Below are 57,671 nucleotides of genomic sequence, written 5' to 3'. Positions count from 1 at the left end.
ACAACATTATTGATCGCAATTGCAATTGGCGCCATCACAATTGGTACAGCTGCTGTAGTGATTGATAAAAAACGTCAAACAAACTAAGAGGAGTTCAGAAGGAAAGAATGAGGTGACTTAAGGAATGAACAAATTTAAATTGAATACACTTGTCGCCGTTCTGTTTCCGGTTGTACTCGCTTTGCTGATTATCTGGGCTATTCCATCTGCCTCTACGTTAAGGGCAGATGATAGTGGTTCTTCTTCGGTTAATGAGGATTCAAATGCGGAGGTGATCGTTGTTCCAACCACTGTGACGGATAAGAGTTTGCAAGAGTTGACAAATAAGGAATACACACCCAAAGATTCCTTAAACAAACCTGTCTACTTTAGTGAAGCAACGTCAGAGGAAATCGGAACTACTGCTAGTTCTCCTATTCAAATGGGAGAAGGCAAAATTGGTTTGAAAACAGGAACAGCAACATTTGATACAAATGATAATCCTGGGTATGACTCGAATGAGACGAATACCATTGTTCGTTCTCATGATCAAATAATATATCTCGTTTCATTTACGATTCAAAATAGTACGAAAGATCAAGATTACACCAATATTCGTTATCGATTGAAAGCGACCCTCCCTAATGCAATTACCAAAGATAGTAATGGCGTTCCTCAAGTCAATGGAGAAATTGCAAACGGGACTTATGTTGATACGGGAGCAGGTGATGGTACCCAGTATTCGGAAGGTATCATGGAATCGACGATTAGTGATACAGGGCAAATCTTTGTGCCAATCGTAGTGAATGTGTTCGATGCAAAGCATGGGACGGTGATGCAACCGACTTTTGAGTTAACCATAGTAGATGCTGAAAATTTGGAAAGTGGTGTAACCGAACCCATTAACAGTGTGTATGATTCTGAATTTGCGGTTCCACAGACAACGGTTTCTGCTAAACCATCGGTAGAGATTCAATTGGTTTCAGGGGATCGAAAAAAAGGAACAGATGTATTTGGTGGAAGCAATGCCAATCTAGATGCATATGATATCGGGGCAGTTACTGTATTGCGTCCATTGGAAGGAAGAGCTACAGGTGATTATCGAGGCGCCTCCTTCCCTACTGGACCAATCACTTACACGATCAAGCAAAAAGGAACCTATCAAGTCAATGGAAGCTCCACTACGAATAATTTAGCGACTTCACAATACGCGAATTATTCGATAGGCGCTTATGCACCAGCAACTTATCAGCGGACGCAACCATTTATGAAAAACGTGGGCACGGTAAATACCAATGTATTTACCGCACCATTAGCGATTCCCAATGCCAATACTGGTGAGATTTATTCTACACAGCCTAAAGGATTGCTGGAAGAGATCGGTGTCTATGAATCAGGTAACTTTAACGTTACCACTAATGGCGATGTCACCAACTCCGATTATGCAGGAGTGGTCAATCCATATACGTACCTCATGACTGGGAATAGAACTACTAGTGGTTCATCTAAAGCATTTTCAAGTTTAGAGCTCATTATGTCTTGGGACCGTACTCAAACAGAAGCGATTGCTCGAACAAGCAACTGGAGTCGATACGATATGAGCTTTTATGTGGATTCTGTTTCCTATGATGGGGTGACAACTTCCAATAATTCAAGTATTTCATATCCTAATATTGTCACAGCATCTGGGGCGTATGTTTGTGGACCAGTACTAGCAAAAGCAAGCAGCTCAGATATGCATAGTTGGTTGACTAATTTAGCACTAAATCAACCTAGTGTTTCAACTAATACAGGAAATGCGCGGTTATCTTCCGGTGACTCGATTGTTGCTTTTGATTTCATCGGAACAACCAATGATGAAGTCTTTGAAGAAGATACCATACTAATGTGGGATCCCAGTGCATTCGCATATGATACTTCGAGACCGTCTGTAATTGAGCCTGTATCCGATAAACCAAAATTTATGTATGGTGTTGCGAAGAATTTTGCAAATACTGCTCCAGTAACAATGCAAGTTCAATCGTTCGGTGTGACAGAACAGCTATATAACTGGTATGCCACACCAGAAGAGGCAATAGCAAGCGGTGGACAAATATCTGCCGTTGCTGCTTATGTAAAAACATCTGTTCCAACGGGATGGAAAGGTATGCCGAGAATCCCGTTGAAGGTTATTCAAAAACAACCCGGCAACGTGACTCCTGCAGGAAATCCTTTAGTATTACTGAGCACACATCAATTTAAAGATAACAATGGAAATATTCTCTATGATCCTTTGGCAGGCACGACTGGAACATACTTACCAACTCAGTATAATGCTAGCGGAGAAGCAACCTCTATTCCAATGACCTATTATTGTATTTTTGGTGAATCAGCCTATGTGAATCCCTTCAGTATTGTAACGAAGACAGAAATCGAAAAAGAACTCTACGATACTTCTGAAACAATTTCTATAAAAGTAAGTGGAACGTTGACAGGAACGAGCACCGTTGATTATGACGGGGCATTGACGACAACATTGCCAAAAGGAATCCACTATCAAGCCAATTCCAGCAAGGATGCTATAGGAGAGTCATTACCCGAACCAACTATTACAACGAATGCTAACGGAACAAACACTCTTCGTTGGGCCTTCTCAGATATGCCATTGACAACTGGTGTAGAAGTGAATTTCAAAGCAACATCTGATTTTCCAGAATTGAGTTTTGATTCTAGTGGATTTACTGACAATTTAACAGTCTCTACTGTAGGGGAAATGTGGCGAGCAGATGATACATCAGTAAAAGACGAAACGGATGCAGCAATTCGATCTTCATCAGACACGTTCAAAGAAAAACTGATCCAACAAGTAATCGTCAGCAAAACAGGAGATAAGAAACTCATTGAAGTGGGAGATGATACACCGGTTGGGGTGACCGATGCTATCAAGTACACAATGATTACAAAGAATGAGTCAGCACAACCTATCCAAGACGTGAGAATCAGCGATGTGCTTCCTTACGATGGGGATTCCAGAGGGACAATCTTACACGGTAGTTACAATGTAACAGATGTCAGTGTGGATGATCCTGATGCAGAAATCTATTTTACCACGGAGAAAGCCAATGAAGAGACAGATCCGAATGATATTGATGATTGGACACTCTATAATGCAGGAACGTCTGACATCTCTAAAGCCAAAGGATTTCTAGTGAAAACAGACTCATTGCCTGTTGGCGAGACACTTACTTTGACAATTACGATTGATCCAAGTGGTCAGAAACCAGAAGATGTCTTGGTCAATAATATTCGCTTCAACTCTCATTTAGACATGGTGGTTCGCTCACAAAACTTTGAAACTACTGTCTATGGTCGTGACCTTTCCGGGCTTGCATGGTATGACGATAACCTTGATGGGTTGATTGGTAATTTGGCAAACGGAAATGCAGAACAACCTGCCAAAGACATTCCAGTGAAACTTTACCGCACAAGTTATGTAGATGACACCTATCAAAATGAATTAGTCAAAGAAAGCTTGACTGGGGAAAAATTTGTTGATGATGCGGGCAATTCTTTGATCAAAACAAATGCAGAAGGGAAATATCTCTTTGCAAACGTTCCAGAAGGAGAATACATCGCGGAATTTGTGGTTGGTGATCAAGTGGTGCAGAAGAAATTTTCTGTAACAAAACCACTCGTTGGGGATGATCCAACACGAAACTCCAAAGCGGATCCAGACACATTCAAGACTGCAGCGTATACAATGCCAGAATTAACGGATTTGGCAGCCGATGAAAATCTGAAGGATAATCTTCACCATATAACAGATGTCAACATTGGTTTGATTCGTGCTTCTACTATCCGGTTATTTAAATACGAAACAGGAACTGCAGTCGATGCCAATGGTGACGGACAGCTGAGCGATGTAGAAAAAACATCTGGTAAACCTTTAGCAGGTGCGACGTTTGATTTATACAAAGGAAATGATCAGACCGAAAAAGTCGCAACAGCAACCACAGATACGAACGGTTATCTGAACATTACAGGTGTAGCACCTGGAGCATACAATCTTGTAGAGACAAAAGCACCTGTCGGTTACGAATTGATCAAAGAACCGCTTAAAGTCACGATTACTGAAGGGAATCAAACAATTCTCGTTTATCAAGAAGATGATCCTGCGACAGAATTACCGCAAGCGGGGGCCAATGGGCCAATGGTTTGGCTTTTAGGTATCGCAAGTGCGTTTGGTTTGGCAGGAATCTGGGCGCTGTTTTATTACTACCGTCAGCTTGGAAAGAAAGGAGCGTAATCAAATGAAAAAAAATATCGTTTTCTTTCTCTCATTCCTATTTCTGATAGGACTAGGGTTAGCTCCGCTTCATGTACAGGCTGATGAAGCTAGTAATGAGTCTTATGCGATTTCGATACAGAAATATAAGCTGAGTGATTCAGCCCTTCTGTCCACAGATCTACCTATGGATGGGACAAAACTAGATAAAGTGACAGATGGAAATGGAAATGCACTCGCACCTTTAGCCGGAATTTCCTATGAAATTACCCGGGTGACTCCGGTACAAGGTCAATCAACGTTTGAGCCTATCGTTGGAGTGGATGCATTTTCGATCACTGTCACTACCGATCAAAACGGATTAGCCCGTGTTGCTGGTTTAGCCAGCGGAACCTATCAAGTGGTGGAAAAAGACAATAATTTGTTGCAGTCAGTGATGGAGCCGGTCATCGTGGAATTGCCTTTGCCGCAGCGGGAGGGAGCAGCGCTAAATGAAGTCTTCTTATATCCAAAGTCTAGTGTGGTCGACTCTCCAGGAACGACACCACCTAGTCCCGACGGCGGAGACAATCAGCGCTTGCCTCAAACTAGCGGCAGTATCGGCAATGCACAGCCTCTGTATTTTATCCTAGTTTTCATCCTTGTGATGGGTGGGATCGGCATCAAAGTTCTGAAAACCAAGCATCATAAGTTTTAGTGGATTGTTGTGTGGGGTAGTCCTAAAAAAACTGCCCCCATTTTATAGAAAAGGACGAACAGGCAAATGGCTGTCACATTTGTTTTAAAATCATAGCAATTATTTTATTCCCGTACATACGTTTTGACCGAAGAGAGAAGAATCGGTCGCAAAAAAATAAAGGAGGATCACATGAGGAAACGTCAATCACGAAGAAAATACTCTTTCTTAATGCTTTTTGCCATAACGATGATCACAGCTGGTTTCCTTGTGCTCCTTTATCCAATCGTAGGCAATTATTTATCGAATCGCGAACGTAGCCAAGCAGAGTTGGCTTACGATCAGACAATGGAAGAAACAAGTGAAAAAGAAAAAAAAGAGCAATACCAATTGGCTCAGAAATACAACCAATACATTTATGAAAAGCAGCAAGGGAAGAATCCAGAACCAATCGTTTACAAAAGTGTTTTAAAGAATCGCTCCGGTGTGATGGGAACGATTGACATTCCAGCAATCGATATCAAGAAGATGCCATTCTACCATGGAACTTCCTATCAAACATTGGATAAAGGACTAGGGCATTTCGAACCAACTTCGATTCCTATCGGTGGCGAGAATACACGTTCAGTTATTACAGGACATAGTGGAGTCAAGAATCAGGTTCTTTTTACAGATATTCGGAATCTTGTGGAAGGTGATTTGTTCTTTATCAATATTTTAGGAGAACGTTTGGCGTATCAAATCACTTCTTTTGAAGAGATTTTGCCTAGTGAAGTAGATAAAGTAAAGATCAATGCCGGAAAAGATGAAGTAACCCTGCTGACCTGTACACCTCCAGGAATCAATACCTATCGCCTGCTGGTGACGGGAAAAAGAGTTCCCTATTCTTATGCAGTAGAGAAAGCAGTAACGAAACGGAACTTGTGGAGTTATCAAAACATCGTTTTAGGAACGATAGGCATCAATTTGATCTTATTCTTGATTTTGATGTTGAATTACCGCTATTGGTTAAGATATTTTCGTTCGGAAGATCCGCAACGTTCGCAACGAGGACGAAAGAATTTGAAACGTTTGTTGTTTGTGACTAAAGCGTACTTTGCCCTTATTTTCGTCACGATGCTGACGATTTTAGGAATTGCGTTTTATGGCTACATGCAGATGCAGCAAGATACACAAGTCTCAGCAACAGACATTGGTAGTGAACAAACGTTAAGTGATTATAATTTGAACAAAATCCAGCGGGCAAATTATGAAGAACGTCAAATTGCTAGTGTAAATGTTGCTGATTATGCTTTAGCAAAAAGTTCCCTCCAACTTTCTACCAATAATTGGGGGATCGGCAAATTGGTAATACCTGATCAATCGATCGATTTACCGATTCTAGCAGGATTGGAGAATCAAAATTTATTGACCGGAGCAGCGACCTTTCGGCAAGAACAGAAACTAGGGAAAGACAACTATGTGTTGCTTGCTCACAATATTTACGAGCAAGATGTCTTGCTCCATCGAATCAAGTTTTTGAAGAATGGCGATAAAATCTATACTACTGATTTTAAAGATGTGTACGTCTACACAGTTTCTTTAAATAAAGTAGTGGAGGAAACCGAAGTCTCGTATATTGCCAAAAATAAACCGGGTGCTGCTCCAAAGATTACTTTGTTACGATGCGAGGGCAATATCGGTACCCAATACCGCCGAGTCGTACAAGGGGAACTGCAAGCGGTCGAACCGATTCAAGGAATGGATCAACAAGAGATGGTCTCATTAGGATTAAGACAGACGACCGCAAAATCAGATGGAACGATCGTAGAGAAGAATCCAGTCTCTCAAGTTCAAAGCTTTGCGATGGTTGTTGCGGCACGCTTCGTTAGAGAACCATTACAGACAATTTTACCCATGTTTTTATTCTTTATGCTGCCAATCTTATTCTTTAGTTTGCTTCGCTGATTCTTGCTTCCAATGAGCAAACGCGAAACTTTGGCAACTGATTGAATGTCAGAAAATCGATACAGTGAATAGAAAGAAGAAGGTGTGATCATGAAAAAAAGTATGCTAGGTGTTTGCGTAGTTGTGCTGGGACTACTGCTTACTCAGAATGCCTTAGGCCAACCATTACATGCGGAAGATCAATCAGCGATCGAATCAACAGTACCAAGCACTGTTCCGACCAGTGATGAGACAGTGCCCTCTGCGACAGAAAATATAGAAGAGCCCGTTACAGCACCAAGTACAGTTCCTAGTGAAGAGATAGAGAATACAATGGAAAATACTGTAGAATCAACAAATACAACTGCTTCTAGTTCGGAGATGACACAACCAGATACTTCTGATTCTGAAACGATTTCTGATAGTCAATCAACAGAATCAAGTAGTGTCAGTAGTGAAAGCACGGCGGATACAGCAATGGATACTTCAGAGTCAAGTTCTTCAAAGCCAAGTACTTCAAAACCAGTGGGGACAGAATCAACAACTCAATCAACGACCTCAACTTCTAATTCTAGTCAGGAGAAACAGTCAACAAGTACAAGCAAAGAAGAGCCAACGGATTCTAAGCCGCAGCCGGTTACTAATACGAATGAAACAAAAAATTCGACCAAACCAGTCCCATCAACCGACTCAACGAAGATTGCTTCCTCTGTGAATCAACCAGTAATAACCAATAATCGATTGCTGGAATCACAGGTTTCTGAGATTTTATCAAGTGTCAACGGGGCATCTTTGGATCAATCTTTTAAGGTAAGTGAAGTGGCAGAATCTGATTTGAAAGGGTTCGAGTTGCCCTTATTGAACAGCTTTGAAGATAAAACCAAAGGAATTTTGGTCTATGAAGGGATCAAATCGATTGGACAATACAAACTTGATGTCGAAAGAAAAGAAGAGTCACAAACAGCCTTACAAACAACAGAGGACTTGATCAATACATTAGTGGACAATCTATTTGGTAAACCATTGAAGAAAATTCAAAAACAGCTGGTGCAAATTGATGAAAAGCAAGCAGGGGACCTGCTTTACAAGAACGATCAATTACTTGGGCTGTATCTAGGCGCAGATTACTACTTAAAAGTAGCTGAGCCGACAGCCAAGCAAATCGAAGAAAAGCCTGAACTAGCTAAACATAAGGTTAGCACCATCGAACGTTTCCAAGAAGATGACACATTCGCAAAAACAGTGAAAGTCCAACGATTAAAGGACTGTAAGTTGACAGAGTATGGACAAAAAGTTGAAGCCTCTTATCCTGCTTCAATGGACTTTTCTCAAAATACGCAAACACAAACCTTTATCCAATCGATCGCTCAATCTGCTCAAAAGCTAGGGTTAGAGTATGACGTTTTTGCCTCGGTCATGATCGCTCAAGCAATTTTAGAAAGCGGCTCGGGTACAAGTCTGCTGTCTACCGCACCAAATTATAATTTGTTTGGTGTGAAGGGGAGTTATCAAGGGGCATCCGTCAGCTTTGCCACGCAAGAGGACCGTGGAAATGGTGAGCTTTACACGATTCAAGCGGCTTTTCGCAAATACCCGAGTTATACAGAATCCCTTGGCGACTACATCTCGCTAATCAGAGGCGGGATTCAAGGCAATAAGACCTATTATCAATCTGTGTGGCGCTCACAAGCCAAAAACTATTTGCGAGCTGCTGATTCCTTGACTGGCACCTATGCCACAGACACGACCTATAATCGGAAGATCAGCTCATTGATTGCTGCTTATCATTTAACGCAATATGATGTTCCAGAATCAAAAGAAAGACCTGGTTCAACGAGTGCAGTGTTACAAGGAAAAGAAGATATCCCTAAACAGTATCAAAAAGCAATGACTTTCCCAGATTATGATGGCAAAAACTATAATTCATCCGGTTCTTATCCAATTGGGCAATGTACGTGGTATGCCTACAACCGTGTTGCACAACTAGGGAAACACGTGGATGATTTCATGGGAAATGGCGGAGAATGGGGAGATACCGCCAGACGATTAGGCTATCGAACAAGCCAAGAACCTCAGGCGGGGTGGTTGATTTCTTTTAGTCCTGGAACAGCAGGTTCCAGTCCAGTGTATGGTCATGTGGCATTTGTAGAAGCAGTGACCAGCGATGGAATATTGATTTCTGAAGGAAACGTACTTGGCGGAACAATCATCTCCTATCGAGTCATCACGAATAGCTTGGCTCGTTCGGAGCTAGTGACTTATGTGGAGCCAAAATAATCATCCTTCAGTCGATCAAGCGTCTAGACGAAAAAGAACGATAGGTTTCATACTTGCATTCGGAGTTGTTTTTAGCCTCTTTTTCGTCTTACATACCCGCTATACGATCCATCCGGTCTCTGGCAGCTCGATGGAGCCGACGATTCAAGATGGGCAATACGTATTGATCGAAAGAAATCAGAAATTCCAACGGTATGCCACCATTGCTTTCTCAGCCACCGAGGAAGAGGGCATGTTTATCAAGCGCATCATAGGTGTCCCGGGTGATAAAATGACCATCCGGGGAAACATATTGATTCTTAGTTTGGAGACGAAGTCCAAATTTGATTCAACCGTGCAGGTGAAATTAAGTGATCAAGTGGCAGAGCAATTAAAAGAGAAAAATGAAATTCCAGCAGGCTATTATTTTACATTAGGGGATCATATGGACGTGTCGAATGATAGCAGAAATTTTGGATTGATAAAAAAAACGCAAGTAGAAGGAGTTCTAAAAGGGATCCTTCCACAAAGTATAAAAGGAGGTCGTCCTATGTTTGTGCTGAATGTTCTGGCAGTTGCGCTAGTTGTCATCAGTTTTGTCATTTTGATGATTCGATTGATTGCGCATTATCGTCTTGAACAAGTGAAGAATCTTGAACAATATCCCGCTGATTTTCGTCGGAAACTAAGCATCTTGAAACAGGAAGAGACGCGAAAAAATACCTTCTTTCTTTTGATTATTAGCGGATTGCTGGGACTTGCGTTGTGCTTGATGATGGTTTCCGTATTTCAAACGGGCAATCAGTTAGACCTTGCTCAGCACCAAGCAGCTCAAGTCGAAAAAGAAGTACAAAAACTCAAGAGTCAGCAAAATGAATTACTCTCAAAAGTAACGGTTCGTTCTTATCCTGATGAGGGGATCGGACTGAAAGAAACAGACTGGACAAAGTTAGTGGACAAAGAAAAACAAAAAGAAGCACAACCGAAGATTGAAACAGAGTTGACACAAAAATTAGCTCCGTACTTCGGCTTAGTACAAGCAATGATTTCTGTGGATGTTCCCTCACAAACGTTGACACTTTCATTATTAGGCGATACAGAAAATGAAGAAAACAAAGAAAAAATCAAAGAAAACGTAGAAGTATTTATAGCAGAGGCGAAGGATATTCCTAAACTGACACAAATAACCATTGAAATCGTTATGACAGTCAATCAGAAGCAGGAGACGATTTATGAAGGGACCTTTTTGAGAGAAAAAGACCAAGAGGATTTTTCTCTCTTAGAAACGAGTAAAGAGAAAGGATAAGGAGAATTATGGCTAAAAATAAAGATGGATGGTTTTTCAAAAAGAAGCTAATTGATGAAATCAATAGTGTACCAGATGAGATGATCTATGGAGATGAATCGGTCAAAGCTAAGGAAAAAGATTCTTTTGTTTTAGAAGCTAACAAGAATCCTGAGAAACCCAACGAATCGCAAAGTGCGGAACCTGTAAAAGAAATGATGGAAGAAGTTGACAAACAGACGCTAGAAGGAGAAAAAAGAACGGAGGAAATGAAAGAAGTAAAAGAGGAGGGCTTGAAAGAAAGCGTGGAAGCTACAGATATAAGTACAAAGGATAATTTGGGCCAAGTTGATTCATTGCTTAGCACGAACCAAAAACTAGAAAGGCAAGTCACCGAGTTGATGCTAGCGGTCCAACGATCAGAGAAAGAGAAACAAACACTACGAGAAGAAAAAGAAGCAATTATCCTTAAACTGCAAGAAGTAGAGAATGCCTACGAACAGCAAGTGAAAAAGAATGATACATTGTTGAAACAACCACTAGAAAAGATTACAGAGCTCACGGAGCAAAATGAGCAATTGAAAAAAGATGTGCAGTACGCACAACAAGAAATCGGGGAAGTGTTGCTGACGGCCAAAAAACAAGCAAGCCGCATTCTAGAAGAAGCACAAATGGAAGCTGATCATTTGATCAGGACAGCTAATCTTGAATTAGAAAGTATCAGCAATAAAGCACACAAGATCTCAATTGAAGTAGAGGAATCGAAGGATACTGTTACCTCATTGTACATGGAGCTGCAAAACAAAGTAAGACAGCTACAGCAAGAAATCGGACGTTAGAAGGGCTTTGAGGCTAAATCTTATCAGGATCGATCAGAAGATCCACTATAGGAAAAACAGAAGAAAAACAGAGGAAAGTCGAAGCAAAGACGGTCTTTTGTATAAAGTTTTAGGAAACAAGACACGATCAATCACCGGAAACGATAACATACAGCAAGAGCAACAAAATATAACAGGGGACGAGGAATAGAGTCAGCCATGACTTTGTTTCGGGAACAGGCGAATGGGGAACGTCTCCCCTCAAATTAATGGAGGAAATGAAATGCTGAGTCAAACATTTAAGATTAATACGATGGAGGATTACCTTGCGTATTTCGTCAATAAAGTCAATGAGCCAATATTTTCCACTAGTTTGCCGATCGTCAAAGAACGTATCTTGGAAATCTGCAGAGAACTAGAAGAAGAAATTGACGGTATCAACAAAGAAAATTTTTTTCAGCGCTGGGCGACCATCAATAGCCTGGAATCTCAAATATGGATTTTGCTAGAATTGAGCGAAGTGACAGCCAAGAAAGGAAAGACTGTCTTTACGGAAGAAGAAGTCGTCATTACAGCTAAAGAGGATTGTCGAAGCTATTTCAAAGAAAAATGTGGGATGACACTTTTAGATGAGACGCCTCATTCATTGCATTTCTCTATTGATTGATAAGAAGTGCAAAGGAAGTCAGCTGCTTGAGAAGCATCGCTTGAACACGTGAAGTGACCGTAACGATTATTCGGCCGATTAAGAAAAGATCACAATATAGTAAGCTCTGTTTGGATGGAAGCATCGAAACAGGTAGGAAGTCGTCATTCAACTTAACAACAGGTCAAAAAATTCGTTTGTCTTGTGAGAAATCAGCAGACTTAGAATTTTTTTCAGCCTTTATATTATGGTGTATGAGCGGTTTTAGTGAACTTCAAAAAAGCAGTACAAAACTTTTGTCCCCCAACAAGAAAAGTTTTTGCTGTTTTTTTATTTTAAAAAGCAAAGCATATAAATTGTATTGCATAAAACAAGATGATATATTGTTTAACTTATCAATAATAAGGAGGCTTTATTGTGCTAGATTCTTTTTTTAGAGGACAGGATCGGTTAGTGCAAAATTTTTTCGTATTCTATTATCGTTCGTATCAGGACACTTACACATATAAAGAGTTGGTTGATGAATTGAATATTTCTTACCCTGTCTTGAATAATGTTTTGGAACAGGTGGAAGATATTCAAAGGGAATATCCGGAATTTATGATCAAGCGGGACAACAAAGAAATCCAAGTAGTTTTTTCGGAAAGGTTTCTGCTAAATAAAATTCGGGTCAACTTAACCAAAGCTACGTTACTTTATACTATTTGGGATGCGATTTTTTATCAAAAATTCAAGTCACTAGAAGCCTTTAGTCAGAGTCAGTATGTCAGTGGTCGTACCGTGCAACGTCAGATTGGTACTTTTGCCCCGATTCTAGATCAGTATAAGTTGGAACTTAATCTAAAAAAGAGTGAATATCTTGTGGGTGAAGAATATCGAATTCGCTATTTCTTCCATAGTTTTTACTGGCATGTGTATGATGAGATCGAAAGCAACCGCCCCCCGATTGTTGAAAAAAGCGTCACTGAAGTCTATCAAAAGTTAACCAACTATTTCCCATTTCTGAGACATGCAGCGAAAGAACGTTTTATTAATCTTTTAGCTGTTTGTGTGACTAGAATCAAGCAAGGCTATGAGATACAAGAAATACCGGAAAGTGTCAGAAAATTTTATAATCCCTTTATGGACAAGGGGACCTTTGACAATGAGATTTTACTTCCTTTTTTTGAAATGAATTTGATCTTTCCAAAAGACTTGCCAGATGAAGAACTGATCTACCTCTATTACATGTTCACAGTTGGCCAAAGCTATTCGCAAGAATCATTGCAGCGGCTACGCCTACAATCACCGATGTATATGAATGATTATCGGAAATTGATTGAAGATTGGATTTCATTGATCGAACAACAAATCCACTTTTCCTTTGGCCAGAATGAACGTAAGCTGCTTTTTATCAATGCTACTTATATTTTTTCTTTCTTATTAACGTTTGGTTTGGGAAATAAAATCGATTCGTTTGGAGATTACATTACGTTGTCAGAAATCGAAAGACAGTATCATTATTGGTTTACGGTATTGGAAAAAATTTCTTGCGACTTAGAGTCAGAAAATAAAGTCTGGTACGAAACGTTAAATTCTAATTCCTTCAAATACTATGCTTCTCAGATTCTGTATTACATTCTCTCCGATTACGATGCACCTGTCAGAGTGGCTGTTGAGTCAAAAAGCCGTGGGATAGAAGAAGAAATCCAAAAACAAAAGTTGGTACGGATGAGTCCACGACCAATCAATATCGTAGGCATCAGAGAAAATCCGGATGTGATCATTTCTGATTACGCTATTGATCTGTCCAAGTATTTTGTAAAAGAGATCCCGTATCTTTTTCAGTGGGGAGAAAAACAGTACTTGCCGGATTGGATTCGCGTGATCACATTTATCGATAAGATCAGAGATGAAAAGTATTATCGTTTATTAGAAGAGAACTAGCTTATTGCTGCACTACAAAAATTCGTAGAATAGCGTTAGCTAGCAGAAAACAAGGTGATCAAATTATAGTACAAGGAAAGATTCATTTTTGAGAAACTGCAGCAAAGATAGAACGATCAAGTCATCCGAGCCGGAATCGTGGACAGAGTCTAAAATATCGGTTACAGGCTTACTGAGTGGCTCGCGCTATCAACAAAAGTGGATCTTTCTTTTTTATTTTTAACCTTAGACTAGATAAGCATCATTTCCATTGTTTCGCGCGGGAATGTGCTATACTAGATGCTTGTAATCGCACCAAGAACCGGTGCTTGAAAGAAGGAGCATAAGAAATGAAAAATTTAAAAGTTCAAGACCTGATTGCTGTCGGGATATATACAGCTATTTATTTTTTATTGATGAGTTTTTGTCTGCTGATTTTACGGTTTGTTATTCCAGGGTTTCATAATTTATTCATTCCAGCCGTTACAGCACTTTTTTCTGGGGTCATTTATCTATTGATGTTGAATAAAGTACCAAAGTTTGGCGCGATCACCATCATGGGCAGTGTGGTAGGTCTCTTTTTTTTGATTTCAGGTCACTTTCCGCTAGCCTTTATGCCGAATATTTTATGTGCAGTACTGGCAGATACGATTCAGTATAAAAGCAAGTGGAAAGGAAGTCTCAAGACAACTATTAGTTATACCGTATTTAGCTTTGGTTTAATGGGTCCCATCTTGCCATTGTGGTTCATGAAAAATGCGTATATTGATTCGCTAGTTGCTCGTGGAAAAGACCAAAGCTATATTGCAGGGGTCTTTGCTCATACTTCCACAGCGATGCTGGTGATTTGCGGGCTCGCTGTACTGGTTGCTTCGATTGTCGGGATAGGCCTCGGTGCTCGACTATATCAAAAACATTTCCAACCAACGTTGCATCAAACAAACGGGTGATCGATGTGACTAGGCTCTCACTTGACCCCAGATGCAAATTATTTGTGACATTCTTTGCAAGTGTCACATTGATGATTTCATTGACGTGGACAAAAGAGTTGATTGTGATCAGCTTTTTGTTTATCTTGTTTCTACTTAGCGGTTTCTGGCGAAAGGGATTGTTGTTTTTCGGGCTGTTTCTATTATTGTCTTTGGTAGAAGTTTTTTTTGCAGGGCAAAACAATTCAATAGTAACCACACTGCTGGATTTCTTTTCCGTAGGGTATCGCCGATTGTTACCGACGATCATGGCAGCCGTATTTGCGATGAGTGGGACGAAAATCAGTGAATGGTTAGCTGCTTTGCAAAAAATCCGCATTCCCTCGTTTTTGCTGGTACCGCTGGCCGTACTGTTTCGATTTTTTCCAACATTGTTGCAAGATGTCAAAAGTATTCGCCAAGCGATGCGCTTTCGGGGAATTGCTTTGAACGGCTGGTCCTATGTAAGACATCCTCTACAGACGGTGGAGTATTTTTTGATTCCTTTATTGATGTCTGCAGAAAATACTGCCACAGAATTGTCAGCGACCGCGTTAGTAAGAGGCCTGTCGGCTAAAAATCCTCATACATCGGTTTATACACTGCGGTTGAAACTTGCTGATTATGTAGTGTTTGGTACTGTGTTACTACTTATTTTTTCGTTTGTAAGGATGTGAAGGAATGATCACCATCGAAAAACTATCTCTTAAACGGGGCACCCAGCAGGTATTGAAAGACATCTCTTGTCAGATTTTTGCTGGTGAAGTCGTCGTGTTATGCGGCCAAAGCGGTAGCGGTAAGTCAACCTTGTTGAATGTTCTCAATGGTTTGATTCCTGAACTATATCCAGCAGAAATGACGGGGGTTGTTCAAGTGGCAGGGGATTCTTTGCCGACGGAAGACTTTCCCGCCTACGCCAGAAAAATCGGTGTCGTTTTTCAAAATCCCAAAACACAATTTTTTACAACAGATGTTTATTCTGAACTGGCGTTTACAATGGAAAATGCAGGGGTAGAGCCAGTAGAAATACGAAAACGGATCAAAGAAGTGGCAGAACAATTTTCTTTGTCAGAATTGTTGGATGCAAGTGTTTTCGAACTGTCTGGTGGCGAAAAGCAGCGAGTAGCAATCGCTTGTGCAACGATGCTTTCTCATGATCTCTTTTTGTTCGATGAACCTTCCAGTAATCTTGATGAAGAAGCACTACAAAAAATTGCCGCAGCGATCCGCCTTTTGAAAGAGCAAGGGAAGACGATCGTCATTGCAGAGCACCGATTGTCCTACTTGACGGGGATTGCGGATCGTTACTTATTACTAGCAGAAGGGCGCTTGGTCACAGAGTATACCAGTGAAGCATTGCTTTCTCATACCCCGCAACAGATTCACAATCTCGGATTAAGGCGGATCAACGAACCGCAGTTCGAGTTGGCAATCAACGAAACAGAGGGAGCGAGTTTCTCAGCTGATCTGATTGCGACGAATCTCCAAGTCACTTATCGACGTCAACAGCAACCAGCTCTTGATATTGCGAAACTTGTTGTGCCTACGCGACAAGTCGTGGGTTTGATTGGCCCGAACGGTGCTGGCAAATCGACATTGTTTCAAGTGTTCGCTGGCTTAAAAAAATGTTCAGCAGCTCAATTTTGGCTGCATGGTCAACCAATCAATCAAAAACAGTTATTGCGAGAAAGTTTTCTGGTTATGCAAGATGTGAACCTGCAGCTTTTTTTTGAATCTGTCGAAAAAGAATTGTTGGCAAAAGCTGCCAGACCGGAACGTTTTGAACAAGTCGTGACTTTGTTGGAACTAGAGCATTTACTGCGAAGACATCCACAATCTTTGTCCGGTGGCGAAAAGCAGCGAGTCGCGATCGGCAGTGCATTGCTTTCAGGTAAACGCTTGTTGTTTTTCGATGAACCGACTAGCGGATTAGACCTGAAACAAATGGAAGAGGTCGGAAATCTGCTGCAGGAAGTTGCCAAAGAAGTCGATCTGTTAGCCGTGATCAGTCATGATAAAGAGTTTTTGGATGAAACCTGCCCTTACGTGATCCAACTCGAACAGGGAAAGTTAGTTGATACCTATCAGTTAGCGACAAATGGGGGATAAAAGAAAAGCGGAGTGAGCATTGGTTCACTCCGTTTTTGTCTGAACATGAAAAAATCTTCATGATTTTTTTCTTTCAATCCGTTAGGAAGTTTTTACAAAATCCGTTATGATAGAAGCAAAAATAGGAGGAGAGCAGATGGCCTTGAGAATCTTGATAGTGGAAGACGAAGAAAGTTTAGCCAGTTTTATCCAGACTGAGTTGACTTTTGAGGGGTACGACACGGTATGGGCCAAAGATGGCCAAGAGGCATTGACCTTGTTCAATCAGCAAACTGATCTGTTTGATCTGATTTTGTTGGATTGGATGCTGCCAATCTATGATGGCATCACGGTGGCGCGGCGAATTCGCAAAGAAAGCGATATTCCGATTTTGATGATGACAGCCAGAAATCAAACTGCCGATGTCGTGACTGGTCTTGACGTTGGCCTAGATGATTATTTAACGAAGCCCTTTGAAATCGAAGAACTGTTTGCCCGGATTCGCGTGATTGAGCGACGGTTGCAGCGGGAAGCCCAACAGCAAAAGAACCAACAAAATCAGTTGGTGGCAGGCGAGCTGATGATGGACATCGCCAAACACTTGGTCCAGGTTGCCGGAGAGACCATTGAATTGACTCCTAAAGAGTTTGGAATCTTATATGAGTTGATGAAAGAACCAGAAGTAGTCAAAACCAGAGATGAGCTATTGAATGAGATTTGGGGGTATGAATACGATGGTCAAACAAATGTGGTAGATGTTTATATTCGCACCCTTCGCAACAAGCTGGATGTCTGCGGTAAAGGGAAAATGATCGCAACTGTTCGGGGATTAGGCTATGTGTTGAGGACCGCCCATGAAGAATAAGTTCGCCAACCCACGCAGAAAAACTGCCCAGTTTCAATTAACGAGCCGCTTTTCTTTGATTCTATTTGGTCTGTTGATTCTCTTCAATGTATTGTTTATCTTGTTATCCGTAGGGTATTTGTTTGAACATATCGAAAATCGTGCGAGCAATATTCTTGAGGCTATCGAAAACGGGGAGGCTTCAGGGGATGACTGGAATGATCTAGTCAATGCCTATGTTTCGGCAGATGAAGAAGATGCCTTGCAAGTGATCTTAGCTGATGGCAGTGTCATTTTATCAGAAGATGCAGCAGAGATTTTTGCCGAGATCAATCAAGGACGGATCATCCCATTTTTGGAGGGCATCGTCTTTACAGATGATGGTATCTATTATACGAAAACCCAAGAAATCGATAGGGATCAGGTGAAGATCGCCATCAATGGTGAGGACAGTGTGGAATTAGCCTATGGTCTCTTTATGATCAGCAGTTTCTTGAACCTGATCGCTGTAGTCGTTGGCAGTATATTGATTTATTGGAGCGTTGGGAAATGGAGCCGGAAATTAACAGGGATGGCGCAAGAAATTGCTGAAATCGAACAAAGCCAAAAAGGCGAATTGACGATTGTTGAAGAACCAATCGAGATTCGTTCTGTGGCGTTGGCTTTCAATAAACTACTGAAAGAACAGCGTGAGACGATCGCGCGAGAAAAACGGTTTGTTGCCGATGCTTCTCATGAGCTGCGGACACCTTTAGCCGCGATTCGCGGACATGTCCAATTGATCCAGCGGCGTGGAACCAAACACCCAGAAGTCATTCCTTCTTCACTGGCCTTTATCGATAAAGAATCGAAGCGTTTGGAAACATTGAGTAATCAACTGCTGGATTTGGAAAAAAACCAAACCCAAGAAATAAGCCTCGTTGATGTCTCGCAGATCGTGCGAGAAGAATGTGAAAAACAAGCAACGATCGTTCCGCAATCGATTGAATATTTTGTGGGAAACCAGTGTAGGAAGCAAGGGCACAAGCGTGACTTCCAACAGATCATCCAAAATCTTTTAGAAAATGCAGCGAAGTATTCACCAGCAGATCAGCCCATTCATGTGAGACTGACACAAGATCAAACGCACTTGTCTCTAACCGTTGCCGACTTTGGTATTGGGATCCCCAATGATAAGAAAGCGTTGATTTTTGAGCGTTTCTATCGAGTGGAAGATTCTCGTTCAAGTCGAATTTCCGGTTCAGGAATCGGATTATCACTGGTAAAGCAGCTGGCCAACAAGTATCATGCTGAAATTACCGTCACGGATAATCAGCCGCAAGGCAGTGTCTTTAAAATTGATTTCCCAAGTGAAAGTGAAAGATGAAGATTTTTTTAGATTTTCTTCAAGCATTTTTGATTCTTTTTTCTGAAGGACTTGTTATTCTAAATATATAGAAAAAAGGAATAGACAATTAATTGGAGGAATGAAACATGAAAAAAACAACAATTTTGTTCGGAATCGCTGCCCTAGGATTATTGGCAGGATGTACACAAAATAACACTGGAAATTCTGAACCTGCACAAAACAGCAGTTCAAGCTCAGCAGTCGCATCATCAAGTGAAACAACTTCTTCGCAAGCTGTGGACAGATCTTCAAGCAGTGCAGCCATCGCAAATGGCGGTTTGCCTACAGTGACAGTAGAAGAAGCCATCCAAGTGTTCCAAAACAAATATCCAGATGCAGCAATCACATCGCTTGACTTGGATACTTCTTTTGGTAAGTACTTCTATCAAGTTGAAGGCGTAGACGACACGAATGAATTTGAACTAAAGATCGATGCAGAAACAAAAGAAACTTCTGAAGAAAGAACCGAAAAACTAGATGCGGACGAACAAAACGGCGTCAAAAAAGAAGCCGATCAATTGGATCTGACCAACTTGCTTTCATTGGAAGAGATTTCCGATAGTGCTGTGAAAGAAGCTGGCGGTGGACAAGCAACAGATTGGGATCTTGATAAAGAAATGAATGTGACTTATTGGGAAGTCAAAGTTGAAGACGGCAACAAAAAAACAAATGTTAAAATCAATGCGCAAACAGGAGAAATTTTAGAAACTGAACAAGATGACTAGCAAAAGCGATAAGCAATAAAAAAAGCAAGGCAGCGAATAATGAAACTTACGCCAGTAAGCGTTCTTTCGCTGTCTTGCTTTTTATTGATTTGGCTTTACTTCTGTGAGAGGTTTGACTCGTCCGCCTATTTTTGCTGCAAAGGCTTCCGACTGCTTCCGATCTTCAAAAATCCACAACTTGTCCGGTATTTTTTCACGAGTGCGACGACCATCTTTGCCAATGTAACCATGCAAGACTTTAACAACATACATTGTCATCATCCTCCCATAAAAATTACCTTTGATTATACAAAAAAGTGCTCTAAATGCAATTAATCTGTCTCGAGATTAATTTTTCGAGGCAGCCGATAATGTCGCATAATCTGAAAATACTTGATGGATCTCAGGAAAGCTGCGCTTCAAATGGACTAGGCGATAGGTCTCTTTACTCAAAAAACAATGTTTGGAAGCGCCAGTTGTGACTAACTGATTGTTGTCAGTTCTATAAATCTCATAACGAAAATCAAGTCGAGTACCGGTGTAATGATCGACGAGCACATCGATGCGTACTTGATCCTCATAACGGATCATTTCCTTGTATTGTGCATTGACTTCAAGAACGGGAACAATCAAACCCGCTTCTTCGATTTTATGGTATGGCAATTGTAAAAAGGCGAGCATATCTACTCGTGCTTCTTCGAACCAACGGATGTAATTTGCATGGTGAATGATTGCCATCTGATCAGTTTCATAGTAATGAGGTTGGCGGATATAGCCGGAATATAAGGACATCAGGGTTGCTCCTTTTCATAACTGTTTTCATCAGCATAATACAAAACAAGAGAAATGCAAAGTGCCTTCTCTTGTTTCGGGACTATTTAAATTCAGCAAACAGGTGATCAATCGCTTGATAATCGGTTGCGGATAAATGGATATCCAATGCCTGCGCGTTGTCAGCAACTTGACTGGCTTGTTTTGCACCTGGAATAACTGCTGCAACTGCAGGATTTTTCATGTACCAAGCCAACACAAGTTGAGGAATCGTTGCATCATAAGAGGCAGCGATTGGTCGCAATTGGTCGACAGCCGACACGATTTTTTTAAAGCGATCACCTTGAAAGTCCGGCTTTTTACTACGGATATCGTCGTTTGAAAAGGTCGTTTCTTGTGTGTACTTTCCAGTCAACAACCCGGATGCTAGTGGAAAGTACGGAACAAAACTGATTGAATGTTCAGCTAAATAAGGGAAAAGTTCTGATTCAGCTTGGCGATGGATCAAACTGTACTCATCTTCCACAACATCGACGTATCCTTCGGCATTGGCTTCTTTTAATTGTTCAAGTGTGAAGTTGGAGACACCGATCGCACGGATTTTGCCAGCTTCTTTCAGTTGATGCAATGCGCGTATCGCTTCTTCTTTAGGGGTGGTTTCATCTGGAAAATGAATATAAAATATGTCCAGATAGTTGGTTTTTAAGCGTGTTAAAGCTTCTTCAACGGCTTGGGTCAGGAATTCCGGCGAATTATCTTTTTTGTTTGGTTCTTCTGGTCGATGAGCTGCTTTAGTGGCAATGATGACTTGATTGCGATCGAACGCTTCTTCTTGCAAGACATCACCGATCAGTTCTTCTGATCGACCTTCACCGTAAATATAGGCAGTATCAATCAAATTGATCCCATTGCGCAGCGCCGTCCGCACAATTTCCTTGCCTTCTTCTTCATCTAAATTTGGAAATAAATTGTGGCCACCGATGGCATTTGCACCTAAGCCAAGGGAGCGTACATAGACTTGTGATTTGCCGATTTGAACATCTGTCATAAAGCAATTCCTCCTTCTAATCTCTTCTTTTAGTGTAAAGGAAAAACTTGAAAAACGATATTCATAAGTATTGAAAAAGCCTATGAAACAGCTTGACATTTCCAAAGGATTCTTGTAGTTTATAGATAATATCAAAAATCTGTGAAAGATCGAGTACGTCATTTTGGACCTTCAAAGAGAAAACTGCCATGGCTGCAAGCAGTTTAGGACAAATGCCGGAAAGACAATCTGGAGATGAACAGAAGAAAAGCTGTTCCGTGAACGAGCGTTAATCGAAAGGAGAATGAAAGTTCTCGAATTTTAGGTGGTACCGCGTGTAATAACTCGCCCTTGTGTAGAAAACAAGGGCGAGTTTTTTGCTGTGAATCACTGCGACTGACCTGCGAAGCAGGGCAGAGCAGATGATGAACAGTAGTAGGCGACCGGAGGGAGAGTAGTCACCGCTTTTCGAATCACTGCGACTGACCTGCGAAGCAGGGCAGAGCAGATGATGAACAGTAGTAGGCGACCGAAGGGAGAGTAGTCACCGCTTTTCGAATCACTGCGACTGACCTGCGAAGCAGGGCAGAGCAGATGATGAACAGCAGTAGGCGACCGAAGGGAGAGTAGTCACCACTTTTCGAATCATTGCGATTGATCTGCGAAGCAGGGCAGAGCAGATGATGAACAGTAGTAGGCGACCGAAGGGAGAGTAGTCACCACTTTTCGAATCATTGCGATTGATCTGCGAAGCAGGGCAGAGCAGATGATGAACAGTAGTAGGCGACCGGAGGGAGAGTAGTCACCGCTTTTCGAATCACTGCGACTGGTCGAAGACTATGCAAGTCCTTCTTAGCGTAAGCTTAGAAGCGACTGTAGGCGTAACGCAGAGTAGACGAGCAGATGATGAACAGAAAATCGTTTCCCACAATGGATTAAATCAGTATAGTTGTAATGAATACATACGATCGTTTTTGATCGATCGAAGATACCCACAATAGGAGGATGAAAACAGATGAGTTATCAACGTCCAAAAGGCACCAATGATATTTTACCAGGAGAATCCGAAAAATGGCAGTTTGTTGAAGAAACAGCCCGTTTGGTTTTTCGTGATTACCAGTACAATGAAATCCGCACACCGATTTTTGAACATTTTGAAGTGATTGCTAGAAGCGTTGGCGATACAACCGACATCGTTTCAAAAGAAATGTACGATTTCTATGACAAAGGAGAGCGCCATGTGACATTGCGTCCGGAAGGCACAGCGCCGATTGCTCGTTCTTATGTTGAAAATAAACTTTTCGGACCTGAATACAACAAGCCTTACAAAGTCTTTTATATTGGACCGATGTTCCGCTATGAACGGCCGCAAAAAGGTCGCTTACGTCAATTCCATCAAATCGGTGTAGAAGCATTTGGTTCCGCAAATCCTGCGACAGATGTTGAAACGATGGCGATGGCGATGGATTTCTTTAAACAATTAGGGCTAAGTCAACTTCGATTAGTGATTAACTCTTTAGGGGATAAAGAAACGCGTAAGAACTATCGTCAAGCACTGATTGATTATTTATCGCCTCATGAAGCAGAATTAAGTGAAGATTCAAAACGTCGTCTGCATGAGAATCCACTGCGGGTTTTAGATAGTAAAGACAAACGAGATCAACAGTTCGTTGCGGATGCTCCTTCGATCTTGGACTATTTAAGTCCGGAAGCTAAAGCCCATTTTGAAACAGTCATCACGATGTTGGATGCTTTGGACATTCCTTATGAGATTGATTCAAATATGGTCCGGGGACTGGATTATTATACCCATACTATTTTTGAGATTATGAGTGAAGCGCCAAAAATGGGGGCGCAAGCTACGATCTGTGCGGGTGGACGCTATGACCATCTGGTCGAAGAATTAGGCGGCCCACAAACGCCAGGTTTCGGTTTTGCGATGGGCTTAGAACGTCTATTGATCACAATGGAAGCAGAAGAAGTCGTTATTCCAGCATTGAACGAATTAGATGCTTATGTTGTTGGTCTAGGAGAAGCAACCAATTTGGAAGCATTGAAAGTCGTTCAGGCGATCCGTAATTTTGGCTTTTCGGCAGATCGTGATTTTATGAATCGGAAAGCAAAAGCGCAGTTCAAATCGGCAGATAAGCAAGGGGCGCGTTTGGTGCTGACCCTAGGTGAAAATGAATTAGCTGAACAAGTGATCAACATCAAATCGATGGCAAGCCGGATCGAGAAACAATTTAAGTTAGCCGATCTGTATGATCATTTTGATGAAATCTATGATGAAATGACTACAATCTTAATCAAGCAAGGAGAAGAAGAATGAGCAAACGTACAGTATATTGTGGGCGCGTCTCAGAAGCCCATTTAGATCAAACCGTTACTTTAAAAGGCTGGGTCCAAAAACGTCGTGACTTAGGCGGAGTGATTTTCATTGATTTGCGGGACAGAGAAGGAATCGTGCAAGTTGTCTTTAATCCGGAAGTATCCAAAGAAGCATGGGCGATTGCAGATACTTGCCGCAGCGAGTATGTGCTAGAAGTGACAGGTCAAGTCATCAATCGGGCACCGGAAGCAATCAATCCTAAGATGAAAACCGGGCACTATGAAGTGATGGTCAGCGAGATCACTATTTTGAATACAGCCAAAACACCTGCATTTTCGATCGAAGATGATCAAATCGTAGGAGACGAAACGCGGTTGAAATATCGTTATTTGGATTTACGCCGTCCCAAAATGACTAAGAATATCATGATGCGGGCAAAAACGACACAAGTGATTCGTCATTTCTTGGATACCAATGACTTTCTAGATATCGAAACCCCTTATTTAGCGAAATCAACACCAGAAGGCGCCAGAGATTATCTCGTTCCTTCCCGGGTTTACCCTGGTCATTTTTATGCATTGCCACAATCGCCACAAATTTTCAAACAATTATTGATGGGTGCTGGATTCGATCGTTACTATCAAATCGTCCGTTGCTTCCGGGATGAAGACTTGCGGGGAGACCGTCAGCCTGAATTTACCCAAGTCGATATTGAAACAACCTTTTTGACGGCGGAAGAGATTCAAGCTTACACGGAGGAACTGTTAGTCAATGTCATGCGTGAAGTCAAAGGGCTAGAAGTAACTACGCCGTTTCCGCGAATGACTTACGATGATGCCATGGCACGTTATGGCAGCGACAAGCCAGATACTCGGTTTGACATGGAATTGATTGATTTGTCCGAAACCGTTAAAGATGTTGATTTCAAAGTTTTCCAAATGGCGCTTGAAAATGGCGGTGTGGTGAAAGCATTGAATGCGAAAGGTGCTGCGGATAAATATTCCCGAAAAGATATGGATAATTTGGGACATTACGCAGGACAGTTTGGTGCGAAAGGGTTAGCATGGGTCAAAGTCGAAGAAGATGGCTTAAAAGGACCAATCGCAAAATTCTTGACTGACGCTGCAGCATCGATCATTGCTGCTACGAATGCAGAAGTGGGCGATATCCTAATGTTTGGTGCGGATAAGTTTGAGATCGTTTCGGCGGCTTTAGGAGCAATCCGCAGCAAGTTAGGAAAAGAATTAGGCTTGATCGATGAAAGCAAGTTCAATTTCTTATGGGTAACAGATTGGCCACAATTTGAATACGATGCAGAAGCTGGCCGCTATGTCTCTGCTCACCATCCATTTACGATGCCTAAAGAAAAAGATGTACCATTGTTGGCAACTGATCCTGCAAAAGTGTATGCGGAAGCTTATGATATCGTCTTGAACGGTTACGAGCTTGGCGGTGGGTCTCTCCGGATCCATCAGCGGGATGTTCAAGAACAAATGTTTGAAACCCTTGGTTTTTCTCGCCGTGAAATGGAAGAACAATTTGGTTTCTTGCTGACGGCATTAGACTATGGGTTCCCACCACATGGCGGAATCGCACTAGGCTTGGATCGTTTAGTGATGTTGCTGGCTGGTGAAGAAAACATCCGTGAAGTGATCGCATTCCCTAAAAACGGGAAAGCCGCCGATCCAATGTCACAAGCGCCAAGTAAAGTGGCGCCGCTGCAATTGTTCGAATTGAATATTGATGTCACGACAGTTGAAGAAGACTAAGTAAAAAGAAATGAACAAGTAAAGAACAAACGAGCGAATGATGAATGAAAATAGACGATTAAGAAAATTCCATGAGAATTTGTCTATTTCTTTCATTGTTCGTTTCTTTTTTTACTATCTGAAGTATAATAAGAGCAAATCAACAAAGCGAGGCTCTTGAATGAAATGAATACCCTCTTTAAATGGCTGCCACACCCTGATTATGCCAACAAATTATCGTTTTCGATCGTCTACGCCATTTTATCGGCGATCGCAGTCAATTTTTTTTATCAACCCGGCAAAATCTATTCTAGCGGGATCACAGGGATAGCTCAAATTTTGACCACCGTTTCCACGGATTGGCTTGGATTCTATATCCCCGTCTCAGTCGCCCTATTGTTGCTGAATATTCCGCTTTTCTTTCTCGGCTGGTTCAAGATTGGTCATAAATTTACGATTTTCACAGGAATTACTGTAGTCCTAACATCTTTGTTCGTACAGATTCTTCCAGAAGAAACACTGACGACAGATCCGATGATCTGCGGGATTTTTGGGGGAGCCATCAACGGAGCCGGTATTGGTTATGCGCTAAAAAGCGGACTTTCCTCTGGCGGCCTCGATTTTGTAAGTATCGCGATCCGGAAACGTACGGGGAAAACCATCGGGTCCATCTCGATTTTTTTCAATATTGCCATCATGTTTGCTGCGGGTATCCTGTTCGGCTGGCAGTATGCGCTATATAGTGCCATTGCGATTTTTGTCAGTGGTAAAGTGACCGATGCTGTTTTTACCAAGCAAAAGAAAATGCAGGTAACGATTATTACGAGAAGTCCTGAAGAAGTCATCCATACGATCCAGAAAAGTCTGCGCCGAGGAATTACGATCATCAATGAAGCAGAAGGAGCCTACAAGCATGATAAACAGACAGTATTATTGACTGTCGTTACACGCTTCGAGTTGCCGATGTTACGTTCTGCCATGAAAGAAGCAGATCCCAAGGCATTTGTCAGTATTGCTGAAAATGTACAAATATTGGGTCGTTTTTATGAAGAAGAATTATAGGAGAGCTTGGATCAAAGCGTTTCGTGATGAGATGCTTTTTTCTTTTTGTAAAAATTAATTTTTTTAGAAAATAGAGTATTCTTGCTAGCTTTCTTGTTGCTTTATCTGGTAAATTATGAAGAAATGGGTCATTATTTTTTAATGGTTCCACATTGACTGTTTCTTACGAAAACAGTTGATCAAAAAAAAGAAAAGTGGTTGGAGAATGAACAAACGGTTAAAAACAAGCCGCTATATCACTGGTTTCGACGGTATCCGTACATTAGCCGTGATCGGCGTTATCTTATATCATTTATTACCTACTCAAATGCGAGGCGGGTATTTAGGAGTTCCTGTTTTTTTTGTAGTTTCTGGTTATTTGATCACCGATTTGCTTCGACAAGAGTGGGACCAGAACGGTCGTATTGCTGTCAAAGATTTTTATGTCCGCCGGATGAAACGACTGTATCCTGGCATGGTGGTGATGCTGCTTCTGTCTGCTGCCTACATTACATTGTTCCAGCGGAATTTACTGAATAATCTGCGGGGAGTCGTCGTCAGCAGTCTCTTGTATGTCAACAACTGGTGGCAGATCAATCACGGTCTTTCTTATTTTGACCGATTCGGCAATGAATCTCCCTTTACGCATCTATGGTCTTTGGCTGTTGAAGGGCAGAATTATTTGATTTGGCCGTTACTCTTTATTTTATTGATGAAGTTAGTCAAAAATCGTGGGACGATTTTTAAAATCGTGATCGGCTGCTCGTTACTTTCGGCTCTTTTATTAGCGATCTGGTATTCACCAGGGGCAGACCCTACTCGAGTTTATTATGGTACCGACACGCGTTTGTTTTCGATTTGGATGGGAAGTGCGCTGGCTTTCATTTGGCCCAGCACCCATTTAAAAAAAGAAATTCCGAAGAAAGCGAAGCGGGTATTGAACCTAGCTGGTGGTCTTTCTTTTATTGGTTTAGTGATAACATTTTTTGTGCTAGATGATCATCTTTCCTTTGTTTATTACGGAGGAATGCTGCTAGTCAGCTTGCTTTGTACGATCTTGGTGGCGGTCACTGCCCATCCTGGAGCTAGTCTGAACCGTTGGCTGACAAATCCGTTATTCAGTTACATCGGCAAGCGGAGTTATGGGATTTATTTGTATCAGTTCCCTGTGATGATTTTTTATGAAGCAAAGATTGGGAATGTCGGCGAGAATGTTCTCCTGCATACATTGATTGAGATTGTATTGATTCTCTTGATCAGTGAATTGTCCTATCGGTTTATCGAAAATCCGTTGCGGAAATTCCACTACAAAGATACTTTCCGCACGGTGCGCAATTGGTTCAGTAAGCCGGTGATCAGTCGACAAAAGCCTTGGCTGCTTCCAGGACTGCTTGTTTCCTTAGTTGCTCTTTATGGAATAGCTACCGCTCCGGTGAATTATGTAGATGCGCAACAGCAGCAGTTAAAAGAAAATATTGCTGCCAATAAAAAAGCGGCAGAACAGACACAAAAAAATGCGAATGGCTCGGATACAGAAAGTACAGGAGACAATTCTTCAAAGGCAACGGAAGCCGAACAATCAGTAATGGAAAAATATGGGTTGACAGAAGCCCAGGTGAAGAAGGCCGAAGAGCTGGAAATTACCGCTTTTGGTGATTCTGTTATGCTGGATGCCACTGCCGACTTGCAAGAAATTTTTCCCAAAGCTGTCGTTGATGGGGATGTGGGACGACAATTGTATGAGAGTCCCGAACTGATCAAAGCGTTGAAAGAAAAAGATTTGTTACGAGATACGGTATTGATCGGTCTAGGAACGAATGGGTCCTTTACAGAAACCCAATTCGATAATTTGATGAAAGAAATTGGCGATCGCAAAGTCTATTGGATCAATGTGCGGGTACCTACGCAAAGATGGCAAAATGAGGTCAACAGCATGCTGGAGAAAATGGCTGCTAAATACGACAATATGACATTGATCGATTGGTATGATTTAAGTAATGAACATGAAGAGTGGTTCTATGAAGATCGAGTTCATCCAAATCCTGATGGCATGTTGCAATATTGTACACTAGTTTCTCAAGCTATTTTACAATAATGGCGTTGACTATTTCTTAGAAAAATAAACTAACCGAGAGGTCTCAAGCACAGATTCTTGTTTATCTTCAAGAATCGCAAGAGATCTCTCGGTTTTTTGTATCGCCTTTCCTAAGTGGAATGAGGATCTTTATCCAATCGTTGCAACAAGCGTTTCAAACAACAATGCACTGGAAGCGGCACCTGGGTCGATATGTCCGATTGCCCGCTCGCCTAAATAAGAAGCACGGCCTTTTTTGGCGACTAGGTCTTTTGTATGTTCTTTGGCTTCCTCGATTTGTTCTTTAGTCAGACTGCCGTTTTTTAACGCTGCGGCAACAGGTTGCCAGACATCGACCATCGTTTTGTCTTCGAATTCTGCTTTGCCTCGAGCTTTGATCCCATTAAGCCCTTCTTCGATGATGCTTCCTAATTGTTCATACGAATCAATTGTTTCTAGTTCTTTTGTAGCTTTGGTCATGTTCATGAATGCTGAGCCATAAAGTGGACCTGAAGCACCACCAACTTTAGAGATCAATGCCATCGAGAGTACTTTGAATGTGTCTGTGATTGTTTTAGGCTGTTGTTTTGCGAATGCTTCTTGATAGGCTACGACGCCGCGAGCCATATTGTTGCCGTGATCGCCGTCACCAATAGGGGTATCTAGATCACTTAAATAGCCTTTATTTTCCTCAATGGCTTTTGTAAATGCATTTAACCATTGTTGGGTCATCTCTGTTGTCATTTGCATTGAAAATTCCTCCTTTACCAAGCAATCGTTTCAACAGGTTCGTTGAGCGCATCCGTCGCATCGTTGTTACTGAAATCGATCATGGTCAATGATAGACCTTGCATATCGATAGAGGTCATATAGTTGCCGACTTTATGGAATGTGACAGAAATGTCTTTGTCTGCGAGCAATTTCTGTACATCGTTGGCAAAGACGAATTGTTCCATCAGCGGTGTACCGCCCATGCCGTTGATCAAGACACCAACTTTTTTCGGTGTTTGTTCATAATCAGCTAAAATTTTGTCCACCAATTCCTTGGCTAGCTCTTTCGATGGTTTCAATTTTTCCCGGCGATAACCAGGTTCTCCATGGATTCCCACGCCATACTCGATTTCATCATCTGCTAATTCAAAACCAGGTTTACCCACTTCTGGAACGGTTGCTGCTTTTAAGGCAACACCAATGGTTTTGATGGTCGGAACTAATGCTTCACCTAATTCTTTTAATTCAGTTAATGAACGTCCTTGACGAGCAGCAGCACCCAAAATCTTATGAACGAGAATGGTTCCAGCCACGCCTCGTTTTCCAGCAGTATAGGTACTGTTCTCGACGGCAATATCATCATCTACGACGACGATTTCAGCAGTGATGTCTTCCATCTCAGCCATATCTTTGGCCATTTCAAAGTTTAGGATATCTCCCGTATAGTTTTTAACGATCAAAAGCACGCCTTGCCCTTGATCGGCTTCTTTGATCCCAGTCAGGATCTGATCTGGTGTTGGAGAAGTGAAGACGTCTCCCAAGACGGCGGCACTCAACATACCATCACCAACAAACCCAGCGTGTGCCGGTTCGTGTCCGCTGCCTCCGCCTGAGACTAAGCCAACTTGTTCGTGGGTGGCGTTTTTTGCTACGACTCGGGAGTCTTCGACTTGATGAACCAGTTGCGGATAGCTGGCAACCAGACCAGCTAGCATTTCTTCGACGATCGCTGAAGGATCATTGATTATTTTTTTCATTATTGATTCCATCCTTTCTCAGCTGCTTTTTGGGCTTCTGCTGTGATCTGGGATAGGTCATCACTGAATCCAGCGGTGATTGCTGCGGCAAAAGCACCTTCTACAAGCGGTGCATCAATCAAGTGATAGCGGGTTTGCTGTTCCGGTTCCAACATATCATAGGCTAGCTCTGCGTTTAGTACGGCACTACCCAAATCAGCAAAAACGAGAATCTGTTCGGCATCCGAAGACTGATTGACCGCTTCAACGATTTTTGTCGGATCAGACCCTAATTCGCCTTCAGCTGTTCCACCCAATGAAAAAAGAGTGACTGTTTCGCTGTCCGACATGTCTTCGATCATGGCTTTCAGTCCGTCTGTCAGTTGTTGACTGTGAGAAACAAGTAAAATACTTTTCTTCATTTCGATTCACCAACGCTTTCTTAAATAGATTCAGCGGCAGTAGACGAAACCGCCTTCACTAAAAGTATAACAAATTTCGCAAAACTTGCATGGATGACGATTGCTCCACTATATAAATAGAAAATAATTGAAGAACAGATAAAAAAACCGAGCAACTACAAATAAATATCCTTAATTAGGAGAATTTATCATAGTTGTCCGGAATCATTTTTTTCCATTGATCAAGCCGTAGCGTTTTGCTCTAGCCGGCGGGTGATCTGTGTTGCAAGGGCAGATAGCCCCCACTGCAATAAGCAGTTGATCGCCATCAATCCAACAAAGATTGGCAAGGTGATGCTAGTCAAAAAGCCTACTTCTAAAATGTGATGGAAGAGCATTGCGGCGATGTATGTTCCGCTAATCGTGGTTACGATCAAAAATAAGCGCAATGGATTTAGCGGCAAACAGCTGCGGATCATAGCTAAACAACTGATGCCGATCAGCAGATAATAGAACAATGTAGTTGCGGTCATTGGTTCCCAGCCATAGTCAGTTTGCAGGAACTGTACAGCGAAATAATTCAGAAGCACCAAGAGTGCGCTCGGCAACGCTCGCAGCAATGCGGTAGGCAAGTAACGGCCGGTGATTCGCTTTTTGTCTTCTTCAAAGGAAAGGAAGAAGGAAGGATATCCTTCAATCGCCAGGTCCAATAATGTGATTTGGATCGGAATAAAAGGAAATGCCGTAGAAGTGGCAACACATAGTAAGGACAATAGGAAACTGTAGATCGTTTTGATAAAAAAGATCCCAGATACTTTCGTCACATTATTAACGACACGGCGACCTTCAAAGAGTGCTGCTGGCAGTGTCGTGAAATCGGAATCTAATAAAACCAGATTCGCGATTTGACGAGCCGCACTGTCCCCAGCAGCCATAGCGATACTGACATCGGCTTCACGCAGTGCCAACACGTCATTGACGCCGTCTCCAGTCATGGCGACCGTATTGCCTAGTGCCTTCAACTCAGAAACTAGCAGTTTCTTTTGCTGAGGCGTCACTCGCCCAAAAACGGTATAGGTTTGGGCAGCTTGACGAACGTCTGCTTCTTCAGTTAGTTGAGAAAGATCGATATAGTTCTCGGAATTAGGCAATCCGGCGCGTTTGGCGATGGCTGCAACAGTGATCGGATTGTCACCCGAGATCACTTTCAAGTCCACTCCTTCTGCAGACAGGTAGGCCAATGTGCTTTCTGCATTTTCCCGAATCACATCAGCAAGAACAAGAACTGCCAGCGGGGCAGCCTTAGCTGGATCAAAGGGCTGATTGGCGTCGTTATAATGAGGATCAAGAGTCAAGACGAGGACTCTTAAACCAGCCGATTGCGCTTCTTGAATTTGCGGCAGCTGTTGGTTGGCGATCGTCTTTTCAGGTGCTCCTAGGTAGACTGCCCCTAATTCGTGAAATGCGATAGCACCCCATTTTCGATCAGAAGAAAACGGCATTGCTGCAAAGGACTGGTAATGCTCAGATCCGGTGATGGTTTGGCGCAACGCTTGCATCGTCACATTGTTGTCGGTACTGGCAGCCAAATAACTGCCTAAGATTGCCGTTATATCTTGGGTGTCATCGATTGACTGGATCGATTCGACGGATAATCGACCTTCCGTTAATGTGCCGGTTTTGTCTAAACAGAGGGTATCGACATGGGCCAGTGTCTCGATCGCGTACATATCTTGGACTAAGATCCTTTTTTTGGCTAGTTTGATGACACCCGTGGTCAAAGCAATGCTGATCAATAGGACGAGTCCTTTAGGCAGCATTCCCAATAAAGCAGCAGACGAAACGATCACTGCTTCTTTTAAGTCACTGCCACGAAATAAATAAGCTTGTAGAAATAGGATCACCCCTAATGGAACAATCACTAGACTGGTGAATTTTGTGACTTTGCGAATCGAAGAAACTAGCTCTGAACGCAGCGGTTTATGTGTTTTGGCTTCATTGCTTAATTTTGCCGCATAATTCTCTGCTCCTACGCGGATCACTTTTGCAGTGACCTCTCCACTGGCGACAAAACTGCCAGATAAGAGAGTCGCGTCGTTTTCTTTGACGACGAGATCGGCTTCGCCTGTCAGCATCGACTCATTGACATCGGCTTGTCCAGATAAAACCACCATGTCGGCTGGAATCTGTTCTCCTGCACCAATGACAACAAGATCATCAAGGACCAGGGATTTGGCATCCACCGACTGTGTAACGCCATCTCGTATCACACGTATTTCTTGTTGGGCGATGATCGAGAGTTTTTTGACTAGATTTCGAGCATGGATCTCTTGACTGATCCCTACAGTGATATTGATCAAAATGATTACCAGATAAAATAAATTGGAATAGGCGCCAACTGCTAGAAGACAGACACCAATCAACAAGTTCAGCAAATTGAACAATGTGAGGATATTGTCCTTAAAAATTGCTGTCGTAGACTTCGATGTTTTTGTTTCATAATCGTTGTGTTGGCCTTGTTCGGTTCGTTGTGTGACTTCTTCTGAGGTAAGTCCCGTATCTATTTGCTTCATATAATTCTCCATTTCTTTCAGATTCCTTGTTTAGTCTAGCATGCCAAGAAGTCATTGCAAGAAATGATGAAAAAATAATTGAAATCTTAAAAAACAGTAGCGGTTTGTTCGAAAGAAGGGGCTTTTCATTGACTTGTTCCCAGAAACTTGATATAGTCATAATGCTCAAATAGTAATGATTTCGATTTGTTGTTTTTGAATCGAAAATGGAGGACTCTGCTAGCTGATTTCTTTTCTTTTTAGAATGATGGATAGAAAAAACAAAGGAGAAAATAATGGCCAAAAAATCAAAACAAGCAAAAGCAAAAAAACAAGCCGCAATGATCGAGCAATACGCAGAGATCCGTTACCAATTGAAACAAGCAAAAGATTACCAAGCTTTAGCAAAATTGCCTAAAGATTCTAATCCGAATCGCTTGAAGAATCGGGATATGACTGATGGTCGTCCACGGGGCTATATGCGTAAATTTGGTCTTTCACGGATCACTTTTCGACAATTGGCACATGAAGGCAAATTGCCAGGTGTAAAAAAAGCTAGTTGGTAAACGTTTAATAGGTGTAACAAAAATAATACAATCAAACGATCTCCCTTCTAGATAGCAAAGAAATGCGCTGTATGGAGGGATATTCAAGGAAAACTATCTGAATGTTGAGGCAGCTGATCTCCTAAAAAGACTGGGAGATAGACGCCGAGCGTTTAGGTAGTTTTTTGTTTGAATTTTTTGAGGGCAGCGATTCGACTAATCGGAAGTGGTCTCGTATAATAGAAAAAGCAAAGACGAAGGTTTGATGAACACATGTTGGATAGGAGTATATCATGTCTTTAAAAGAGAAAATCATCGCAGAAAGCAAGCGTTTAGGTATTGATAAAATCGGCTTTGCTTCTGCTGAACCGTTTTATGAATTAGAGTCCTCGTTGAGGGAGCAGCGCGCGAAAGGCCATACATCTGGTTTCGAACATCAAGTGATCGAAGAGCGGATATATCCAGAAAGAACCTTTGAAAATCCGCAAACAATCATTGCGATCGCTCTGGCATATCCGACAAAAATCAAAGAGAAAGTGCCGCGAGATGAGAAACGGGGGATGTTTGCCCGCGCCTCTTGGGGGATCGATTACCATGATATTCTACGTGATCGCTTAGAAAAATTGATCCAGTTTATCAAAGCGCAAGCAGAGAATCTGGAAGAAGCAGAAAACTGGCGGTTTGCCCCGCAAGTGGATACCGGTGAGCTGGTGGATGTGGCAGTTGCACAGCGTGCTGGTTTGGGGTTCATTGGCCGCAATGGCTTATTGATCACGGAAGAATTTGGTTCTTTTGTTTATTTAGGCGAGATCGTCACCAATATTTCCTTCGAAACAGATGAAGCGGTACCCTTTGGCTGTGGGGATTGTATGCGCTGTGTTACTGCCTGTCCCACAAAAGCGCTCTTAGGGGATGGGCGAATGAACGCACAGCGCTGCCTTTCCTATCAGACACAAACAAAAGGCATGATGCCTGAGGAATATCGTAAAAAGATGCATAATGTCATCTATGGCTGTGATATTTGTCAGTTGGTCTGTCCCTACAATCGAGGCAAGGATTTCCATTTTCATCAGGAAATGGAACCGGAAGTAGAAACCGTTTATCCTAAGTTGCAGCCAATGCTTTCTTTATCAAATAAAGCTTTTAAGAATCAGTTTGGGCATTTATCTGGTTCTTGGCGCGGGAAGAAACCATTGCAGCGTAATGCGATCATTGCCTTAGCAAATCTGGGAGATCGTACCGCATTGCCAGCCATCTGGCGGTGTGCGACAGAAGACGTCCGACCTGTCATTCGCGGAACAGCCTATTGGGCCATTGGACAATTAGGTATCAAAGAACCCGAACAATGGCTAGAACGCTTACAGCAGTGCGAAGAACTAGAACCGGAAGAAGAAGCACGCGTTGAACTACAAGCGGCGATCGAACGCTTAAAAACGATCGTGGCATCCCCCGGTGCAGATCGGAAAAACAAGTCAGTTGATTGATTGCGTGCTAGGCGGAACTCCATAAGCACGTGAGCAATCGTACAAAAAATGAAGCACGCGATTTTTGATAATAAAGAGCCGAGCAATGTTTAGAATACGTCAACTATGCCGCAAATGCGACATGACCTGAAAGGTCTGGAAGTATTCCGACATTGCTCGGCTATTGGTCGAATGGATGCTATTTTTAGGGGAAGATTTTTCACAGTAGTCTATTTTTTCAGCTTAATCCAGCACATCATCGCTTTCAACGATTTCTTCTGAGTCTAATTCAAAGTCTGGTGCTGGATGGACACGTTCCGGTAATTCCATCTCTAGTTCAGCTGTTTGTTGGTATTCGTTGTCGCTATCAGCAACGTCAATCAATATATCCGTTGGCAGTTCTTGATCGATTCGATAGCCTTGTGCATGGCGCGCATCGAGTAGTTCTAAGAGGTGCTGCCATTCATCTTTGGCAATCACCACGACATCGATTCCTTCTTGATTTTGAATTTCGACAACAGAAGATAGATCAGTCCCAACAGTCTGAATGATTTCTTCTAATGACCATTTTACGTTTTCTAATGAAATTTTTTGTGCCATTTGGATACCCCTTTCTTGTCAATTGACTCTCATTTCATTGTAGCGGGAATTTGGTTGATTGCAAAATAGTATGATCGCAGGTCTATGAAAGGGGTTAAAAAAATGAGAAGAAGAATTGAAGTCTTTTGTGAACAAAGGTAATATGGTATTAAAAGAAATGAGGGAGTAAAGATGAAAGAAAAACAAACGTTTCATGTTAACGGTTACTTAGCACTGATCGTCTTGATCGCCTTAATGATCGGCGGCGGCTATCTCTTTTATGATGGGATTGTCCGCAATGCGGTTTGGGAGTTAGTCATCAGTGTCGTGTTGTGGATCATCGCTATCTTGTTCATTAGTTCATTGACGATTGTGCAGCCGAATCAAGCGAAAGCGATTCTTTTCTTTGGTCAATATTTAGGTACCATCAAAGATAATGGACTCTTTGTGACTGTGCCGTTAACACAGAAAATCAATGTATCACTGAAAGTCCGTAACTTCAATAGCTCTTTATTGAAGGTCAATGATTCTGATGGCAATCCGATCGAAATCTCAGCAGTCGTCGTCTTTCGAGTCGTAGATACGGCCAAAGCATTGTTCGATGTCGACTACTACCAAGATTTTGTTGAGATCCAAAGTGAAACAGCGATTCGCCATATCGCTACCCAGTATCCTTATGACACTTTTAATGATGATGATTTGACTTTGCGAGGCAATACCAATGAAGTTTCTGAAGAACTGGCACAAGAACTGCAAGAGCGTTTAGCGGTAGCCGGTGTCGAGGTGATCGAGACGCGGTTGAATCACTTGGCGTATGCCACTGAGATCGCTAGTGCCATGTTGCAGCGTCAGCAAGCCAAAGCAATTTTATCGGCACGACAAATCATTGTTGAAGGAGCGGTCTCCATGACACAAATGGCCTTGGAACAGATCGAAGATGGCCAGGATATTAACTTTACTGACGATCGAAAAGTCCAATTGATCAACAATTTACTCGTATCGATCATTACTGACAAAGGCACTCAACCGGTGATCAATACAGGCGATGTGAAAGAAAAGGCGGTGTAATCAAATGAAAAAACTTTACATCAAGCAAAAAGTCTTCAGTATCGGTGAAAAATTTACTGTCATGGATGAGCAGCAAAAGCCACGCTATTTTGTCGAAGGGAGTTTCATGAAGATTCCTAAAAGCTTTGCGATTTATGATGAACGACAACAGCAAATCGGTGAAGTCACAAAGAAAGTGTTTAGTCTATTGCCCAAGTTTTTTGTTGAGGTACATGGAGAAGAAGCAATTGTTCTAGAAAAAGAATTCACGCTTTTCAAAGCGCGTTATTCCATCCATGCCCGAGGAATTGAAATTCAGGGGAATTGGTGGGACATGGACTTTGTCGTCAATCGACAGGGACGTCAAATTGCTGAGATTCATAAACGCTGGATCTCATGGGGGGATACCTATGAAGTAACGGTTTATGAGGAAGATCTGGAGGACTTGATTATTTGTCTCGTCATTGCCATCGATCGCGTAAAAGCCGATGATGGTGCAGCTGCGAGTTCTGCCAGTACTTAAACAGAAAATGAAAGCAACGATGGAAAAGGAGACGAAAAGATGTACGGATCGATAGAAGCAGGCGGTACAAAATTTGTTTGTGCGATTGGTGATGAAGAAATGGCCATTAAAGAACGGGTCAGTTTTCCCACCACCACACCAGAAGAAACAATGGCATTAGTGATCGATTTTTTCAAAAAGTATGAAGACCAGTTAGTAGGGATCGGTATTGGTTCCTTTGGTCCAATCGATATCCATCGAGATTCCGCAACGTATGGCTACATTACCTCCACACCCAAATTAGCTTGGCAGAATTTTGATTTTGTAGGTACGATGAAACAAGCCTTTCCTATCCCCATTGCTTGGACTACAGATGTCAATGCTGCAGCTTATGGGGAATATGTTTTCGGTAAAGGAAAAGGACTATCCAGTGTAGTTTATTATACGATCGGCACCGGTGTTGGCGGCGGTGCATTACAAGATGGCCGCTTTGTTGAGGGATTCAGTCATCCGGAGATGGGACATATGCTGGTAGTGCCTCATCCTGATGATTCATTCAAAGGCAGCTGTCCATTTCATGGCAACTGTCTCGAAGGGATGGCCGCAGGTCCAGCGATTGAAAAACGTTTAGGAAAGAAAGGACAGGAATTGTCTGAAGATGAGCCTTTCTGGAGCATCGAAGCTGAATATATCGCGCAATGCGCCTACAACACTACATTGATGCTTTCACCGGATGTCATTATTTTTGGTGGTGGCGTAATGAAGCAGCGTCACATGGTGGAAAAGGTTCATCAAGCTTTTGAACGATTGGTCAACGGCTATGTCAAAACACCAGCAGTTGCAGACTACATCGTGACACCTGAATTAGAAGACAATGCAGGAACATTAGGCTGTCTGGCACTAGCACGAGAAGCTGTGTTACATTCCTGATACATGTGATCACACCAAAACATTGGTGTGATTTTTTTGTGATTGAAGGGATTATTTGGCAGGTAAGAGCAGAATGCGTATACTTAAGCAGAGGTGGAAAGAGATGAAAATTGCAGTTCGTAAAAGAAAAATCGGGAATATCCCAGTATTGGAAGTCGTTCCAGAACATTTGATCTATGAACCGTTGCCGTTGATCATTTATTATCATGGTTGGCAAACGAGTAAAGAATTGGTACTGACGCAAGGTCGAAAACTAGCACGGGAAAACTTTCGTGTGATTTTACCTGATGCCGCCAATCATGGCGAACGAAAGACCCAACTATCCGAGATTCCTTCATTGATTTTCTGGCAAAGCATTCATACCAACTTATTTGAGTTTTCTTATTTGGTGGATTTCTTTGAAAATCTAGGCTTGGTAAATGGGCAAATCGCTGTAGGAGGCGTTTCAATGGGAGGGATGACGACTTGCGGCTTGCTATGCCAACATCCGGAGATCACCGCTGCTGCGTGTGTGATGGGCTCGCCATCGATGATCGGTTACCGTGAACGGATCCAGAAACATGCGGGTGCTGCAGGTTTCTTTGTCCCAGATGACTATCAGTTGCTGCTAGGATGGATCGAAGCTTATGATCTCCAGACGCAACCAGAAAAACTAGCTGGACGTCCATTGTTGTTCTGGCATGGGACGGAAGATGAGAAAATCCCTTACGACGATGTAGAAACCTTTGTGCAAGGGCATCCAGAAGCGAATCTGACATTTATCTCTCGCGAAGAACGACATTTAGTTCGTGGAGAGACCATGGATCAGGTAACGGCCTTTTTTGTTGAACAATTAGGAAAAAGCACTGATTCACTCTGACAACAAAAAACGACAGGTATCTAGGTAAGCAAAGGGATTGTGTGGTTATGTACAAGCATAAAATTCGTGTTCTTCATTTTTCTTTTTTATACTGTAGGGTGGAAAAAAGGAGGAATGACTGTGAACTATCGCGTTTTATTATTTTATAAATACACGACCATCGAAGATCCAGAAAGTTTTGCGAAAGAGCATTTAGCTTTTGGGAAAGAGATCGGTATCAAAGGTCGAATTCTTGTTGCGAAAGAAGGAATCAACGGAACGCTTTCTGGAACGATTGAAGCAACGGATGCCTATATGGAAAAAATGGAAGCGGACCCCCGTTTCAAAGGAATCTACTACAAAATCGATGAGGTGGAAGAACACGCCTTTAAAAAATTGTTTGTTCGGCCGCGAAAAGAATTGGTGTCATTGAACTTAGAAGATGATATCGATCCTTTAGAACTAACCGGAAAGTATCTAGAACCGAAAGATTTCAAAGAAGCGTTGTTGGATGAAAATACCGTAGTGATCGATGCGCGGAATGATTATGAATACGATCTTGGTCATTTTCGAGGTGCGGTCCGTCCCGATATCCGCAGTTTCCGTGAATTGCCTCAATGGATCATTGAGAACAAAGAGAAATTCATGGATAAAAAAGTGGTCACTTACTGCACAGGTGGGATTCGCTGCGAGAAATTCTCGGGCTGGTTGTTGCGAGAAGGATTCCAAGACGTAGCACAACTTCACGGGGGAATTTTTGCTTATGGCAATGATCCAGAAGTTCAAGGAGAGTTGTGGGACGGTAAGATGTATGTCTTTGATGAACGTATCAGTGTTGAGATCAATCATGTCGACAAGACCGTGATCGGTCGCGATTGGTTCGATGGCACACCATGTGAGCGTTACGTCAATTGTGCAAATCCAGAGTGCAATCGTCAGTTCCTCACTTCGGAAGAGAATCAAGCGGCACACTTAGGCGGCTGCTGCTATGAATGTGCCGCCAATGAAAACAATCGTTACGTCATTGAGCACAATATCTCTCAAGAAGAACAAGCAGCAGTTTTAGCACAACTAGCGTCTGAAGTGACGGTTTAAAAGATCCTGAAAAGGATCTTTTTTTGTTCTTTAATTATCTGAAAAATCAAACGATTCCAATTGATTTTTTTAACAAATTTCACTTTAAAAAAGGCAAGCCCCTCGCATATTTGTTTGATTTGGAGTAAACTATACCTAATTGTCAGATAGGAAAGAGGAATAGAGATGAAAATTGTTATTGCTGGTGCTGGTGCCATGGGCAGCCGATTTGCCATTAAATTAAAAAGAGGCGGCAACGATGTAACGTTGATCGATGGTTGGCCAGCGCATATCGAAGCGATCCGTACCAATGGACTACAAGCAAATTTGGATGGAGAAGAAATCACGGAATCGTTTCCGATTTATGCACAGTCTGAAGTAACGGCGGATGCGCCAGCGGATCTGATCATTGTTTTTACAAAAGCGATGCAATTAGACCAAATGATGCAAGACATTGCTTCACTAATCGGTGATCAAACAAGAGTACTTTGCTTACTTAATGGCATTGGACATGAAGATACAATTGAAAAATATGTCGCTACCGATAAAATTTTCTTAGGAAATACCCTATGGACAGCAGATTTGATTGGACCTGGGCAAGTTCGATTGTTTGGGGAAGGATCGGTTGAACTGCAAAACATTGGTGAAGGCAAAGAAGCAGCGGCCAAAGAACTGGCTGAGGTACTGACTGCTTCTGGATTGAATGCGTCATACTCTGAAAATATTCGCTATTCAATCTATCGTAAAGCCTGTGTCAATGGTACATTGAATGGTTTATGTTCAATTTTGGATGTCAACATTGCACAGTTTGGAAATACAGCCACTGCACGACAAATGGTGCAAACCATTGTTGGAGAATTCGCAGCTGTTGCGGCTCATGAATCGGTAGAACTAGATGTTCCAGAAGTCGTTGCCCATATTGAAAAAACCTATGATCCTGCAGGTATTGGCTTGCACTATCCTTCCATGTATCAAGATTTGATCAATAATCATCGTAAAACGGAGATCGATTACATCAACGGGGCTATTTCGCGTAAAGGTCGAAAATACAATGTTCCCACGCCTTATTGCGACTTCTTGACCCAATTGATCCATGCCAAAGAAGATGTGCTTGAAGCGAAGTAGTAGAAGCTATATGTTTTGGGTGTTTAAGGGTAACGGTATCCATAATAACTCATTGAATGAATCGAGACTTTTCTTTAATTTATAAATACTGGTGTATCTTTTTATAAGATTAGTTTGAGCTTGCTGAACAGATTGTTTGGCAAGCTTTTTTTGATCGCAAAACTATTCTTTTTAAAAAAAAGACCACGGTCTCCATACATTCTAATTCTCATATACAAGTTATGTCATTTAGGAGCTATAGTACAATTATATTAAGCTTTGATTGTCCATAGATAAGGACATAGATTGAAATGTAACCGCCTACTTTGATGATAAATTATAGATGTGAGGTGAGTGAGATGGTTTTTAGTTCGAGTGAAAATGAGTTGATTCATTCGTTGAATTACGAGAAGTTCATCGCAGCAAAAGAACTCTCAGAGAAGCTGTTTGTGTCTAATAAAACAGTTTATCGGCGCGTGAAGAGGATCAATGATATCTCAGAAAAAGAATTTGGCGAATCATTCATTATTGCTGAGACAGGAAAGGGATACAGGCTGAATAAGCGCATGATGAATATTTCTATTCATCCTATTATCGATTATCAAGAAGAGAATATGCTGAACACTCTTATGCTGACACTATTGTTTAAACACCCCAAGAAAATTGATCGCGATCATTTTAAACTGGCGTATGTCAGTGAAAGTACCACTGAACGATTTATAAAAAAGATAGCTCACACGTTCAAACAGTATGACCTTCTCTTTCATATCAATCAGGATTTTGCTTGGCTCACTGGATCAGAAAATAGTATCCGTAAAGCAATCAATCAGCTGATAATTGATTTAAACAAAGTAAATGCTCTGGGAGAAATAGGGATCAAAGTGAACGAAATAGATAAGTTTTTTATCGATAAACAATTAATGATCTTAGAAGGAGCGATTGGGGAGACAATCAATTATCCCTATGATATTACTTTTTTTACTCATCTTTATATGGTTCTTAAACGGTATCGTGAAGGAAATGTTTCTTATTTGGATGATCAAGAACCACTTGAATTAAGTGAGCAACAATTGATGGATGCAAATAAGGTATTAAAAAATGTCTCGAAAGAGATAAAAAAGAACTTAGAATGCTATTTAAATATTGGTTTAAGTGAGATCGAACAGTATTTTATTTTTGAAAATATTTATTCTATTCGAATTCAAGCACGTGAAAGCAGTAATCTTGATAAAACACTGGGCAGCTTGATCACACAACAATTGATCACGCAATTTTTTAATTTAAGCGATGTTCGTCTACTACCTTCCTGCCGTACGCTACACGAAAATTTATTGCAACATATCTTGCCTATGTTGAGTCGTTTAAGAAGCGGTATCATTATCGAGAATAGTCTCCTTAATGAAGAAAAAATTGAGTATAAAGAAACTTTTGACAAACTCATGAAAATCGTTGAACGAATAAACAATGATTTGATGTTCGACACAAAAATAAATGAAGAAGAGGTTGGATACCTAACTTTATATTTTGAAAAATACAAGTTAAACAAGGAACACCAACGAAATATCCTTCTAGTTTGTTCTTCGGGAGTGGGGACATCGGAATTATTAAAAGCACGATTGAAAAATTACTTTCCTAATCTAAATGTTGTTGCAACTATGAGTCAACGACAAGTCCAACAGAATAAAGACTTTCTAAACGAAAATATTGATTTGATCCTATCAACTTTGAAAAAGCCGATTGAAAAAGTCGATATACCTGTGTTAACGATAAGTCCTTTATTGACTGAGCATCAAATTCAAAAATTAAAATACATGCTAAAGGAGATGTAGCGAGTGGATAAAACAATAGCATTGGAAAAAATTATAAGAAAGGAACTTATCAAAATTAATTCCTTAGCAACTAATAAAAACGATCTGCTAAAAGAGATGGTCGATATCCTTTACAATAATGATTTTATTATCAGCAAGGAGGAGTTTTTATCCGATGTATATCTCAGAGAAGAAGAAGGGGAGACTGGGATTGGACAAGGTATTGCCATCCCTCATGGGAAATCCAAAGGCGTAAAAACGACAACACTTGCAGTAGCAACACTCAAGAAGCCAATTGAGTGGGAATCTCTCGACGATGAAAAGGTTAAAGTTGTCATTATGTTCGCAGTTAAAGATTCCGATGTAAATACAACCCATATTTTGTTGCTACAACAAGTCGCCATCATGCTTGCTGATGATCAATTTTTAGACAACCTAAAACATGCGTCATCACCAGAAGAAATTTATCAGTTAATCACTGAAAAATAATAAAAAGAAAGTAGGAATGAAGATATGTTAGTATCTGGAAAAGAAATTTTAGGAGTGGCAAAAGAAAAGGGGTTTGCAGTACCAGCCTTTAATGCTGGCTCAGGGCAATTGCTAAATGCTGTAATGGAAGCATGTGAAGAAACACAATCTCCTGTAATGATTGCTATTCATCCTGACGAGTTGAGCTTTTTGACAGATAGTTTTGTCAGCCAGGTGAAGTTTTTGGCAAATCATAGTCAACTGCCGGTTTGTATTCATCTAGACCATGGCGGCAGTTATGAGCAAGTGATTCATGCGATCCAATTAGGGTTTACTTCGGTAATGATTGATGCCTCACATTTACCATATGAAGAAAACGTTTCGATTTCTAAGAAAGTTGCAGAAACGGCACATGCAGTCGGCGTTTCTGTGGAAGCGGAACTTGGTACGATAGGCGATACAGGAAATACTGTTGAAGGCGGCGTCAGTGAAGTGATTTACACAGACCCTAAAGTTGCTCAAGACTTCATTGACAAGACTGGAGTTGATAGTTTAGCAGTAGCTATTGGAACGGCTCATGGAATCTACCCTAAAGATGTGGAACCTAAATTAAGACTGGATATTCTTGAAGAGATTGAGCGGATAACAGATATTCCTTTGGTGCTACATGGGGGATCCTCGAATCCTGACGAAGAAATCAGTAAAGCTGTAACAATGGGGGTAAACAAAATAAATATCTCTTCCGATATCAAAATTGTTTTCGCAAATAAATTAAGAGAAGTATTAAATGCCGGAAATACAGAGATCAGGGAACCTAATGTGTTATTTCCGTCTTGTATGGCAGAAACGAAGAAAGTAGCGATTGCAAAAATAAAACTTTTTAACTCTGAGAATAAGGCACAATACTATGGACTAAAAGGAAGAAATTAGTAATTTTCTATTCGATACTAAAGGAGGAACCAAAATGAAAATCGTTGGTATTGCAGCCTGTACAGCAGGTATCGCCCATACTTATATTGCAAAAGAGAAGTTGATGAAAGCTGCTACTGCACGGGGACATGAAATCAGTATCGAAACGCAAGGATTAGCTGGAACCCAAGATGTCTTAACGAAGGAAAGTATTGAAGAGGCGGATATCGTTGTTATCGCAGCAGATATCAAAGTAAATGGCAGGGAACGTTTCAAAGGGAAAAAAGTAGTTGATGTTCCAACAGGATTGGTCGTGAAGTCACCATCAAAATTAGTCGAAAAATTTGAAGAAATACAAGTAAAAGTATAGCCATCAACAGTTTGTGACAGAGTTTAGTAAGGAAAACTACTTTCAAACATTTTCTATGCATATTTACTAGATTCTGTCACGGTTACTAAAATTAGGAGGATGCGAAAAATGACACTGATAAAAGAAGTTGGATTCAAAAAACATTTGATGACCGCCATTTCGTTTTTTTTACCAATTGTTGTTGCTGCAGGTTTTCTTTTGGCTATAGGGAATATGATGGGCGGAGAGACCATCGAAGATTTTAAAGGAACGTGGACATTTGCTGATGCTATGACAACTATGGGAGGATATGGCCTAGGGCTACTTCCGATGATCGTTTCAACCGCTATTGCGTATTCTATTGCAGATAAGCCAGGGATTGCTCCTGGATTGATTATTGGGATGGTTGCTAATGGTACGGGTACGGGGTTCTTGGGAGGAATTGTTTCTGGCTACTTTTCGGGAGTAATCGTATTACTAATGATTCATTATATTCACGTTCCTGCATGGATGCAGGGCCTGATGCCAACTTTGGTTATCCCTTTTGTTAGTTCATTTATTGCCGGAGTGATTATGTACTATATAGTAGGGACACCTATTATATGGGTAACAGAATCATTGACCAATTATTTGAGAGGATTAGACACAAACTCTTTGTTTCTTTATGGGGCAATCATAGGTATCTTAGCTTCGATTGATTATGGAGGCGCTATCAACAAAGTTGTTTTTGCGTTTGTTTTTGCACTTTTTTCTGAAGGGATCTATGAACCAATCACAGTACTTATTCTTGCTTCTATGGTAACTCCATTTGGGTTGACGATGGCCTTTTTTATTGGGAAAGTCATTAGAAAAAATATTTTCACGAATCAAGAAAAAGAAGCGCTAAAAACGGCGTTCCCCATGGGAATCTGTCAAATTACAGAAGGATGTTTTCCAATTGTTTTAAATGATTTAGTAAAAAATGTTATTGCAACAGGGATCGGTGGAGCAATCGGTGGCGGATTGAGCATGCTTTGGGGAGCCGATAGCCATATTCCAGCTTCAGGTATGTTTGCTATTCCTACTATGACTCGTCCGTGGGCATTTATCGGTGCTTTGTTTATCGGTTCTTTAGCCACTGCGCTTACTATTATAGTCTTGAAAAAAGCTGTTGATCCCAATGCAGAAATAGTTATTGAAGAAAAAGAAGAAGACATCTCTTGGGACGAGCTAAAAATCAGTTGAAGGTGGGATTGAAGGGGATGGATTATAAAAAGAAAGTAAAAAGTTTTTTCGAAAATATACCTATTGCTTTTACCAAAGAAGAATTAGAACAAATCGAGTATGCCGATTTTGGTTTAAACAATATTGCAGAAGAAGGATTGAATTTGATTGTCTATATTAATAATGAGAGATACTGTGCTAAAGAGATGGTTCTGCTACCTTTTCAAACTTGTCCAGAACATCTTCATCCTTCGATCGGAAGCAAGAAAGGGAAACAAGAAACATTTCGATGTCGAAGTGGGAAAGTCTATCTATATGTAGAAGGAACTGGAGAAAAAGGAAAGATAAGCAGTCAGATTCCTCGAAAGACGGAAAATTTTTATACAGTTTTTAATGAAATCGAGTTGCTACCAGGCCAACAATATACGATTGATCCCGACACGAAACATTGGTTTCAAGCTTCAAGTGAAGGTGCAGTTATTTCAGAATTTTCTTCTCCTAGTGACGATGCTAGCGATATTTTTACAAATCCACATATCCAACGTTTACCAACAAATTTCTGACGAGAACTAGTGAGAACTAATCAAACGATTCAAATAATCGTTAATAAAAACGATAAGTTTGTCATATTTGAATGCTGATATGTGGTCTAAGCTTTTATGAAGATGAACAATGTTTTTGGGAGGGGGATATGAAACGTTATACGTTAGAAAATCATGAAATACAAATTGAATTCTTAGCTATGGGAGGCTGTATTACTAAGATTATAAACAAAAAGACTAAAACGAATTATGTCCTCTCCTATGATGATTTATGGCATTATTGCACTAATCCATATTTTTTTGGTGCGATCATTGGAAGGAATGCAGGAAGAACATTTCCTGCTTATTATCTATCTCATAAGAAAGATTCAATTCTTTTAGATAAAAATGAAAAAGGTAATCATTTACATGGAGGAGCCGCTGGATTTCATCTTAGAGAGTTTCGAATTTTCAAGAAGAATCTTACGACCTATGAACTTAGATTAGATAACGATTCCGGACCCTATGAGAGAATGGCGATAAAAATCAGTTATCGTATAGAAAAAAATGTTTTCACCATAGAAATTGAAGGAGAAGCAGAAGTTCCAACAGTATGTAATTTGACTAATCATGCTTACTTTAACCTAGATAGAGAAAAGAGAACAATAGAGAATCACTTACTGAAGATGGCGGATGCAAAACTCCAACTTATCGATGAACAGTTCATTCCTACAGGAGAATATATTGATTTTCAAAGTTGTACGCGCTATCAAAAATTTGATTTTACAACTGAGAAGAGGATTGGGGAAGCTTTTGATTCAGAAGAGGATTTATCCAAGATTTGTAGTGGGGGCATAGATCTAGGGTATTGTTTCAAAAAAAGAAATCAGCACCCATTGATTTCTCTGTCGAATCGTGCCCGAACTAACTGGTTGCATATTCGTTCAAATCAAGAATGTGCTGTGATTTATACACTAAATAAAATAGCTGAGCAGAATTTGGTTTCTGGATCACCAGTACAAAAACATCAAGGCATTACATTCGAGATGCAAAGAAGGCCTAATTATGTTCATGAACTGGCGGACTATTTAGACAAAAATTATTATTCGATTACGGAGTACATCATTGAGTAGAACGAGTTTTTCCAGTGAAGAGCAGTTTTTATGTTAGGATAAAAGCAAACTAAAAAGACAATCCACATTGCCGTTTTGCGAAATTTTTCGAGAGCGGTAATGTGGATTGTTTGTATATAGTAGATAGTTTTACTTGTTTCTTTCATATCCGTTTTTTCTGATAAGCTTGCTATATCCTCCCTCAACCTTCAGGCAAATCTGCCATGTATCTTTCGGTTCCTTGAAAGACGGCCAATTGTTCTACACCGAAGGAGCGCAGCATCTGGCTCATTTCGGCAAATAACAAGCGATAATCACTGGACTTATGAGCATCTGAACCTAGTGTAAAGAGTTTGCCCCCCATACTTTGATAGAGTGGGATCGCATATTCGTAAAGTGATGCATTTTGATAAGGACCAAAGCTTTTGGCATTGACTTCAAAAGCTAGCTCGCGAGCGACGACTTTCTTGAAAATAACTGTCAGTTCTTTTTCGAAATGCTGTGCAAGTTTTTCTGCTGTAAAGTCGAAGCGCCGCAACCCGTAGTCAAAATGGGTCAGGATATGTCCGTCAGAAAAAGTATCTAAAACTGTGGCCATCTGATCAAAATAAGACTTGACGACGGTAAGTTTGTCTTTCTCCAATACGGCATCATCCATATAGTCAAAGGAACCGTTTTGATGGATGCTGACTAACTTCAGGTCATAAGGATGCTGATCCAGATAGTCGCGTATTTGTGTTTCTTGCCCAGGAACGACACCGATTTCGATCCCTTTCAAAAGTTTCGTTGCTGTTTGTTCCTGTAAAGTCTGATGGCATTGTTGAAGCTGTTCATAATCGGGAATATCATCGCGATAATTTGAATAAGGGTTCTTGAGATCAAAGTGGTCAGTCGCCACAAAAAATTCCGGTTGAAAAGCTAAATAATTTTCGAAGCGTTCTTCTGAATCAAAAGATAAAAAAGTATGCAAATGCTGATCGTAGTAATTCATAATAACCTCCTTTTTGTACAAGATACCATAAAAAGCGAGCAGCGACTATTTTTTCATAAAAAATCAGAAAAGCATTTCGTACAAAAACTCTTTGTTCTATAATGGATGAGAATGGAAGCAAAGGAGTAAATAGCAGTATGAGTATGTATCTTGAGATTCCAGAATTTGAAAGCGATTTTCGCTTTCGGACATTCCTTAATGATGGGCTGACGATCGTTTATCCCCATGTACATAAAGAAATCGAGCTGATTTATGCGAAACGAGGAAAAGTCAATATTGGGGTAGCTGATGAGATCATTGAGTTGGAAGAAGGCGAGCTGTACATTTTTGCCAGCGGTCAGCCGCACTATTTTTTGGCTTCTCCAGAGAGTGAGCGGTATGTGTATCAGTTTGATTTCGCGCTGTTTGATGAAACCATTTTGCGAGAAAAAGAACTTTCTTTAAAGACGCTTTTTGATGAGGGGGAACCCCACAGCAAGCATTGGCCAGTCAGTTTTACCGAAAAAATCACAGGATTGTTGATCGAACTCTACCAGTTAGAGGAAGAGCAAGTAGCTGGTAAACGCTATTTGACGATGGGATTTTTGTATCAGTTGATCGGCGAATGTTATCAAGGGTTGCCGCCACGTGCCAAAAAGATCGCTCCTTTGAAACGTTCTGCAGCTCAATACAAAGAAACGCTGCAACGTCTGGATGAAGTGTTTGAATATATTGAATCCCATTACCAAGATGTCTTAACGATGGAAGAAACAGCGAAGCATGTTGGCTTCAGTCCCCATTACTTTACCCGTTTTTTTAAGACGAATACTGGAAAAACATTCATGCAGTTTCTGACGGAATACCGGATTAATCAAGCCAAATTCATTTTGGCAAACGAGAAACTTCCAATGGCAGAAGTAGCGGAAAAAGCCGGATTTGCCAGTGTCAAAACGTTCCATCACGTGTTCAAAGAGACCGTAGGACAATCCCCATTGCAGTATCAGAAACAATTAAACAATTAAATAATTGAATACTTGATGAAAGCTAGATCAACGACCCAATCTTGTCAATCACTCGAACCCTTGAACAAGCGCAATTTTTAAGCGGTTGTTCACTGTTTGTTTGGGTGTTTTTATTTGGTGTGAAGGAGTCTTTGATTCGTTTTAGTGAGAGTTCCATAAGATAAATTTCGGGAATTTTTTAAGAGGAAATTGGGAAGAACCTGTCAAATCCTTTCGCTATAATGAATGAGTAGAAAATAATAAGCGTTTTCAGGAGGAAAGAGATGACAGTAAGAATTGGAATCATTGGTTGCGGTGGGATTGCGAATGGCAAACACATGCCGGCATTATCACAAGTAAAAGAAGCGGAAATGGTCGCATTTTGTGATTTGATCGTCGAACGAGCAGTGGAAGCTAAAACAGCTTTCGGTACAGAGGATGCCCAGGTATTCAGCGACTACAAAGAAATGTTAGCAGAAGCTGAATTAGATGTTGTGCATGTTTGTACACCAAATGCTTCTCACGCGGAATTGTCTATCGCAGCATTAGAAGCAGATTGCCATGTAATGTGCGAAAAACCAATGGCAAAAACGACAGAAGAAGCAAAAGCAATGATCGATGCCGCTAATCGAACAGGCAAAAAATTAACGATCGGTTATCAAAATCGTTTTAGAAAAGATTCCCGCTACTTGCACGAGGTTTGTGCGGAAGGACAATTAGGCAATATCTATTTTGGGAAAGCCCATGCCATCCGTCGTCGTGCCGTACCAACTTGGGGCGTCTTTCTAGACGAAGAAGCTCAAGGCGGCGGACCATTGATCGACATCGGTACGCATGCTCTTGATTTAACATTGTGGATGATGAATAACTACCAACCTAAATTTGTTGTCGGAAAAGCTTACCATGAATTATCTCAGACAAAGAATGCAGCGAACGCTTGGGGGTCATGGGATCCAGAGAAGTTTTCGGTAGAAGACTCTGCTTTTGGATTTGTCGTGATGGAAAATGGCGCAACGATTTTCTTGGAAGCTAGCTGGGCGTTGAACAGTTTAGATGTCAAAGAAGCAAAAACAACATTGATGGGCAGCAAAGCTGGCGCGGATATGAATAATGGCTTAACAATCAATGGCGAAGACCATAGTTTGTTGTATGAAAAAAATATTGAGTTGGAAACTGGTGGTGTCGACTTCTATGAAGGGGACGGCGAAACGCCTGAAATCTTGGAAGCACAATCTTGGATCAACGCCATCATCAATGACACAGAACCTGTGGTCAAGCCGGAAGAGGCAATGGTAGTTACTGAGATTTTAGAAGCGATCTACAAATCCTCAGCAACTGGCGAACCGGTCTACTTGTAAAAGCAGTCGCTAAAAAGGAGCAAAGCATGAAACCAAAAATCGGACTACAGTTATGGAGCATCCAAGAAGCGTGTAAAGAAGACTTGTTCCAAGCACTTGAAAGTGTCAAAAAAAGCGGGTATGACGGAGTCGAATTCGCGGGTTACTACGGTTATTCCGCAACAGAGGTCGCAAACGCGCTAAAAGAATACGACTTGGAAGTTGCTGCTTCTCATCTACCCTTTGAAACATTGCGGGATCATTTTGAAGCAACACTGGCCTATGAAAAAGCGATCGGGAATCACCGACTCGTGGTTCCATATGCTTCATTTGAGACATTCGCAGAATGGCAACAGTTTGCCCGAGAGTTTGCAGAAGTTGCTAAGAAAGCAGCTGCTCAGGGCTTTGAATGCTACTATCACAATCATGCCCATGAATTTACCGAGATTCCTAATAAATCAATGATTGAAGAATTGTTAGCTGAAAATCCAGCACTTAAATTAGAAGCAGATCTTTATTGGATCGCTTATTCCGGCACTGATGTTTTCACTTGGTTGAAAGAACATCAAGAGTCCGTTGGTCTTTTGCATATCAAAGATATGCAGGAAGAACCAAAAGAAAGCACAGAAATCAATAATGGCATTTTACCTATCAAGGACTATGTCACAGTTGCGCAACAATTCCAATTGCCTTGGTTGATCGTGGAACAAGAAGCGTTCCAAAAATACGCACCTTTAGAAGCGACGGCCATCGATTATTTGCAATTAAAAGCTATCGTTGAGGAGGTTTACCAATGATCCATGTCACTGTTTGGAATGAATTTAGACACGAAAAAACAGATGAAACCGTTCAGGCAATGTATCCCGAAGGAATCCACGGACAAATCGCTGCCTTTTTGCAAGCAGATGATTTTCAAGTTCGCACAGCAACCTTGGATGAACCAGAACACGGATTAACAAACGAAGTATTAGCTGATACCGATGTGCTCGTTTGGTGGGGGCATATGGCCCATGATGAAGTACAAGACGAAATCGTTCAGCGCGTTCAACAACGGGTGTTAGAAGGAATGGGTCTGATTGTCCTCCATTCTGGTCACTTCTCAAAAGTCTTCAAGAAATTGATGGGCACTTCCTGTGACTTGAAATGGCGCGTGGATGATCAGCATTGTCGAATTTGGAATATCAACCCGAGTCATCCAATCGTAGAAGGTGTCGGCGAATTTATTGAACTTGAGAAAGAAGAAATGTATGGGGAACACTTTGACATCCCAACTCCAGACGAATTGATCTTTGTTAGCTGGTTCCCAGGAGGCGAAGTCTTCCGCAGCGGCTGCACCTTCCGTCGTGGCAATGGCAAGATTTTTTATTTCCAACCTGGGCATGAGACGTTTCCGAGTTATTACAACGAAAAAGTACAAAAAGTTATCAAAAACGCGGCACGTTGGTGCGCACCAACAGAAAATACGTACCCAACGTACGGCCATTATCAAGCCAATGAGGAGGTAGGCAAATGAAGTTAGGAGTATTTACGCCATTATTCAATCATTTAACTTTTGAAGAAATGATCACAGAAGTTGCAGAAAAAGGATTGCAGACAGTTGAGATCGGTACAGGAGGTTCTCCAGGCAATGCCCACTTGGATATCGATAAGTTGCTTGCTAGTGAAGCAGACCGGAAAGAATATTTAGCTAAATTAGCCGACAAAGGACTAGAAATCTCGGCGTTAAGCTGTCACAACAATCCCATTTCGCCTTTAAAAAATGAAGCGCAGGAAGCAGATGAATTATTACGCAAAACGATCAAGCTGGCCAGTTTGATGAATGTCCCTGTCGTCAATGGATTCTCTGGTGTTTCGGGAGGAAATGCAACAGACACGCAAGTCAACTGGCCTGTTCTGCCATGGCCAACGGAATACGATGATAATTACAACTATCAATGGGAGCAAAAGCTGATCCCTTATTGGAAAGAAATCAATACCGAGGCAGAAGCTGCTGGTGTAAAAATCGGTATTGAGCTGCATGGCGGATTCTTGGCTCATACGCCTTATACGATGTTAAAACTTCGCGACGCTGCAGGTAAAGCAATTGGTTGTAACCTTGATCCAAGCCATTTGTGGTGGCAAGGGATCGATCCAGTGGCAGCAGTCAAGATTTTAGGTGAAGCAGATGCGATTCATCATTTTCATGCCAAAGATACGTATCTTGATCAAGATAATATCAACATGCATGGGTTGACAGACATGCAGCCATACAGCAATGTCAAAACAAGAGCTTGGACTTTCCGCTCTGTTGGCTGCGGGCACAGCTTGCAAGTTTGGTCGGACATCATTTCCGCATTGCGGATCTATGGGTATGATTATGTCTTGAGTATCGAGCATGAAGATCCAATCATGTCTGTTGATGAAGGATTGAACCGAGCAATCACTAATTTGAAATCGATTATGATCAAAGAAGAACCATCCGCAATGTGGTGGGTGTAACGAGGAGTATAGAAAATGAGTGCAATCAATTTTGTTGTCATCGGTTATGGCGGTATGGGTGCTTACCATGTGCACAACATCCTGCCGAATGAAAATGAACGGATCCATATTGTGGGAACCTATGATATTTCGGAAGAAAGACAAGCTATTTCACAAGAAAAAGGGCATAAAATCTATAAAAGTTATGAAGAAGTCTTAGCAGATGAAACCATTGAAGCAGTGCTGATCGCAACGCCGAATGATTTGCATAAGGATTTGTCGATCGCAGCCCTCAGAGCGGGTAAGCATGTTGTATGTGAGAAACCTGTTGCTTTAAACACTGCTGAACTAGACGAAATCGTTGCTGTGGCCAAAGAAACAGGCAATACATTTATGGTCCATCAAAACCGTCGCTGGGATCCAGACTTTCTGATCGTTCGCGATTTATATCGTAATAGGCAGATCGGTGATCTTTTCCAAATCGAATCACGGGTCCAAGGTGCAAATGGCATCCCAGGTGATTGGCGCCATGTGAAAAAACAAGGAGGCGGCATGGTATTAGACTGGGGCGTTCACTTGTTGGATCAAATACTTTGGTTAGTGGACAGTCCAGTGAAAGATGTGAAAGCTGACTTAAGCTATATTCTGGGAGAAGAAGTCGACGATGGATTCTTTGCTTTGATCACATTTGAAAATGGTGTCAAAGCAATCGTGGAAGTTGGGACCTCCAATTACACCCAGTTGCCTCGCTGGTACATTAAGGGGATTGAAGGAACTGCTACGATCCAAGATTGGGCATTGAATGGTGAGATGGTTCGGGCAACTGGCCGCGAAGATGTTGCCGCACCTAAACCTGTCCAAGCAGGTGTTGGATTAACGAAAACAATGGCACCGCCATCTGAATTGGCTGCAGAATCAATCCCATTCCCAGAAGCGAAAGCCGATTTTGATCCTTTCTACAAGAATTTTTATCATGTAGTCCGTCACGGTGCTGAACCAATTGTCAAAAATGAAGAAGTTCGCAACGTCATGGAATTGATCGAACGAATCTTTGCCGTAGCCAGCGCAAAATAAGAGCAATCAAGACACAGAAAAACGAATCCCGCCATAGCAAATGATCCCTGTTAAATCTTGCAGTCAAAGGAGAGTTAACAGAGATCATCAAGTGATGCAGGTGATTGTTTGCCTGTGTCTTTTTTTATTCCGAAATATAAAAATTGAAAAGCAGATCCTGCGGGTAATTTCCCCAACGATCGCCAAAAATAGTTAGACCGCCTGCGTTTTCTGCGGTTGCCGGTGCTGCAATTTTGAATGTAAAGAAATCACTGTGATCCAAATCGATCTCGCTTAAGTTATGGTCGGTCAGTTTTTCTCCGTCGATCGAAGTATCAAAACGGTTGATCCGCAGATGTTTCAACAAGCCGTATTGACTGAACTCATCGATCCACCATTGAGGGGTCAATGCCCCCCGTACATCTGAAAAGTTTCCTGGAACAGTATAGGTTCCTAAACAGACATCGTTGATATAGAAAGAAATATCACTCGGCCAATAATTATTGGAAATAGGGAATTCAGAAGCAATCTCCATGCTGATTTCCAGCATTTCGATTTTTTCCCCATTTTTTAGCGGTTTCGGAATTTTGTACTCTAAGAATCCATTGTTTAACCAAATAATACTGGCATCTACTCGTTCTTGTGCCAAAAAGGATTTAGGATCATCCAATGCGCCGATCAGACGATCTTTTGTAGCCATTCCACAAGAAGCTTCGGCTCTAAAATCAGTGAAGTGACCAATTTTCACAGGTAATGAAGTCAAATTCATTTCTGGAAATACTTTTTCGGGGAAGTTGATGTTGATGAAATCAGTCTTTAAAGCTAGAAACTTCTTTTTCCAATCTTTTCCCGTTCCTTTTTCTAATCTGATCAATTGTGCCTGCTCTAATTTTTTGATGTGCTTGGTCATGAGTGCGTTGCTGATTGCCAGTTTTTCCCCAATCTCACTGATGCTTTTTCTTTCCCCGCCTAACTCTCTCAAAATTGCCAAACGCGTCTCATTGGCTAAAGCTTCATAAACCGGTAAAGAAGTTTTCTCTAAATTTAATTCCATTCTATTCACCTCGTTATACTTTTTAGTTAATCGATTGCGCAGGTTTATTATAACATAACTTGATGATTTTACACTATAGTTAAACGATATAAATATTTTATTTTAGTTGTTAAATAGCTGTTGACAGCGCTTTATTTTGATGTTAATTTAACGGTGTAAACAGTTTGGTTTTTACTGTTGTTGAAAAAAGTAAAGTGAGTCGGAATATCGTTTTACAAATAAGTTAAATAATAGGAGCGTGGAAAAATGAAATTTAGTAAAGCAGCTATGGTAGTAGGGGCGACGTTGCTGTGTGGCATCGTATTGTCAGCATGTGGAAGTGGCGGAGGCAACTCAAGCAAGAGTTCTGAAATTTTGTTATGGTCATCCACAACTGGACCAGATGGGGAGAAAATCAAAAAGACGATTGACGAATACAATGCGACGGATCCGGATTTCAAAGTGAAATTAGTGAGTATGCAAGGGGATACCTTCACCTCAAAACTAACTACAGCAGGTAAATCGGGGAAAGGTGTACCAGATTTGGCTTTAGTCGCTTCAGAAGCACTTCCCACCTATAAGAACCAAGAGATGCTGGATTCTTGGGATGACATGATCAAAGGTACAGAGCTAGATCGCAGCAATTATGTTGAAGCAGCTTGGGATACCGGTACTCTTGAGGACAGCCAGTATGGGATCCCAGCCACCATGGGGTCGTGGGTCATGTATTACAACAAAGATCTGGTAGACAAATACATTCCTGGAGCATTAGATGATGGCATCGTGACTTATGAAGAAATAAATCAGGCAGGTGAAAAAGCAAAAGCAGATGGCGTTTATAGCTTTGGTTATACCTGGGGGATGCAGAATTATTCCAATCTATATCAGCAAATGGGCGGACAATGGCAAGATCAAGATGGCAAGATCAATATCGATAATGAGTATTCGTATAACACGGTACAGGAATTCAAAAATTTATATGATGCGGGCTATATGGTGCCAGATGGGGAAGATGCCAATAAACTTTTTGCGAATCAACAGCTGATCTTCTTGCCAGAAGGAACGTGGATGTTGAGCAATATGGAAGAAATCAGTGACTTTGAGTGGGGAGAAACCTTTACACCGCAATGGGATGCGGAAAATATCGTTCAAGGATCGGGAGTTGATCAGTTTGCGATGTTTAAGACAAAAGAAGAACGGTCTGATGAAAAGAAAGAGGGAATGGTGGATTTCTTGACTTGGTTGCAGGCAAACCAGTTAGAATGGGTGAAATCTGGCGCCAATCCAACTTCACTAGCGATGCTTGACAATGAGGAATATGTCAAGATGCCGCAATCTTTCTTGTTGAAAACAGAAAAAGGACAGGCGGCGATCTCTGTGAATGCAGTCGATGGATTGTCTTACATTTTTGATGAATACGATAATCGTTCTTGGGACATGATCACTGGAAAAGCCGATATTAAAGATACCTTTGGTGAAATCCAAAAAGTCGTGGAAGAGAAAATGAAATAATCGCAGGGTCTGTGACAAAAGCTGAAGGCAAAGAAGATAGTGCTCAGACATGTCGAGAAGGCACATACCAAAAGAGGACTCATATAAGATTTCTCAAAGAGTGGCCTTTTGATCTGGTTAGCTTGGCAACTTACACGAAAGAGCATCTTCCATGCAGAAGTGGTTTTTGTCACAGTCTTTTTCTAGTCGATTTTATCAAGGCATGAAAGGATGCGTAATGTATGAGTAGCAAAAAAAAGCTCAGTGGTTGGCCCGTTTTGTTTATCGGTCCCCACATGATTCTTTTTATTTTATTCTTTTTGGTTCCTGCTGTAATTGGTGTTTATGTTTCCTTTACCGAATGGGATCTTTTTAGTTCACCGATTTTTATTGGTTTAGACAATTTTAAGACGATTCTATTTGATCAAGACTCGCTGTATCATACGCAATTTTTCAATGGG

At 41.3% G+C, this 57,671-nt stretch carries 52 protein-coding genes and 1 other annotated feature (2 of these 53 running past the window's edge); of the genes, 42 read left to right on the top strand and 10 right to left on the bottom strand.

From position 1 onward, the window contains the following. The 15 genes from HED61_RS00785 to HED61_RS00715 all read left to right on the top strand — a co-directional run. Positions 1–87: the final stretch of a SpaH/EbpB family LPXTG-anchored major pilin gene (locus HED61_RS00785; protein WP_219645455.1), read on the top strand. 1,644 nt of this gene lie to the left of the window's left edge; only the last 87 of its 1,731 coding nucleotides appear in the window; its start codon lies beyond the left edge, outside the window; its stop codon occupies positions 85–87. 37 nt (positions 88–124) lie between these two features. Beyond that, positions 125–4,264, top strand: a complete 4,140-nt coding sequence (locus HED61_RS00780) for a prealbumin-like fold domain-containing protein (RefSeq protein ID WP_219645454.1) — start codon at positions 125–127, stop codon at positions 4,262–4,264. A gap of 4 nt (positions 4,265–4,268) precedes the next feature. Then, positions 4,269–4,940 carry a pilin N-terminal domain-containing protein gene (locus tag HED61_RS00775; protein ID WP_219645453.1) on the top strand — a complete coding sequence of 224 codons (672 nt, stop codon included), beginning with the start codon at positions 4,269–4,271 and terminating at the stop codon, positions 4,938–4,940. A 171-nt stretch (positions 4,941–5,111) separates the two neighbouring features. Next, the gene (locus HED61_RS00770) at positions 5,112–6,866 is read left to right on the top strand and encodes a sortase family protein (RefSeq protein WP_219645452.1); all 1,755 of its coding nucleotides are present in this window, start codon (positions 5,112–5,114) and stop codon (positions 6,864–6,866) included. Between the two features lie 90 nt (positions 6,867–6,956). Beyond that, positions 6,957–9,122 carry a glucosaminidase domain-containing protein gene (locus HED61_RS00765; RefSeq protein WP_219645451.1) on the top strand — a complete coding sequence of 722 codons (2,166 nt, stop codon included), beginning with the start codon at positions 6,957–6,959 and terminating at the stop codon, positions 9,120–9,122. After that, positions 9,106–10,407, top strand: a complete 1,302-nt coding sequence (gene lepB / locus HED61_RS00760) for a signal peptidase I (RefSeq protein WP_171917843.1) — start codon at positions 9,106–9,108, stop codon at positions 10,405–10,407. The genes HED61_RS00765 and lepB overlap by 17 nt, the downstream gene beginning before the upstream one ends. Before the next feature lie 8 nt (positions 10,408–10,415). Then, entirely contained in the window at positions 10,416–11,225 is an 810-nt protein-coding gene (locus HED61_RS00755) for a hypothetical protein (protein WP_219645450.1), read from the top strand. A 262-nt stretch (positions 11,226–11,487) separates the two neighbouring features. After that, positions 11,488–11,871, top strand: a complete 384-nt coding sequence (locus tag HED61_RS00750; protein WP_167757180.1) for a DUF7006 family protein — start codon at positions 11,488–11,490, stop codon at positions 11,869–11,871. Positions 11,872–12,267: 396 nt separating this feature from the next. Further along, positions 12,268–13,776, top strand: a complete 1,509-nt coding sequence (locus HED61_RS00745) for a helix-turn-helix domain-containing protein (RefSeq protein ID WP_103300362.1) — start codon at positions 12,268–12,270, stop codon at positions 13,774–13,776. 329 nt (positions 13,777–14,105) lie between these two features. Continuing rightward, positions 14,106–14,705, top strand: coding sequence for an MptD family putative ECF transporter S component (locus HED61_RS00740; protein WP_060813040.1), 600 nt, complete (start codon positions 14,106–14,108; stop codon positions 14,703–14,705). Beyond that, on the top strand, positions 14,702–15,400 hold the full coding sequence (locus HED61_RS00735) for an energy-coupling factor transporter transmembrane component T (RefSeq protein WP_234981407.1): 699 nt from the start codon (positions 14,702–14,704) through the stop codon (positions 15,398–15,400). The genes HED61_RS00740 and HED61_RS00735 overlap by 4 nt, the downstream gene beginning before the upstream one ends. A gap of 4 nt (positions 15,401–15,404) precedes the next feature. Continuing rightward, on the top strand, positions 15,405–16,832 hold the full coding sequence (locus HED61_RS00730; RefSeq protein WP_219645448.1) for an ABC transporter ATP-binding protein: 1,428 nt from the start codon (positions 15,405–15,407) through the stop codon (positions 16,830–16,832). Between the two features lie 136 nt (positions 16,833–16,968). After that, positions 16,969–17,676, top strand: a complete 708-nt coding sequence (locus tag HED61_RS00725) for a response regulator transcription factor (protein ID WP_103300364.1) — start codon at positions 16,969–16,971, stop codon at positions 17,674–17,676. After that, positions 17,666–19,021, top strand: a complete 1,356-nt coding sequence (locus tag HED61_RS00720) for a sensor histidine kinase (protein WP_156233624.1) — start codon at positions 17,666–17,668, stop codon at positions 19,019–19,021. The genes HED61_RS00725 and HED61_RS00720 overlap by 11 nt, the downstream gene beginning before the upstream one ends. Before the next feature lie 107 nt (positions 19,022–19,128). Beyond that, a complete protein-coding gene (locus HED61_RS00715; protein ID WP_156233623.1) occupies positions 19,129–19,767 on the top strand; it encodes a PepSY domain-containing protein in 639 nt (212 codons plus the stop codon). A gap of 81 nt (positions 19,768–19,848) precedes the next feature. Here HED61_RS00715 and HED61_RS00710 read toward each other — a convergent pair whose 3' ends face one another. From HED61_RS00710 to HED61_RS00700, 3 genes are all read right to left on the bottom strand, one after another. Then, on the bottom strand, positions 19,849–20,019 hold the full coding sequence (locus HED61_RS00710; RefSeq protein WP_005472698.1) for a hypothetical protein: 171 nt from the start codon (positions 20,017–20,019) through the stop codon (positions 19,849–19,851). Between the two features lie 75 nt (positions 20,020–20,094). Beyond that, on the bottom strand, positions 20,095–20,538 hold the full coding sequence (locus HED61_RS00705) for an acyl-CoA thioesterase (protein WP_003128673.1): 444 nt from the start codon (positions 20,536–20,538) through the stop codon (positions 20,095–20,097). Positions 20,539–20,620: 82 nt separating this feature from the next. Beyond that, entirely contained in the window at positions 20,621–21,565 is a 945-nt protein-coding gene (locus HED61_RS00700) for an aldo/keto reductase (protein WP_005472695.1), read from the bottom strand. A 132-nt stretch (positions 21,566–21,697) separates the two neighbouring features. Next, positions 21,698–21,900: a binding site (T-box leader), on the top strand. Positions 21,901–22,559: 659 nt separating this feature from the next. Here HED61_RS00700 and hisS point away from each other — a divergent pair. From hisS to HED61_RS00680, 4 genes are all read left to right on the top strand, one after another. Further along, a complete protein-coding gene (gene hisS, locus HED61_RS00695; RefSeq protein WP_003128675.1) occupies positions 22,560–23,873 on the top strand; it encodes a histidine--tRNA ligase in 1,314 nt (437 codons plus the stop codon). Next, complete coding sequence (gene aspS / locus HED61_RS00690; protein WP_003128677.1) at positions 23,870–25,642, top strand: aspartate--tRNA ligase; 1,773 nt, start codon at positions 23,870–23,872, stop codon at positions 25,640–25,642. The genes hisS and aspS overlap by 4 nt, the downstream gene beginning before the upstream one ends. Before the next feature lie 165 nt (positions 25,643–25,807). After that, positions 25,808–26,683, top strand: a complete 876-nt coding sequence (locus HED61_RS00685; RefSeq protein ID WP_060813031.1) for a YitT family protein — start codon at positions 25,808–25,810, stop codon at positions 26,681–26,683. A 205-nt stretch (positions 26,684–26,888) separates the two neighbouring features. Continuing rightward, the gene (locus HED61_RS00680; protein WP_096711010.1) at positions 26,889–28,757 is read left to right on the top strand and encodes an acyltransferase family protein; all 1,869 of its coding nucleotides are present in this window, start codon (positions 26,889–26,891) and stop codon (positions 28,755–28,757) included. A gap of 129 nt (positions 28,758–28,886) precedes the next feature. Here HED61_RS00680 and dhaL read toward each other — a convergent pair whose 3' ends face one another. The 4 genes from dhaL to HED61_RS00660 all read right to left on the bottom strand — a co-directional run bounded on the left by dhaL (position 28,887) and on the right by HED61_RS00660 (position 33,437). Continuing rightward, the gene (dhaL, locus tag HED61_RS00675; RefSeq protein WP_219645447.1) at positions 28,887–29,486 is read right to left on the bottom strand and encodes a dihydroxyacetone kinase subunit DhaL; all 600 of its coding nucleotides are present in this window, start codon (positions 29,484–29,486) and stop codon (positions 28,887–28,889) included. 14 nt (positions 29,487–29,500) lie between these two features. After that, complete coding sequence (gene dhaK, locus HED61_RS00670; RefSeq protein ID WP_060813028.1) at positions 29,501–30,484, bottom strand: dihydroxyacetone kinase subunit DhaK; 984 nt, start codon at positions 30,482–30,484, stop codon at positions 29,501–29,503. Continuing rightward, entirely contained in the window at positions 30,484–30,885 is a 402-nt protein-coding gene (dhaM, locus tag HED61_RS00665; RefSeq protein ID WP_156248068.1) for a dihydroxyacetone kinase phosphoryl donor subunit DhaM, read from the bottom strand. Before dhaM ends, dhaK begins: the two co-directional genes overlap by 1 nt. Before the next feature lie 221 nt (positions 30,886–31,106). Further along, positions 31,107–33,437, bottom strand: coding sequence for an HAD-IC family P-type ATPase (locus HED61_RS00660; protein ID WP_219645446.1), 2,331 nt, complete (start codon positions 33,435–33,437; stop codon positions 31,107–31,109). 275 nt (positions 33,438–33,712) lie between these two features. Between HED61_RS00660 and rpsN the strand changes: the two genes are divergently transcribed. Both rpsN and queG read left to right on the top strand, forming a co-directional pair. Continuing rightward, on the top strand, positions 33,713–33,982 hold the full coding sequence (gene rpsN / locus HED61_RS00655) for a 30S ribosomal protein S14 (protein ID WP_003128701.1): 270 nt from the start codon (positions 33,713–33,715) through the stop codon (positions 33,980–33,982). Positions 33,983–34,254: 272 nt separating this feature from the next. Further along, a complete protein-coding gene (gene queG / locus HED61_RS00650; RefSeq protein ID WP_021149159.1) occupies positions 34,255–35,445 on the top strand; it encodes a tRNA epoxyqueuosine(34) reductase QueG in 1,191 nt (396 codons plus the stop codon). 222 nt (positions 35,446–35,667) lie between these two features. On the opposite strand, the gene HED61_RS00645 is transcribed toward queG, so the two are convergent. Beyond that, entirely contained in the window at positions 35,668–36,024 is a 357-nt protein-coding gene (locus HED61_RS00645; RefSeq protein ID WP_003128703.1) for a hypothetical protein, read from the bottom strand. Between the two features lie 171 nt (positions 36,025–36,195). Between HED61_RS00645 and HED61_RS00640 the strand changes: the two genes are divergently transcribed. The 13 genes from HED61_RS00640 (at position 36,196) to HED61_RS00580 (ending at position 47,889) form a co-directional block, all read left to right on the top strand. Beyond that, positions 36,196–37,071: an SPFH domain-containing protein gene (locus HED61_RS00640; protein ID WP_003128704.1), complete on the top strand. Its 876-nt coding sequence runs from the start codon at positions 36,196–36,198 to the stop codon at positions 37,069–37,071. Positions 37,072–37,075: 4 nt separating this feature from the next. Then, on the top strand, positions 37,076–37,573 hold the full coding sequence (locus HED61_RS00635; RefSeq protein WP_219645445.1) for an LURP-one-related/scramblase family protein: 498 nt from the start codon (positions 37,076–37,078) through the stop codon (positions 37,571–37,573). A gap of 39 nt (positions 37,574–37,612) precedes the next feature. Further along, positions 37,613–38,482 carry a fructokinase ScrK gene (gene scrK, locus HED61_RS00630; RefSeq protein WP_103300371.1) on the top strand — a complete coding sequence of 290 codons (870 nt, stop codon included), beginning with the start codon at positions 37,613–37,615 and terminating at the stop codon, positions 38,480–38,482. Positions 38,483–38,585: 103 nt separating this feature from the next. Then, positions 38,586–39,341 carry an alpha/beta fold hydrolase gene (locus tag HED61_RS00625; RefSeq protein WP_103300376.1) on the top strand — a complete coding sequence of 252 codons (756 nt, stop codon included), beginning with the start codon at positions 38,586–38,588 and terminating at the stop codon, positions 39,339–39,341. Positions 39,342–39,461: 120 nt separating this feature from the next. Then, positions 39,462–40,415: an oxygen-dependent tRNA uridine(34) hydroxylase TrhO gene (gene trhO, locus HED61_RS00620; protein WP_003128711.1), complete on the top strand. Its 954-nt coding sequence runs from the start codon at positions 39,462–39,464 to the stop codon at positions 40,413–40,415. Between the two features lie 165 nt (positions 40,416–40,580). Then, positions 40,581–41,519, top strand: a complete 939-nt coding sequence (locus tag HED61_RS00615) for a 2-dehydropantoate 2-reductase (RefSeq protein WP_103300377.1) — start codon at positions 40,581–40,583, stop codon at positions 41,517–41,519. 338 nt (positions 41,520–41,857) lie between these two features. Then, positions 41,858–43,327: a BglG family transcription antiterminator gene (locus tag HED61_RS00610; RefSeq protein WP_219645444.1), complete on the top strand. Its 1,470-nt coding sequence runs from the start codon at positions 41,858–41,860 to the stop codon at positions 43,325–43,327. Between the two features lie 3 nt (positions 43,328–43,330). Beyond that, complete coding sequence (locus HED61_RS00605; protein WP_138371503.1) at positions 43,331–43,795, top strand: PTS sugar transporter subunit IIA; 465 nt, start codon at positions 43,331–43,333, stop codon at positions 43,793–43,795. Between the two features lie 24 nt (positions 43,796–43,819). Further along, the gene (locus tag HED61_RS00600) at positions 43,820–44,704 is read left to right on the top strand and encodes a ketose-bisphosphate aldolase (protein WP_219645443.1); all 885 of its coding nucleotides are present in this window, start codon (positions 43,820–43,822) and stop codon (positions 44,702–44,704) included. A gap of 34 nt (positions 44,705–44,738) precedes the next feature. Next, complete coding sequence (locus HED61_RS00595) at positions 44,739–45,053, top strand: PTS fructose transporter subunit IIB (RefSeq protein ID WP_138371505.1); 315 nt, start codon at positions 44,739–44,741, stop codon at positions 45,051–45,053. Positions 45,054–45,161: 108 nt separating this feature from the next. Beyond that, positions 45,162–46,256, top strand: coding sequence for a PTS fructose transporter subunit IIC (locus tag HED61_RS00590; protein WP_219645442.1), 1,095 nt, complete (start codon positions 45,162–45,164; stop codon positions 46,254–46,256). 17 nt (positions 46,257–46,273) lie between these two features. Continuing rightward, positions 46,274–46,798, top strand: coding sequence for a D-lyxose/D-mannose family sugar isomerase (locus HED61_RS00585; protein WP_138371507.1), 525 nt, complete (start codon positions 46,274–46,276; stop codon positions 46,796–46,798). 128 nt (positions 46,799–46,926) lie between these two features. Beyond that, positions 46,927–47,889, top strand: coding sequence for an aldose epimerase family protein (locus HED61_RS00580; RefSeq protein WP_219645441.1), 963 nt, complete (start codon positions 46,927–46,929; stop codon positions 47,887–47,889). A 181-nt stretch (positions 47,890–48,070) separates the two neighbouring features. Here HED61_RS00580 and HED61_RS00575 read toward each other — a convergent pair whose 3' ends face one another. Then, a complete protein-coding gene (locus tag HED61_RS00575) occupies positions 48,071–48,859 on the bottom strand; it encodes a PHP domain-containing protein (RefSeq protein WP_219645440.1) in 789 nt (262 codons plus the stop codon). A gap of 137 nt (positions 48,860–48,996) precedes the next feature. Here HED61_RS00575 and HED61_RS00570 point away from each other — a divergent pair, with 137 nt between their 5' ends. From HED61_RS00570 to HED61_RS00545, 6 genes are all read left to right on the top strand, one after another. Continuing rightward, on the top strand, positions 48,997–49,860 hold the full coding sequence (locus HED61_RS00570) for a helix-turn-helix transcriptional regulator (protein WP_003128718.1): 864 nt from the start codon (positions 48,997–48,999) through the stop codon (positions 49,858–49,860). Positions 49,861–50,123: 263 nt separating this feature from the next. Continuing rightward, the gene (locus HED61_RS00565) at positions 50,124–51,197 is read left to right on the top strand and encodes a Gfo/Idh/MocA family protein (RefSeq protein ID WP_003128720.1); all 1,074 of its coding nucleotides are present in this window, start codon (positions 50,124–50,126) and stop codon (positions 51,195–51,197) included. 26 nt (positions 51,198–51,223) lie between these two features. After that, positions 51,224–51,973, top strand: a complete 750-nt coding sequence (locus tag HED61_RS00560; protein WP_138371509.1) for a sugar phosphate isomerase/epimerase family protein — start codon at positions 51,224–51,226, stop codon at positions 51,971–51,973. Then, positions 51,970–52,689, top strand: a complete 720-nt coding sequence (locus HED61_RS00555) for a ThuA domain-containing protein (RefSeq protein ID WP_003128724.1) — start codon at positions 51,970–51,972, stop codon at positions 52,687–52,689. Before HED61_RS00560 ends, HED61_RS00555 begins: the two co-directional genes overlap by 4 nt. Then, positions 52,686–53,654: a sugar phosphate isomerase/epimerase family protein gene (locus HED61_RS00550; protein ID WP_003128726.1), complete on the top strand. Its 969-nt coding sequence runs from the start codon at positions 52,686–52,688 to the stop codon at positions 53,652–53,654. The genes HED61_RS00555 and HED61_RS00550 overlap by 4 nt, the downstream gene beginning before the upstream one ends. A gap of 15 nt (positions 53,655–53,669) precedes the next feature. Further along, positions 53,670–54,707 carry a Gfo/Idh/MocA family protein gene (locus tag HED61_RS00545; protein WP_138371512.1) on the top strand — a complete coding sequence of 346 codons (1,038 nt, stop codon included), beginning with the start codon at positions 53,670–53,672 and terminating at the stop codon, positions 54,705–54,707. 124 nt (positions 54,708–54,831) lie between these two features. On the opposite strand, the gene HED61_RS00540 is transcribed toward HED61_RS00545, so the two are convergent. After that, entirely contained in the window at positions 54,832–55,740 is a 909-nt protein-coding gene (locus tag HED61_RS00540; RefSeq protein WP_003128730.1) for an ArsR/SmtB family transcription factor, read from the bottom strand. 246 nt (positions 55,741–55,986) lie between these two features. On the opposite strand from HED61_RS00540, the gene HED61_RS00535 reads away from it, so the two are divergent. Together HED61_RS00535 and HED61_RS00530 are read left to right on the top strand one after the other, a co-directional pair. Next, positions 55,987–57,231, top strand: a complete 1,245-nt coding sequence (locus HED61_RS00535) for an extracellular solute-binding protein (protein ID WP_103300384.1) — start codon at positions 55,987–55,989, stop codon at positions 57,229–57,231. A 221-nt stretch (positions 57,232–57,452) separates the two neighbouring features. Then, positions 57,453–57,671, top strand: partial view of a carbohydrate ABC transporter permease gene (locus tag HED61_RS00530; protein WP_003128733.1) — the 5' end (the start) only. The gene runs 663 nt beyond the window's last position; the window shows 219 of its 882 coding nt (coding positions 1–219); the start codon lies at positions 57,453–57,455; the stop codon falls past the right edge of the window.

This window comes from Enterococcus gallinarum (genome assembly GCF_021496385.1).
Taxonomy (GTDB): Bacteria; Bacillota; Bacilli; order Lactobacillales; family Enterococcaceae; genus Enterococcus_D; species Enterococcus_D gallinarum.
Note: the sequence above shows the minus strand (reverse complement) of the source record. Positions and strands in the feature narration are given on the sequence as shown.

Coding starts and splice junctions, on each gene's coding strand:
- HED61_RS00645 (WP_003128703.1), bottom strand. CDS start 36,024: ATGGCACAAAAAATTTCATTAGAAAACGTAAAATGGTCATTAGAAGAA.
- HED61_RS00725 (WP_103300364.1), top strand. CDS start 16,969: ATGGCCTTGAGAATCTTGATAGTGGAAGACGAAGAAAGTTTAGCCAGT.
- HED61_RS00590 (WP_219645442.1), top strand. CDS start 45,162: ATGACACTGATAAAAGAAGTTGGATTCAAAAAACATTTGATGACCGCC.
- rpsN (WP_003128701.1), top strand. CDS start 33,713: ATGGCCAAAAAATCAAAACAAGCAAAAGCAAAAAAACAAGCCGCAATG.
- HED61_RS00755 (WP_219645450.1), top strand. CDS start 10,416: ATGGCTAAAAATAAAGATGGATGGTTTTTCAAAAAGAAGCTAATTGAT.
- HED61_RS00575 (WP_219645440.1), bottom strand. CDS start 48,859: ATGAATTACTACGATCAGCATTTGCATACTTTTTTATCTTTTGATTCA.
- HED61_RS00600 (WP_219645443.1), top strand. CDS start 43,820: ATGTTAGTATCTGGAAAAGAAATTTTAGGAGTGGCAAAAGAAAAGGGG.
- HED61_RS00750 (WP_167757180.1), top strand. CDS start 11,488: ATGCTGAGTCAAACATTTAAGATTAATACGATGGAGGATTACCTTGCG.
- HED61_RS00780 (WP_219645454.1), top strand. CDS start 125: ATGAACAAATTTAAATTGAATACACTTGTCGCCGTTCTGTTTCCGGTT.
- HED61_RS00625 (WP_103300376.1), top strand. CDS start 38,586: ATGAAAATTGCAGTTCGTAAAAGAAAAATCGGGAATATCCCAGTATTG.
- HED61_RS00540 (WP_003128730.1), bottom strand. CDS start 55,740: ATGGAATTAAATTTAGAGAAAACTTCTTTACCGGTTTATGAAGCTTTA.
- HED61_RS00580 (WP_219645441.1), top strand. CDS start 46,927: ATGAAACGTTATACGTTAGAAAATCATGAAATACAAATTGAATTCTTA.
- dhaM (WP_156248068.1), bottom strand. CDS start 30,885: ATGAAGAAAAGTATTTTACTTGTTTCTCACAGTCAACAACTGACAGAC.
- aspS (WP_003128677.1), top strand. CDS start 23,870: ATGAGCAAACGTACAGTATATTGTGGGCGCGTCTCAGAAGCCCATTTA.
- HED61_RS00775 (WP_219645453.1), top strand. CDS start 4,269: ATGAAAAAAAATATCGTTTTCTTTCTCTCATTCCTATTTCTGATAGGA.
- HED61_RS00615 (WP_103300377.1), top strand. CDS start 40,581: ATGAAAATTGTTATTGCTGGTGCTGGTGCCATGGGCAGCCGATTTGCC.
- HED61_RS00635 (WP_219645445.1), top strand. CDS start 37,076: ATGAAAAAACTTTACATCAAGCAAAAAGTCTTCAGTATCGGTGAAAAA.
- HED61_RS00700 (WP_005472695.1), bottom strand. CDS start 21,565: ATGACAGATGTTCAAATCGGCAAATCACAAGTCTATGTACGCTCCCTT.
- HED61_RS00570 (WP_003128718.1), top strand. CDS start 48,997: ATGAGTATGTATCTTGAGATTCCAGAATTTGAAAGCGATTTTCGCTTT.
- HED61_RS00685 (WP_060813031.1), top strand. CDS start 25,808: ATGAATACCCTCTTTAAATGGCTGCCACACCCTGATTATGCCAACAAA.
- HED61_RS00715 (WP_156233623.1), top strand. CDS start 19,129: ATGAAAAAAACAACAATTTTGTTCGGAATCGCTGCCCTAGGATTATTG.
- HED61_RS00585 (WP_138371507.1), top strand. CDS start 46,274: ATGGATTATAAAAAGAAAGTAAAAAGTTTTTTCGAAAATATACCTATT.
- HED61_RS00595 (WP_138371505.1), top strand. CDS start 44,739: ATGAAAATCGTTGGTATTGCAGCCTGTACAGCAGGTATCGCCCATACT.
- scrK (WP_103300371.1), top strand. CDS start 37,613: ATGTACGGATCGATAGAAGCAGGCGGTACAAAATTTGTTTGTGCGATT.
- HED61_RS00565 (WP_003128720.1), top strand. CDS start 50,124: ATGACAGTAAGAATTGGAATCATTGGTTGCGGTGGGATTGCGAATGGC.
- HED61_RS00555 (WP_003128724.1), top strand. CDS start 51,970: ATGATCCATGTCACTGTTTGGAATGAATTTAGACACGAAAAAACAGAT.
- HED61_RS00770 (WP_219645452.1), top strand. CDS start 5,112: ATGAGGAAACGTCAATCACGAAGAAAATACTCTTTCTTAATGCTTTTT.
- HED61_RS00640 (WP_003128704.1), top strand. CDS start 36,196: ATGAAAGAAAAACAAACGTTTCATGTTAACGGTTACTTAGCACTGATC.
- lepB (WP_171917843.1), top strand. CDS start 9,106: ATGTGGAGCCAAAATAATCATCCTTCAGTCGATCAAGCGTCTAGACGA.
- dhaL (WP_219645447.1), bottom strand. CDS start 29,486: ATGCAAATGACAACAGAGATGACCCAACAATGGTTAAATGCATTTACA.
- dhaK (WP_060813028.1), bottom strand. CDS start 30,484: ATGAAAAAAATAATCAATGATCCTTCAGCGATCGTCGAAGAAATGCTA.
- HED61_RS00535 (WP_103300384.1), top strand. CDS start 55,987: ATGAAATTTAGTAAAGCAGCTATGGTAGTAGGGGCGACGTTGCTGTGT.
- HED61_RS00660 (WP_219645446.1), bottom strand. CDS start 33,437: ATGAAGCAAATAGATACGGGACTTACCTCAGAAGAAGTCACACAACGA.
- HED61_RS00730 (WP_219645448.1), top strand. CDS start 15,405: ATGATCACCATCGAAAAACTATCTCTTAAACGGGGCACCCAGCAGGTA.
- HED61_RS00550 (WP_003128726.1), top strand. CDS start 52,686: ATGAAGTTAGGAGTATTTACGCCATTATTCAATCATTTAACTTTTGAA.
- HED61_RS00740 (WP_060813040.1), top strand. CDS start 14,106: ATGAAAAATTTAAAAGTTCAAGACCTGATTGCTGTCGGGATATATACA.
- HED61_RS00680 (WP_096711010.1), top strand. CDS start 26,889: ATGAACAAACGGTTAAAAACAAGCCGCTATATCACTGGTTTCGACGGT.
- HED61_RS00720 (WP_156233624.1), top strand. CDS start 17,666: ATGAAGAATAAGTTCGCCAACCCACGCAGAAAAACTGCCCAGTTTCAA.
- HED61_RS00765 (WP_219645451.1), top strand. CDS start 6,957: ATGAAAAAAAGTATGCTAGGTGTTTGCGTAGTTGTGCTGGGACTACTG.
- hisS (WP_003128675.1), top strand. CDS start 22,560: ATGAGTTATCAACGTCCAAAAGGCACCAATGATATTTTACCAGGAGAA.
- HED61_RS00705 (WP_003128673.1), bottom strand. CDS start 20,538: ATGTCCTTATATTCCGGCTATATCCGCCAACCTCATTACTATGAAACT.
- HED61_RS00610 (WP_219645444.1), top strand. CDS start 41,858: ATGGTTTTTAGTTCGAGTGAAAATGAGTTGATTCATTCGTTGAATTAC.
- HED61_RS00560 (WP_138371509.1), top strand. CDS start 51,224: ATGAAACCAAAAATCGGACTACAGTTATGGAGCATCCAAGAAGCGTGT.
- queG (WP_021149159.1), top strand. CDS start 34,255: ATGTCTTTAAAAGAGAAAATCATCGCAGAAAGCAAGCGTTTAGGTATT.
- HED61_RS00710 (WP_005472698.1), bottom strand. CDS start 20,019: ATGTATGTTGTTAAAGTCTTGCATGGTTACATTGGCAAAGATGGTCGT.
- HED61_RS00545 (WP_138371512.1), top strand. CDS start 53,670: ATGAGTGCAATCAATTTTGTTGTCATCGGTTATGGCGGTATGGGTGCT.